This window comes from Azospirillum sp. 11R-A (assembly GCF_049472615.1).
Lineage (GTDB): Bacteria > Pseudomonadota > Alphaproteobacteria > Azospirillales > Azospirillaceae > Azospirillum > Azospirillum palustre.
Genome location: NZ_JBCEBL010000011.1, coordinates 57,672 through 115,342 on the forward strand (window position 1 = coordinate 57,672; position 57,671 = coordinate 115,342).

The window sequence follows — 57,671 nt, forward strand, 5'->3', positions numbered from 1 at the left end:
GCCGTCGACCAGCTTGGGCAGGAAGCGCTGCTTCAGCTCGTCCGAACCGTACATCGCCAGCGCGTTGTAGGCGCCGAGCGACAGGCCGGGATACATGCCGAAGCTGAGGTTGGCGGAGCAGATGAACTCCTCCAGCATGGTGTTGACCAGCTTCGGCAGACCCTGCCCGCCATAGGCCGGGTCGCAGGCCAGACCCTGCCAGCCGGCCTCGATGTAGGTGGTGTAGGCCTCCTTGAAGCCCTTGGGCGTGCGGACCTCGCCATTCTCGAAATGGCAGCCCTCGCCGTCGCCGGACTGGTTCAGCGGGAACAGGACCTCCTCGCACAGCCTGGCGCCTTCCTCCAGCACCTGACCGACGAGTTCCGGCGTGGCGTCCTCATAGCCCGGCAGGGCCGACAGCTTGTCCAGACCGACGATCTCGTCCAGGACGAAGCGCACATCCTCAAGCGGAGCCTTGTAGATCGGCATCTCTCGTTCCTCCCCCTCAGTTCCGCAGCGGCTTGCCGGTGAGCAGCATGTGCTCGATCCGGTCGATGGTGCCGCCGGTGCGCACCAGCCCCATGAACGCCTCGCGCTCCAGCCGCAGGATGTGGTCCTCGCCGACCGGCTTGGAGATGTCGGCCTCCTCGCCGCCGCTCAGCACCTCGGCCAGGGCGGCGCAGACGACCGTGTCGTGCGGCGTGACCTTGCCCTGCAGGGCGAAGCCCTCCACCGCCAGCTCCATCGCCGCCTTGGCGCTGGGGCCGGGCAGGACGTAGCTGGTGGTCTTCTCCGGCGCGGTGTAGTCGGCCGCCAGTTCCAGCGCCTTGGCCTTGGCGTCGGCCAGCAGCCGGTCGCGGTTCATGGTGATGCCGTCGGTGGCGCGGAAATACAGCAGCTCCTTGGCCTCGGCCGCTGACTTGGCGACGGTGGCGGTGCTGATGATCTCGAAGGCCTTGGCGATGCCGGGCATCGGACCGCGCGGCGCCTTCGGGTTGGCCTGATGGCGGGCCAGCATCTCGGTGCAGCCGCCCCAGGCCGGGATCAGCCCGACGCCGACCTCGACGAGGCCGACATAGGTCTCGGCATGGGCCTGGACATGATCGGAATGCAGCAGGATCTCGCAACCGCCGCCCAATGCCATGCCGCTGGGGGCCGCCACCACCGGGAAGGGGGCGTATTTCAGCGCGCGGTAGGTGCGCTGGCCGCCCTCCACCATCTCCTCGATCTGCGGCCACAGCCCGATGTTCAGCGCGAACAGGGCAAGGCCGAGATTGGCGCCGACCGAGAAATTGTCGGCCTCGTTGTGGATGACCAGCGCCTTCCAGTCACCTTTCCCGTCGCCGATCAGGCGCATCGCCTTCTCGTAGGCGGCCATGATGTCGCCGTCGACGGCGTTCATCTTGCTGGTGAACTCGACGCACAGCACGCCGTCGCCGATGTCCCACAGGCTGGCCGAGCCGTTCTTCCACACCGGCTTGCCGGCGGCGCGCTTGATGTCGGACAGCAGCAGCACACCGTCCGGACGCACCACCGTGTCATAGACGCCGGCGGTGGTCAGGTGCTGGAGCTTGCCGCCCTCCACCCGGTAGAAGGGACGGCCGGCAGCGGTCTCGACCAGCGCCGGGACCGGAATGCCTTCGGAGCGGCACAGCTCGGCGAACCAGTCGGTGCCCAGCCGGTCGATCAGCTCGAACGGCCCCTGCTTCCAGTTGTAGCCGAGCCGCATGCCCTCATCGACGGCGACGATGCTGTCGGCGATCTCCGGCACCAGACTGGCGGCATAGGCCAGCGTCTGGGCCAGGACGCGGCGGGCGAAGAGGCCGCCCTTGTCCGGGTGCTCGCACAGCTTGCGCAGGTCGCGGCCGGCGGATGAGACGCTGTCCAGCCGGGCCTTCTCCGACGGGGCGTACTCGCCGGTCCGGAGGTCGACCGACTCCTTCACCTTGCCGCCGCCGGCCTTGTTGATGCGGTAGAAGCCGCCCTTGCCCTTGCGGCCGGTATAGCCCTCCGCGATCATCTTCGTGATGACCGGGTGCTCGCGCATCTGGCCGCGATAGGCGTCGTTGGCCGGCAGGGTGGCCGACATGCTCTTGGCGATGTGCGGCATCAGGTCGAGCCCGACCAGATCCATCAGGCCGAAGACGCCGGTCTTGGGGATGCCCATCGGACGGCCGCCGACGGCATCGGCCTCTTCGACCGTCAGGCCGAGATCGACCGCGGCATTCACCGCCGCCTGGATCCAGAAGACACCGATGCGGTTGGCGATGAAACCCGGCGTGTCCTTGCAATGGACGACGCCCTTGCCGAGACGGCGGTCGCAGACATCGGCGATGGCGGCCAGCGCGTCGGCGCGGGTGTCGGCGCCGCCGACGATCTCCAGCAGCCGCATGTAGCGCGGCGGGTTGAAGAAGTGGGTGATCAGGAAGTCGCGGCGGAACTGCTCGCCCTGCCCCTCGGTCAGCACCGCCAGCGGGATGGTGGAGGTGTTGGACGACACCACCGAGCCCGCCTTGCGCACCGGGTCGATGCGCTTGTAGAGGTCGGCCTTGATCGCCGGGTTCTCGACGATGGCCTCGACGATCCAGTCAACGTCGGCCAGCAGGTTCAGGTCGTCCTCAAGATTGCCGGGCGTGATCAGCTTGGCGTTCTTGGGATGCATGAAGGGAGCCGGATCGGTCTTCAGCATCTTGGCCACCGCACCCCTGGCGATGGCGCTGCGGTCGGCCCCCTCCTTGGCGGGGATGTCGAGCAGGACGCAGGGGATGCCGGCGTTGGCGAAATGGGCGGCGATGCCGGCGCCCATCACGCCCGCACCGATCACGGCGGCGCGTTCGATCTTCATGGTCGTTTCCTCCCCGATCCCGTTCGTCAGACCGCTTCCAGGATGGTGGCGATGCCCTGGCCGCCGCCGATGCACTGGGTCGCCAGCGCGAACTGCTTGCCTTCGCGCTTCAGCAGGGCCGCGGCCTTGCCGGTGATGCGGGCGCCGGTGGCGCCCAGCGGATGGCCGAGCGCCAGCGCGCCGCCGTCCGGGTTGATGCGGGACGGGTCGATGTCGAGGTCGCGCATGCAGGCGATGGCCTGGGACGAGAAGGCCTCGTTGATCTCGATGATGTCGATGTCATTGATCGACAGGCCGGCACGGGCCAGTGCCTTGCGGGTCGCCGGGACCGGACCCAGCCCCATCAGCTCCGGCGCGCAGCCGGCGACGGCGACGGAGCGGATCTTCGCCAGGATCGGCAGGCCGTTGGCGCGGGCATACTCCTCCGTCGTCACCAGCACGGCGGCGGCGCCGTCGGTCAGCGGCGAGGAGGTGCCGGCGGTCACGGTGCCGTCGGCGGTGAAGGCCGGCTTCAGGCCCGACAGGCTGTCGGCATTGGTGCCGGGACGGATGCAGCCGTCCTTGTCGATCAGGCCGGCCGGGGTCTGGATGCCGACGATCTCATCGGCCATGCGGCCGGCGGCTTGGGCCTCGGCTGCCTTGGCGTGCGAGGCGACGCCGAGCGCCTCCTGCTCGGCGCGGGAGATGGCGTATTTGCGGGCGACATTCTCCGCGGTGATGCCCATCGAGCAGTAGGCCTCGGGGTAGGAGGCCTTCAGCGCCGGGTTCGGCATCGGGTTGAAGCCCATGATCGGCACGCGGGTCATCGATTCGACGCCGCCGCAGAGGAACACCTCGCCGGCCCCCATCTGGATGGCGCCGGCCGCCTGATGGATCGACTGCATGGAGGAGCCGCAATAGCGGTTCACCGTGGTGGCCGCGGCGGTCTGCGGCAGCTTGGCCAGGAAGGCGATGCTGCGGGCGACGTTCAGGCCCTGCTCGCCCTCGGGGAAGGAGCAGCCGACGATCACATCCTCGATGTCGTCGGTCTTCAGGCCGGTGCGCTCGACCAGCGCCGCGAAGACGCGGGCCAGCAGATCGTCGGGGCGGACCTTGGTCAGCTCGCCCTTGTGGGCGAAGGCGAAGGGCGAACGGGCATAACCGGCGATGACGACCGACTTCATGAGTGCTTCTCCTCCATGTCCTGCGTCTCCGTGATGCCGTTGCGGCTGAGATGCTCGGAGATCTGGGTGTCGATGGTGCACAGCTCCGCCAGCGTCTGCTGGACGTCGGCAAGCTGCTGTTCAAGTGCGGAAATCCGGCGGCGCGCGATGGAGCGCATGTAGCGCATCTGCTCGATCTGGGCGTCGTCGGTGTCGTAGAGGTTCAGGAAATCCTTGATCTCGGCCAGGCTGAAGCCCAGCCGCTTGCCCCGGCAGATCAGCGCCAGCCGGGCGCGGTCGCGGTGGCCGTAGACGCGGGCACTGCCGATCCGATCCGGCGACAGCAGCCCCTCATCCTCGTAATGGCGGATGGTGCGGTGGGTCAGACCGAACTCCCCGGCCAGTTCGCCGATGGCGAGCCGCGGGCCGGACAGGCAGCCATCGCCGCCCTCCTCCCCCATCCCCATCGCGCCGTTGCCGAACGAAAGCCGATCCACTCCGCCTGCTCCCTTCCCTGACGTTTACGTAAAGGTAAGGTCGATGCCGCTTGCTGTCAACAGACTTGTTGACCATGCCAACCAGTTGGGAGGCCAGCAGGAAGATCCTGTCCAGCCACCAATAGGTGCGGCGCGCCCGCACAGTGACAGGATGCCACGCCCCGGCACTCCCAATAGCTGTGGCAGGCTCTGCGGTGAACGCGCGCGTCCGCCCCATTCCCCTATCGGATGTGGGAAGCGGGGGCGGCAAAAAACAGACGGCCGGAAGACCGTGACGGGTTCTAGGGCGGGTTTTGAAAGTTTCGGGCGGATCAGGACAGGGGACAGGAGACAACCCATGTCGGCGCGCGCCATCGTATCGTTGGGCGTCTGGATACTGGCCATGGTGCTGATCGGCACCATGACGGTCGGCCTTGCATTGGCCTTTTACCTGATGCTGACCCTGGCTTTCGCCGTGGTGGTCGCAGGATTGACCCTGCTCGCCCGGCGGCGGGACAGCCACCGGGGCGAACAGAGCTACCTTTAGGCATCGTCAGCTCGTTTGGGGGCACCGTTGCCGGCGCCCCTTACGCTTTTGCCTGGACTCACTCCGGCAGCACGCGCAGCCGGGAGGCGGCGGTGCGGGCGGACAGATGGGGACGCTGGAGATCCTGCACCTGGGCGCCGGGGGCCGCGAAATCGCCGGGGGTGACGGCGCGGACCAGATAGACCAGCCGGAAGCGGGGAGCCGCCTTCGGCAGGTCGACGGCGGCCAGGAAGCGGTCCTCGCGGAACTCGACATTGCGGGCCGACGACAGGTCGCCCAGCCAGGACAGCTTGCCGAGCTGGCCGCTGTTGGCGAGCCGGACATTCTCGATCTCGAAGCCGGCCGGCAGCGGATCGCTGACCATCACCGAATGATCGAGCGGGTCGCCGACTTCGCCTTCCAGGATCACCACCAGCAGGTCGTTGTGGCGGATGCCGGCCGGATCGACCGGACGGCCGGCCATGTCGAACAGGCGGCGGCGGATGGTCATCCCCTGCTCCTCCGCGCCGGCCGGCTGGTCGGGCACGCCCGTCACCGAGACGATCTGCCGGACCTCGCCGCCCAGATTGCGGATGGCGGGCGGGGCGGCGGGATCGACGGCCAGGATCTGCGGCTTGGCGTTCTCCACCGTCTGCTCGCCGATGGCGAGCTTCATCGGAGCGGCGCGGTCGATCAGCGCCTTGGAGGCCAGCAGCAGCCAGGCCTGCTCCTGCAGGTTGGTGGTCCGGACGGCGGCGAAGGTCTTCGCCACGCGTTCGGCGGCCTGGAAGATGCGGTCGCGCTCCACGGCACCGCTCTCCGCCATCAGGAAGACGACGCCGGCCTCGTCCCGCAGGGAGGATCCCTGGTCGCGCAGGCCGGCGGTCACCATGCGGGCGCCGGACAGCTTGGAGAAGGCTTCGGCCGCACCCGGCTGGTCGCCCAGCACCGCGGCCGCCGCGGCGATCTGCGCCCGGGCGAAGTCGGTCGGCAGACGGTCCCAATAGTTCTCGCGGAAGTACCGCACCGCACCGGCGTCGATCATCTTGGCCCGCGCCAGCACATGGAGCGCATAGGCGCGGCCCGGCAGGTCGGCGGTCTCGACCCAGGCGTTGTCGATGGCCTGCTTCAGCCAGTCCAGACCCTTGCGATAGGGCTGGTCGGGAATGCGGTAGCCCGCCGCCTTGGCCCGGCCCAGCACGTCCACCGCATAGGCGGTCAGCCAGGGATCGAGATCGCCCTTGGGCGACCAGGGGGCGAAGGCGCCGTCGAGGCGCTGGAAGGTCAGCAGCCGGTCGACGCTGCGCTGGACGCGCGCCTTGATGCGGTCCTCCGGCGCGATGCCGAGGCCGGCGGCGACGTCGCTCAGCGACAGCAGCGGCAGGATGCGGCTGGCGGTCTGCTCCGCTCCACCGGCGGCGGTGCGGTCGAGCGCGAAGAGCAGGCCCGGCACGTCCAGGTCCGGCAGCGGCGCGACCTCCGCACCGACCGCGACGGTCTCCGGCCGCAGGCCGGCGGTGATGTCGGCCGGAACGGTCAGCCCCTTGTCGGTCGGCAGGGCGGCGACGTTGCGGCGCGACACCGGCGGCGAGGCCGGGCGCACCGTCACGTCCCAGCGGCGGGTGACGCGCACGCCGTCGGGACCGGTGACATCCAGCGTGACATGGCCGGCCCCGACCGCGGTGGCGGTCAGCACACGGCCGGCGGTCGCCCGCTTGCCGCGCACCAGCTTCGGCACGGCCAGTTCATTGCCCGAGTCGCTTTGGACAATGGAAACGGCACCCTCGGCGGTCAGCGTCATGCGGTAATCGCCGGACGGGCCGCTCAGGTTGTCGAGCGACAGCAGGACCTGCGCCGAATCGCCGGGGGCGAGGAAGCGCGGCAGCACCGCGTCGGCGACGACCGCGTCGCGCACCAGCATCTGGCTTTCGGCCTGGCCGATCCGCCCTTCGCTCCAGGCCACCGCCATCAGGCGCAGACGCCCCTGGAAATCGGGCAGGTCGAAGGGAACCGAAACCTTGCCGTCGGCGCCGACGGTCAGGATGCCGGAATAGAGCGAGACCACCCGTTCCGACTTGGGCGGAACCATCCCGGAGATCTGGCGCAGGCGCGGCGTCGGCTGCACCGGCGGCCGAGCGGCGTCCAGGCTGGCCGGGTCGATCAGGCGGCCGTAGGAATCGCGCAGCTCCACGGTCAGCGGGCGCTTGCGCAGGTAATGGCGGGCCGGATCGGGCGAGGGCTGGTCGGTCAGCTGCATCACCGATTCGTCGACGGCGGCCAGCGTGACGAAGGCCTGCTTGCCTTCGGCGACGCCATCCACCGCGATGTCGGCGGTCATGGCGCGGCGCGGCTCCGTCTCCGCCGGGGCGGAGAGCCGGACGTCCAGCGTGCGCGGGGCCTTGTCCATCGCCAGCCAGGCGAGGCCGACGGCGCGGCGCGGCGGCTTCTTCGACTGCGGGTCGGAGGTGGCGAAGGCGGTCGCCAGCACATGGGCGCCGCTGGTCCAGCCCTGCCCGACCGGGATTTCCAGGAAGGCGCCCTGCGGACCGATGGCGCGGGTAACGGCATAGCTGACGCCGCGGTCGGCCACCGCCACCAGCACCTGGCTGTCGTAGGGCGGCTTGACGAAGACCCAGGCGCTTTCGCCGGAGCGGTAGGCCGGCATCATCACCGAGACGTCGACCGCGTCCGGCCGGTCGCCGGCGGTCGGGGTCATCCACCAGCCGGCGGCGAAGCGGAAGCTGCTGGCGACGCCGGTCTTGGGATCGAACACCTCCAGCCGGTAGCGGCCGGCGGCGACCGGGGTCTCCAGCGAGGCCGGGGCGGCGGCCTGGGCCGACAGCGACCCGCCGGTCACCCGCTGGTCCTTCACCGTGACCTTGTAGTCCCAGCGGCCGTTGGCCTCGTACCACGCATAATCGTACTCCTCCTCGAACAGCTCGTAGGAGAGGTCGGCGCGGTCGGTCGGCTTGCCATCGGGGCCGACGGCGATCACGTCGAAGCCGGCGGTGGCCCCCTCCGGCACGCCGTCGCCTTCGAAGCGCGGCTTGATGCCGACGGCGAAGGGCTGGTGGCGCACCGGCAGCACGAAATCGCGGCCAACCGGGCGGCCGCCGATGTCGAACAGGGTGGCGCGCACCACCGCCTCCAGCGGGCGGGTGCTGTCGGGCGGACGCGGCAGCTTGACCTTCAGGCGGGCGGAGCCGTTGGAGTCGGTGATGAAGCCCGGCAGGTCGGCGCGGGCCGGCTTCACCTCCTCCTGCACCAGACCGAAATGGTAGCCCGGCAGGTTGGGATAGGGGTTGTTGGCGGCGCGCAGCGTCACCGTCAGCTCGCCCGGCAGGCCGGAGGCCGGCGCGCCGTAGAGATAATGGCTGTCGAGCGCGATGTCGGCCTCGCCGTCGGAGGCCAGCTCCGTCGTCGGGGAGGCGAGCGCCACGTCCAGCCGCGGCGGCACGAAATCCTCCAGCAGGAACTCGACCCTGCCGATGGCCGGGCCGTCCGGCTCGGCATGGGCGGTGACGACCCAGTTGCCGGGATAGGCGTTCATCGGCAGGTCGATGCGGGTGGCATAGCCGCCGGCCCCGCTGTCGGCCAGGCTGCGCCGCTCAACCTCGAGGCCGTCGGGGCGCAGGACGCGGATGCTCAGCTGCTTGCCGGCCGGCGGCGGGTTGAGGTCGGCGTCGCGCAGCAGGGCGGTCAGTTGCACCGTCTCGCCCGGCCGGTAGATGCCGCGCTCGGTGTAGAGATAGGTGTCGAGTCCGCCGGCTGCCGGGCGGACGACGCCGACCGGCTTGTCCTGGGCCTCGGCCGGCGGAGCGCCGCCGGCGGTCAGGTCGAGAACGGCGAAGTCGCCGTCACCGCGCGCGGCGAACAGCGCCTGGACCGGTTCGGCCCCGGCGGCGCGCAATGCTGCGAGGTCGAAGCGGCCGAGCCCGTCCTCGCCGGTCTGGAGGCGTCCCAGCTCGGTGCCGTTGCGGGCGACCAGACGCAGCTCCACCCCGGTGGCGGGTGCGGCGGTCTGGACGGAGCGGGAGAAGACCACCAGCGAGTCGTCGCCGAGGATGGTGTTGAGGCCGAGGTCGGAGACGACGAACCACTGGGTCGCCTTGCGGTCCCAGCCGCCCGGCTTGATCTCGTCGGCACCGGCGATGGCGACATAGACGCCGGGGTCGAGCTTGCCCAGCACGGCGTCGATCGGGAAGGCGGTGGTGACGGTGCGGTTCGGCTGGTTGCCGATGCCCATCTCGCCGCGCCACACCTCCTGGCCCGACTTGTCCAGGATCTCGCCGATGTCGTAGTCGGTCATCTGCTGGGTGATGCGGCCGAAATAGATCTTCTCGACCAGCGCCCGGTCGGCGATGCGCAGGACCTGGAGCTTCGCCCGGTCCAGATTGATCGAGCGCAGCGGCAGCCCTTCGGCGCCGACGCGCGGCAGGATGTAGCCGGCGCCGCGGAAGGCCAGCGACGGCTTGCGGTTGGGCACCTGCACCTCGCGGGTGTCGGCGGCCGGCAGGCGCTTTCCGTCGGCGCCGGGCAGCCCATCCTTCAGCGTGACGCGGTAGCTGTCGCCATGGCGCAGGCCCTCGACGCAGAGCGTGCGGTCGCGGGCGATGGCGGCACCCTCGACCGCCGGCTCCACCGTGACATAGTCGCGGTAGTTGACGGCGCGCGAGCGCTCCAGCCGGTCGGTGAAGGTGAAGCAGGCCTGTGGCGTATCGCGCTCCGCCACCACCTCGACGCTGGATACGCCGAAGGGCACCGGCTCGGCCGGCGGGTCGGCGGCGAAGGTCTGGGATACGGTGAGCGTGCCGGAGCACGCGGCAAGAACGGCACAGACACGCGCCAGCGCACGCAACATTATAGACAGGCCCCAATTCCGCGGGTGGATCCGAAGGCACGCGGCCGGGGGGCAGCCCTGGCGTCGGCTCGGACCTGGATAAAACCGGCGCGGAGTATGCCCAAGCGGCAATGGTTTCGCCATGGCTTTGCGGCGCCGTCCCGAAGATCGCTTTGATCGCGCGCCGGAAATGGCAGGCGGCGGCAGGGTCAGGCGGCGAATTCCAGCGTGACCTGGCTGCCCTGCCCTGGCCGGCTGTCGATGCGGAGGCTGCCGCCATGCGCCTCGATCAGCGACTTGACGATGGGCAGGCCGAGGCCGGTGCCGCGGCCGGGCTGGGTGGTGAGGGCGGAGGTCTGGCCGAAGGGGATGGAGGCCTGCCGCAGTTCCTCCGCCGTCATGCCGATGCCGTTGTCGGTGACGCGGACGACGCAGCGGCCATTGACGCCGCGCGCGACGCTGACCAGCACGCGCCCGTTCTCCGGGGTGAATTTCAGGGCGTTGCCCAGCAGGTTCAGCAGCATCTGCTTCAGCGCCCGCTCGTCCGCACGCACCAGTGCGGGCGACAGCGGGCGGTTGATCTCCAGCCGGATCGACTTCTGCTCCGCCTGGGGGGCGACGATGCGGAGCGCCCATTCGGCGGCGGCCACCGGGTCGACATCCTCCATCAGCAGGGCGAACTTGCCGGCCTGGAGGCGCGACAGGTCGAGGATGTCGTCGATCAGGGTCAGCAGATGCTGGCCGGAAGAGTGGATGTCTCGGGCATAGTCGGCATAGCGCGGACCGGCGTCCTGTCCAAACATCTGGTCCTTGATGATCTCGGAAAAGCCGAGGATGGCGTTCAGCGGCGTGCGCAGCTCGTGGCTGACACGGGCCAGGAAATCGCGGTTGACCGCCAGCGCCGCCGCCAGCCGTTCGGCGTTGCGCTGCTGGACCAGCAGGAAGGCGGCGACCAGCAGGATGGAGACGCTGAGCAGCGCCGCGATGATCCGCATCTGCCCGCGGAAGCCGGCGACCGCGGCGTCGATGTCCTTCACCGCGATGCCGACGACGAGAATCAGCGGGTAGCCCTCGACCGGCCGGTAGGCGTAGGCGCGGCGGATGCCGTCGGCAATGCTGTCCTGCCAGAAAACCCCGCTCAGCGACTGCTGGACCGCGGTCCACAAATTGGAGCCGGTGCTGTCGAGCCCGACCGAATCCTTGCCGTCCTTGGAGCCGCGGGCGCGGATGACCCGGTCCAGCCCGACCAGCGTGACCACCCCGTTGCGGCCGACATCGGCCTGCCGGTAGAAGCCCGAGAGGTGATCGGGATCGACATTGGCGACCGCCACGCCGGCGAACTCGCCCGCCGCATCCTCCAGCCGCCGGGAAAAGCGCAGCAGCGGCTGCCCGGTCGCCGAGCCGTTGAAGGGCAGGCCGATCTTCATCAGCGACCGCCCCTCCCCCTGGTGATAGGCGATCAGGCCGCTGCCCTCCAACCCTTCGGGCGGCCCCATGCCCTCGCTGCGGAAAAGCTGGGCGCCGTCGGGACCGAAGACGCTGAAATGATGGATCAGGCCGGTGTCGTAGAGCCCGTCGTCGATGATGCGGCGGGCGCGGGGCAAGCCGCCTTCGGCATAGCGTTCAGCGAAGGAGCGCAGCGTGGTGTCGACGTCATGCACGGTGCGGCTGGTGCTGCTCTCATAGGCGCGTGCCGTCGTCTGGGCATTGACGATGGCCTCCCGAATCTGGCCTTCCAGCATGGAGGACGCCATCAGGGCATAGCCGGCCCACACCCCGGCCAGCGCCAGGGCGGTTGCCATCAGGATGCCGTTCCGGATGGACAGCGCCCTGACGGAGGGGAACCGAAAGGTCGGGAGACGTGGCATGCCCTGCGCTCCGCCGTTCCACCGCCCCCCGCATCCGGTCCGCAGCGCCGATCGGCAACGTCGGGCGCGATGCGGCGGGGGTGGAGCCGATCATCGCGCCAATCGGTTAAGACTTGTCAAATATCCGAACTGTTTGTCTACCTACCATTTGTACCCGCGGATTTCTATTTTGACACGAAACGGTGCCGCAGCCGCTCGATGGCGGTGTCGAGCACTTCGTCCTTCTTTGAAAAACAGAAGCGCACGACGTTGGTCGGCGCGTTTTCCACGAAGAAGGCGCTGACGGGGATGGCGGCGACCTTCGCCTCCGCCACCAGCCAGCGGCAGAAGGCCTGGTCGTCGCCGTCGAAGCCGAAACGCGAGATGTCGGCGGCGACGAAATAGGTGCCGGCGCTGGGCAGCACGTCGAACCCGACCGAGGCGAGCCCCGCCGACAGCCGGTCGCGCTTGGCCTGGAGCCCGGCGGCGAGCCCGGTGAAATAGCCCTCCTCCTTGCCCAGCCCGTAGGCGACGGCGGTCTGGAGGTTCGGCGGGGTGGTGAAGGTCAGGAACTGGTGCGCCTTGGCGACCGGCTGCAACAGGTGCGGTGCGGCGGTGACGTAGCCGACCTTCCAGCCGGTCAGCGAGAAGGTCTTGCCGGCCGACCCGATCTTCAGGCAGCGGTCGCGCATGCCCGGCAGGCTCATCAGCGGGATGTGGCGGCGGCCGTCGAAGACGATGTGCTCGTACACCTCGTCGCAGACCGCCAGCGCGTCGTGGCGCTGCACGAACTCGGCGATCAGTTCCAGCTCGGCGCGATCGAAGACCTTGGCGGCGGGATTCAGCGGATCGTTGATCAGCACCAGCTTGGTGCGCGGTGAGAAGGCGGCCTCCAGGTCGGCGCGGCTGAAGCTCCAGTCCGGCGCCTTCAGCGAGACGAAGCGCGGCACGCCGCCGGCCAGCCGGACGATGGGCAGGTAGCTGTCGTACATCGGCTGGAACAGCACCACCTCGTCGCCCGGATTTATCAGGCCGAGCAGGCAGGCGGTCAGCGCCTCGGTCGCGCCGGAGGTGACCATCGTCTCGGTCTTCCAGTCGACGTCGAGCCCGTAGAAGCGGCCGGCGTGGGCGGCCAGCGCCTGACGCAGATCGGGCGTGCCCATCATCGACGGGTACTGGTTCCACCCGGTCAGCAGCGCATCGGCCGCGGTTTGCAGCACGTCGGCCGGCCCGCGGTCGTCGGGGAATCCCTGGCCCAGGTTGATCGCGCCATGCTCCTCCGACAGGCGGGACATGACCTCGAAAATGGTGGTGCCATAGCTGGACAGCAGCGCGTTGCCCGACTTCACCGGAAAGCCTCCTCATGCGAACGGACGCACAAGATGGCCGCTGCGGGGCGACGCTGTCCAGTGCCCGCTTCCGCAGGGCAGACCGCAGGGGAGCGGTTGCTGGCGGTCGGCAAAATCGTTTGGACTCCCACCGAGCGAGGGAGACGGCCATGGTATGGCTGTTGCATACTCAGGTAAGTTTCTGTCCCAAGGAGTGTAATTCCGATGTCATTCTCCTCCCGCTGCCGCGGTACCGCCCTGTCGGCTTTGGTCCTGTTCGGGCTGGCCGGTTCCGTGCAGGCTGCGGAACCGATCAAGGTCAAGGTGTTCGTCGGCTCGATGTTCGAGATCGGCAAGAACACCGGCGACCGCGCCGGCGAGTTCCAGCACTGGTACGAGCGCTATTGGCAGACGGCCGAGCCGATCACAGTGACGGGCGCGCTGAACCCGGTCTACTGCAACGCCGACGGCGTCTGCGGATCGGTGCTGGGCATGGGCAAGGTCAGCTCGTCGGCCTCGATGCAGGCGATCCTGCTGAACCCGCAGCTCGACCTGTCGCAAGCCTATTTCATGGTCACCGGCGTGGCCGGCACCCCGCCGTCGCGCGGCACCATTGGCGAAGTGAGCTGGGCGACCTGGGTGGTCGACTATGACCTCGGCCATCGCTGGGCGCCGGAGGAGAACAAGCCGGGCGAGCCGACCTTCATGCCGCGCAAGGGCTACGAGGCGGTGCGGCTGTTCCCGATGAACCCGGCGCTGGTGTCCTGGGCGATGCGCCTGACCGCCGATACGCCGCTGAAGGACAGCGATTCCGCCCGCGCCTACCGCAAGCGTTATCCGCAGGAAGCGGCACAGCGTGCTCCTTTTGTAGGCACCGGCACGCACATGACGGGCGACACCTTCTTCCACGGTCCCGGCATGTCGGCCCAGGCGCAGTACATCGCCAAGCTCTATGGCGCGGACGACTACGTCATCACCGAGATGGAGGCGGCGGCGATCACGCTGGTCATCAAGCGGCTGCAAGGCTCCGACCGGGTGATGAGCCTGCGCGGCGCGGTCAATTTCGACCAGGGCAACCCGAACGAGACCACGCTCCAGCACCTCGACCCGAAGCCGGGCGAGACCGCCGGCGGCTTCGCCGAGACGGTGGAGAATGTGGAGCTGGTCGGGTCGCGGATGGTCGACCACATCGTCGGCCATTGGGACCAGTGGAAGGACGGCGTTCCGGCCCTGCCCGCTCCCTGACGAACGGACTCGTCAGCGTCTGCCGGGAAACCGCCCGGCAGGCGCTTGCGGCCTACTCGCCGTAAATCTTGCGCAGGCGGCGGTTGCGCAGCTTCAGCCGGATCCGTTCGACCGGGCTGAAGATGCGGGGATAGCGTCGTTTCGACCGCACGAACAGACGGCGGGCGTCGGCGGAGTTGCGCAGCACCAGCACGCCGCCGAGCAGCATCACCGGCAGGCCGCCGGGACCGGGCAAGGGGGCGATCAGCAGGCCGAGCAGGATGATCGTGCATCCGGCGCCGATCAGGGCCAGCTGTCGCACGCGCGCGAAAGACAGCGTCTGGGCGGTATCGGGAGGACTCATCTGCGGTTCGACAGGCTCCAAGCTTTGCGTTCGTCCGCATATGGGCCTGGGGGAGCGGCTCGAAAAGGCCCCCCTCCCCTTTGCAGGTGTGGGAACGTGTCTTCTCCCGTCCCGGAAGGGGTCTGGACTCAATGCCCCGATTTTCAATGCAGCGTGCGCATCGGTTCCGGCGGCGCGGCGCGCAGGCGGGCCGGGTCCAGGCGGCTGAGGGCGGCGTCGCGTTCGGCGGGCTTGGGTTCCCAGCCGAATTCGCGGATCAGCTGGTCGCGGGCGGCGACGGCGCGACGGGACAGGTGGGCGCATCCGTCCGGCGCTTTGCCCCGGCTCGGCGGCGGGCAGCGGCGGTCGGCGCAGCTTTCCAGCATCAGGCGGATCATCCGCTCGCGCTTGGCGGCGTCGACATAGCCCATCTGGTCGAAATAGAGCTTGGTGAAGGCCAGTTCGGTGACGCGGGCGTGGGCCTTGCGGTCGCCGACGATCACCGCCGCCACCACCTCCACGCAACGGCCGGCGAAATGCGGCAGCGGCGCGGTGCCGTCGTCGGCACGGTCGAGCAGGCTGCTCGGCAGATCGACCAGCCGGCCGGTCACGTCCTTCACCAGATAGCGGCGCCACACCGACATTTCCGCCTCCCGTCAGGCTTCAGCCCCGACGGGAAGCCTACACCAGACGGAGGGAACACGGAACCGGTCATGAACACACGATCTCGTGAACGGTCGGGTTCCGGCGCGCCTCGGCCTCAGCGCGGCACCAGCGGCCAGAAGACCGCGATGGCCGTCGTGCCGAACACCACGACCATGATCGACAGCGGCAGGCCGAGCCGCCAGTAATCGCCGAAACGGTAGCCGCCGGGGCCCATCACCAGCGTGTTGCACTGGTGGCCGATGGGGGTGAGGAAGTCGCAGCCCGCCCCGATCGCCACCGCCATCAGGAAGGCGTCGGGCCGCAGCCCGAGATGGGTGGCGAGGCTGGCGCCGATGGGCGCCATCACCAGCACCGTCGCGGCGTTGTTCAGGAAGGGCGTCACCGCCATCGCCGCCACCATGATCATCGCCAGCGCCCCCACCGGCGGCAGGCCCTGCGACATCTCCGACAGGAAGCCGGCGATCAGCTCGGTGCCGCCGGTGGTGCGCAGCGTCTCGCTGACCGGGATCAGGGAGCCCAGAAGCACCAGGATCGGCCATTCGATGGCCTCGTAGGCGTCGCGCAGGCTGACCACCTTCAGAGCGGTCATCGCCACCGCCGCCCCGAAGAAGGCGATGGCGACCGGCACCAGCCCGGTGGCGACCAGCGTGACGGTCAGCCCCAGCACCGCCACCGCCGCGGCGCGCTTCGGCGTGCGGCCGATGGCGAGGTTGCGCTCGGCCAACGGCAGGCAGCCCAGCTCGGCCAGCGTGTCGGAGACGGCGGCCTGCCGGCATTGCAGCACCACCAGATCGCCCGATTGCAGGCGGATGCGGCGCAGCCGCTGACGGATCGGCCGGCCGCGCCGGCTGAGCGCCACCAGATTGGCGCCGAACCGCTCGCGCAGGTTCACCTCCTCGATGCTGTGGCCGATCATGGCGGAACGCTGCTCCACCACCGCCTCGACCACGGCGATGTCGTCCTCGTTCTCCACCCCCTCCTGGTCCTTGTCGTGCATCATGCGCAGGCCGGCGCGCTTGACCAGATCGCCCAGCGCCGTGGTGTCGCCCTCCAGCACCAGGATGTCGCCGGCGAACAGCACCCAATGGCCCGACGGGACATAGCGGCGGTAATTCTCGCGCACGATGGCGGCGACGGTCACCTCGTTCTCGCCGAAGGTCTCCAGCTCCGCCACCGTGCGGCCGACGAACTGCGAGCCGGCGGGCAGCCGCGCCTCCGCCGTGTAGTCGTCGATGTTGAAGGCAGGTCCGGCCCCCGCCGCCCGCCCCTTCGGCAGCAGCCGGTAGCCGACCGTCAGGAAGGCGACGCCGACCACCGCGATCACCAGCCCCACGGGGGTGAAGTCGAACATGTGGAAGGGCTCGCCCGTCATCTCCGCCCGCACGCGCGACACGATGATGTTGGGCGAGGTGCCGACCAGCGTCATCAGCCCGCCCAGCAGCGAGCCGAAGGCCATCGGCATCAGCAGCAGCGACACCGGCGTGCCGCTCCGCCGCGCGACCTGCAAGGCGATGGGCATGAAGATGGCCAGCGCGCCGATGTTCTTGACGATGGCCGACAGCAGGGTCACCGCCCCGGCCAGGACCGCCACCTGGGTCCAGACGCCGCTCATCCGCGCGGTCAGCGGGCGCATCGCCGCCTCCACCACGCCGGAGCGGCCGACGGCGGCGCTGACCACCAGGGCCGATCCGACAATGATGACGATGTCGTCGGAAAAGCCCTGGAACGCCTCCTTCGCCGGCACGATTCCGGCGGCGACCGAGGCCAGCAGGGCGATCATCCCAACAAGGTCGTAGCGCAGCCGGTCCCAGATCAGCAGCGCGATCACCGCGCCGATGATCCCGAACGATAACATCTGGTCGATGGTCATTGGGAAAGGCAGCGTCCTTATCCTGTGATCCGAAGCCGGATCGGACAGGGGAACGCGGTTGTTCGTCCGGTCAGCGCGCCGAACCCGACGCCTTCCCGTCCCCGCGGCCATTGCCCGACTTGCCGGATGCCGCTGTCCCCTTGTCGGGGGAGCGGGCATCCTGCACCAGCCGGCCGCACTGTGGCTGTTCCTCACTGCCCGGGTCAAGGAAGGGCAGCACGCCGGCCAGCGGGGTCAGCAGCACGCCCAGCGCCACCGCCGCAGCACCCCGCGCCGCCGACTCGGTGGGATCGACGCCGATGTCCGGGTTGCCCAGCGTGCCGCCGACCAGCACCGGGACATGGGTGGCGAAGACCTGGGGCGACTTCGAATCGCCGACGATGCGCAGATCCAGCGCCTCGTTGCGCAGGCTGATCCTGCCCTTGCCGGTGACCAGCGTTTCCGGCGTGTCGAGCACCAGCGCCTCGACCTGGGCGACACCGTTCTGCACCGCCATGTTGCCGACCAGACAGTTGAAGGGCATCGGCTTCGACCCGGAAATGACCACGCCCAGCGTTTCCAGGATGTTGGTCTTCAGCCCCTTGACCGCTAGGCTGGTGACCCGTCCGCCATCCACCGCGACGCCGATCTTGCCGTCGGAGCTGCCCAGCAGGTCGGCCACCGTCTTGCCGGAACCGGCAAGCTGGATGCGCCCGGCCACCGTGCCGCCGATCTGGCCCGCCAGGGAGGTTTCGCTGAAGAAGGTGGACAGCTTCATCGCGCGGATGTCCAGGTTGGTGCGCATCGCCGGCACCTTGCGGCTGCCGTCCACCTGAACCGTGCCGGCGATCCGCCCGCCGCCGATGCCCAGCGACAGCGGATCGAAATGCAGATCGCCGTTGGCCAGCCTGACCCGCATGTCCAGATCCTGCAACGGGGCGAAGGGCGCCTCGACCCGCTTGCCGCGCAGGCGGACATCCATGTCGGTGTTGCGCAGCATCTCCACATTCACCGGGGTGGCGGGGATGACGCGGCCGTTGCCGCGGGTCGGGTAATCGCCGCTGCCGCGCGGCGAGGCGCCGATCAGGCCGGCCAGATCCTGGGCCGCCAGCCGGTTGGAGGTGAGGTCGGCCTTCACCATCGGCCGCTCCCCGTTGGTATCGACCGACAGGTCGCCGGCAAGGTCGCTCTCGCCGACCTTGCCGTTCATGCCGTGGAAGGTCCACAGGCCCCCTTCGCGCGACAAATGGCCGGAAATGGAATAGGGCCGGGTCTTCGGCGTCGGGATGCCGAGGATCGGGAAGATCTCCGCCAGATCGTTGCCGCTGAGCGCCACCGACAGGTCGACACCCTCCAGCTTCACCGGCTCGGCCACCGACCCTTCGATGCGGCCCTTGGTCTTGCCGACGGCGGCGTCGATCTTCAGCGGATAGGGCTTGGGATCGTCGCGCAGATAAAGCAGCGAGCCGCCCTCCACCGCCAGGGTGAAGGGCTTGCCGGCGAAGTTGCCCTTGCCGTTCAGCTGCACGGTGTCGCTATCGTTGTCGCCGGTCGCGGTGTTGATGGTGTTGTCGATGTCGATGTCGCCGGTGGGGTCGCGGTAGCGAATCCTGCCGTCGGCGATCAGCAGCCGCTCGATCACCGGAATGTCGCCGCGCTTGTCGGGGGTCACGGCGTCCTTCGCCACCGCCTTCTCCGCGTTGGGCGGGCCGAAAGTCCAGTTCGCCTCGCCCTTGTCGTTCTTTTCCAGGATCAGCTTCGGCCCCTGGAACTTCAGCTCCGGCAGTTCCCAGTTGCCGCGCAGCAGCGGCCAGGGACGCAGCGAGGCGTCCAGCGCCTTGATCTCCGCCATCGTCCTGTCCTGCGCCCAGTCGGCGTTGGCGACGCGCAGCCCTTCCAGATGGATGCGGATCGGGTTGCCGAGATGCACGCGCAGGTCGCCGTCGATGGCGACCTCGCGGTTCAGCGCCGCCGAGGCGCGGCGAGCGACAAAGCCGCGGGCGTCGTTCCAGTCGAACAGCAGCACCACCGCGCCGACCCCGACGACGACAAGACCGACGAGGCCCAGCAGGCCGTAGCCGATCCATTTGAACACCGATCCCGCACCCGCTTTCATCCCCCTGCCCTCCCCGCACCGTCCCTTCCCCTGACAACGGACAAGGGGGCGGAACAGCGAAGGCCGGAGGCAGGGGTTACCGCAAGAGATCCAACGTTCCTGCCCGAAAGTCTTATATTCCGTTGGCGCTTATATTGGATTTAACGCAAAATTCAGTATCGCAGCGCCGTAATCGAACGACGCCCCACCCCCGCAGCCAGGGCCGCAGGACAAGATGCGTTCTCTGACCAATTTCGCCCCGTCCACCTTCGAGGAACGCGGTGCCGCCGTGGCCTTCACCACGCCGGTGCTGGCGCAGACCCGCGTGCGCAAGGACAGCCGCGACCAGCTGGAGGTGCTGGTGCCCAACCTTTCGGAAGGGCGCGGCGTCTATGTGGTTCCGTGGAAGTCGCTGCCGCTGGCCTTCCCGATGACCGTGCATGACCGGATGCTGCACGATCTGATCGCCAAGGCCGACGGCTGCTCGCCCGACGACATCCGCAAGGCGGTGCTGGAGGCGGCGCGCTGCGGTCTGGCCGGCGGCGGTGCCGTGGCGGCGGCCGAGGCGGCGCTGAGCGACGACGAGGACCAGCGCCTTCTCATCAACTACCAGCTGATCGTCGAGGCGCTGAAGGCGGTCGGCCTGGAGTCGACGGAGATCCTGAAGGTCGGCCTGACCTCCTCCGCAGGGCAGAAGCTGACGCGCGACCTGATGATGAAGGCGGCGCAGCGTCTGGCTCTGGAACCGAAGGAACTCTACGGACGCATCGCCGAGCTGGCGCTGATGATGGAGGCCATCGGGCTCGCCAGCTCGCCCAAGCCGGCGCGGCTGCGGCGGCTGATGCGCGATCTCCAGGGCTTCCGCGACAGCATGACCGACTGGGCGACCGACAATGTGTCGGAAGCGGCCCCCATCGGCGGCTTCTGCGCCGAGGTGGCGGAACATACGGTCAACCATGCCCGCAACGTCATCGGCCAGTTCGATCAGGCGATGGCGTCGTTCGAGGTGCTGCTGCGCCAGTGGGAGACCAAGCGCCCGCAGATCCGCAAGGCGTCGAGCCGGCTGTCCTGGCTGCTCGACGGCTGGGAGTATCTGATCCTGCTGTGGAACGACGCGATGACCCAGGACCGCTACAGCCAGGACATGGCCGTCCACGACATCTTCCGCGTCATCCCCCTGCTGCCCAAGGACGAGGGCCGCGCCGACCAGTCGATGCTGGCCGACAAGCTGACCACCAGCCACAAGCGGTCGGTGCGCGCTTATGTCGACTGGCGCAGCGGCCAGCTCGATGTCGATCTGGTCATGCGGATCGAGACGATCAAAGGGAGAGCGGCCTGATCATGGAGATGAAGGATCTGGTCGCGCTGGGCGACAAGCTTCTGGACATCGACGAGCCCAAGTTCCGCCAGATCGTCGATCTGCTGGAGCAGATGAACGACCATCCCGACATCCAGCGCACCATCGCCGTGATCCGCCCCCGCCTGGTCGAGCTGCGGCTGCACCGCCGGCCGACGCTGAAGCGGCTGTTCTGCGATCCGTTCGAAGACCTGTTCGAAGCACTGGGCAAGGCCGACCCGGTGCCGCTGAGCGTGATCGAACGGTCGCTGATGAACAGCCTGTGGCCGCTGGTCGAGGCCGAGGTCGGCAAGGAGCACATGCGCGCCTTCCGTCCGGCCCTCCAGAACGGGCCGGAGCGCAAGGCGCTGGCCGAAGCCTTCTGGGGGGAATGCGCCGCGGCGGTGACGACCATCGCCCAGGGGGCGGTGTCCGGGCATTTCAGCGAAGCGCTCGACCTGCGGATGAACCCCAACCGGATGCGGGCGCTCGCGGACATCGCCATCATCCTGTCCATCGCGCCCGAGATCATGGAGTTGAAGGCGGCGCTGTCGCCCAAGCCGGTGCCGAAGCTCCATGGCGACCATATCGAGGCGATCCAGACCATCGGCCGCCGGCTGTCGCGCGCCAGACCGGAATCGTTGAAGATCTTCATCCTGCTCGCCGCCTCGCGCCTGACCGATCCGTCGGTGCTGCTGAGCGGGCTTTGGGACATGGATCTGGGCCAGAAGTCGGCCGACCGCGCCGCCCTGTTCATGCAGCTGAGCGGCACCGTCGTCGCCCAAATCGAGGACCGCTCGCGCAGCTGGCAGGACACCCCGGCCAGCGACCGCATGGCGGTGGCCGATCTGGCGCTCGACCTCGTCGCCAGCCTGGACGCCACGCGGATGGCGATGGAGCACAGCCGCAACAAGGAGTTCGACCAGCGGCTGAAGCAGGTGCGCAACTCCGTCCACACCATGGTGAAGACCCAGGTGTTGCAGGACGCCGATGCCGGCATCGTCGCCGCCGTCGGCGCGCTGGAGGGCGGCAGCGAAGGACGCGCCCAGCTCGCCCAGGCGGAGAACCACGCCCGTGCGCTGCGCAAATGCGCGACCATCGCCGACACTTTGGGACTGCGCGGCGAGCTGCGGGAGATGACGCAGAGGACCACCGCCTCGCTGACGGAAAAGGCGCAGCAGGCGCTGGCCGGTCCCGCCGGCAGCACCCGCACCGGCTATACCGCCATCCGCATGATCGAACTGATTGCCGGACCGGCCGAAGCGAATAAGATCATGGACGACATCATGAGCGGCGGCCGGCGGTGAGTGTGCCGGCGCCTTTCGGTTCGGAGGAGAGGGCGATGGGATCGGGATACACCGGGTGGGAACTGCCGGCGGACGAGCGCGGGCGCCTGCTGGCCCTGCTTCCGCCCCGCTATGAGAGGCTGGTCGCCGACCATGTGACCCTGACCTTCGACGTCGGGCCGCAGGAGCCGCTGCCCGCCGCCACCGAGGCCGACGTGATCGGCTATGCCGACGACGGCGAGGGGGTGCAGGCGCTGGTCGTCGCCGTCGACGGCGCCAGCGACCGGCCGGACGGATCGACCTACCACATCACCTGGTCGCTGGCGGACGGGCGGCGCCCGGTGGAGTCCAACGACGTCATCCGCGACTATGGCTGGCGTCCGGTGGACCCGGTGACGGTCAGGCTGGTGCCGCGGTATTTCGCGCTGTAGGCCGGAAGCTCACGGCAGCTTACGGAACCTCCGCCACCCCTTCGGCGGCGACGCCGCGCTTCAGGCGCTGTTCGCGGTAGACGATGAACAGGCCGCTGCCGATGATCAGCGCCGCGCCCACCCCCATGCGCGCGGTGGGGGCCGTGCCCCAGACGGCGAGGTCGAGGAGCACCGCCCACAGGATCGACACATACTGGAACGGCACCACCACCGCGGCCGGGCTGAGCTGCAGCGAGCGGTTCATCATGGCGTGGCCGGCCAGCGCGGTGACGCCCAGCAGCCCCAGCAGGATGAAGCCGAGCCAACCCGGCGCCTCCCAGGTCCAGGGCAGCGTCACCCCGCCGATCAGCAGGCCGCCGACCATCTGGTTGCCGACCAGCGTCAGGCTGGAGGCGGAGCGCAGGACGCGGGTGGAGATCACGCCGCTGGAGAAGATGAAGGCGCCGATCAGCGCCACCAGCGACGGCCACAGGTCGAAGCGGCCGGTCGGGTTCAGCACGATGACGACGCCGACGAAGCCGACCAGCACCGCCACCCAGCGGCGCCAGCCGACGCTTTCCCGCAGGACCAGCACCGACAGCGCGGTGACGATCAGCGGCGCCGACATGTAGATGGTCATCACGTCGGCCAGCGGCAGATAACCGACCGCCCAGTAGAAGCAGGCGACATCCACCGTCATCAGCAGCACACGCAGGATGTGCAGCGGCAGCCGGTTCACCGCGAAGACCGCGGCGATGCCCTCGCGCCAGATCATCGGCGCCAGCACCGCCAGCCCGAACAGGCTGCGCACGGCCAGCAGCATGGCGACCGGATGGTCGGCCACCAGCCATTTGCCGAGCGCGTCGTTCAGCGTGAAGAGCGTCATCCCGCCCAGCATCATCAGGATGCCACGGCGGGTGTCGGTCGCGGGGGCCGCGGTCATGGAGGGGTCCGGCAATGGTTGAGGGCGTGGGATCCGCAGGAGCAGGCCGGAGACCTGCGCGGGCAGCGATATTGCTGGAATGGCGGACGAACGCAACCCCCGCCCGGCGGGCAGGAGCGATGCGAAAATTCCATCCGCCAGACTGAAGCCACCAGCGGAGCCGGCGCGGTCAGCGATAGGGCGCCTGTTGAACAGGCAGCCGGTTGGTCTCCTTCATCTCCCGCAGCGACAGGTTCGAGCGGATGCTGGCCACGCCCGGCAGCTTCCGCAGAACCCGGTCGACGAACCCGCTGTAATCGTCGAGATCGCGCGCGACGACGACCAGCAGGAAATCCGCCTCTCCGGTGGTGTTGTGGCAGCTCAGCACGGAGGGGCAGCCCTGGATGATCGCCTCGAACGCGGCGGTCGCCTCCTCGCCATGCTGGGTGCAGACGATCTGCACGAAGGCCATGACGCCGAAGCCGAGCTTGCGGCGGTCGAGAACCGCCTGATAGCCCTTGATCACCCCGCTTTCCTCCAGACGCTTCTGACGCCGCCAGCAGGACGCCTCGCTGAGCGCCAGCTGTTCGGAGAGCCTGGCGTTGGACAGCCGGCCATCCTGTTGCAGCCGGTCGGCAATCGCGGCATCCACTTTATCCAGCGGGTCCATGTCGAAGGACTCCTTCGCTAGCGAGCCATCAGAAGAAAGAACCCTTCATATCTGCGCTTCGACCGATCTTCAATTGAAAGCCAATTTCAGCGGGTCCGTCGTAGACTGCGGGGAGCGTCCAGACGGAGTCCCCCCGATGAAAGCCGTGGTCTACGAGGCATTTTCCGCCCCGCCGCACATCATGACCGTGCCCGATCCGACGCCGGAGCCGCATGGCGTCGTCGTCAAGGTGATGGCGACCGGCGTCTGCCGCAGCGACTGGCATGGCTGGGTCGGCCATGACACCGACATCCAGCTTCCCCATGTTCCCGGCCACGAGTTGGCCGGCATCGTCGAGGCGGTCGGCAGGGACGTGACGAAATGGCAGGTCGGGGACCGGGTGACGGTCCCGTTCGTCGGCGGCTGCGGCGCCTGTCCCGAATGCCATTCCGGCAACCATCAGGTCTGCGACCGGCAGTTCCAGCCCGGCTTCACACATTGGGGGTCGTTTGCCCAGTATGTCGGCCTGCATCAGGCGGACATCAATCTGGTGGGTCTGCCGGAGAGCATGGACTTCACCACGGCGGCGAGCCTCGGCTGCCGCTTCGTCACCTCGTTCCGCGCCGTCATCGACCAGGGCAAGACCTCCGCCGGCCAATGGGTCGCCGTTCACGGCTGCGGCGGCGTCGGCCTGTCGGCGATCATGATCGCCAATGCGGTGGGCGCCAATGTCGTCGCCGTCGACATCTCGGAAGACAAGCTCGCCCTGGCCCGCGCGCTCGGCGCCGTCGCCACGGTGAACGCGTCGGAGGTCGCGGAGGTCGCCGAAGCGGTGATCGAGATCACCCGCGGCGGCGCCCATGTCTCGCTCGACGCGCTGGGCCATCCCACCACCTGCTTCAACTCGATCAGCAACCTGCGCAAGCGGGGCAAGCATGTGCAGGTCGGGCTGATGCTGGCCGAGAACAGCACGCCGGCCATTCCGATGAGCCGCGTCATCGCCAACGAGCTGGAAATCCTTGGCAGCCACGGCATGCAGGCTCACCGCTATGACGCGATGATGGAGATGATGCGGTCCGGCAAGCTGGCGCCGGAGAAGCTGATCGGCCGGACGATCACGCTGGAACAGTCCATCGACGCCCTGATGAGCATGGACAGGTTCGAGGGCACCGGCGTCACCGTGGTGACGGAGTTCTGATGAGGCTGGGAAGCGGGAAAAATCTCAGGTTCCCGCTTCCCGTTCCCTCGCTCAGATCACGCCCTTCTCGCGCAGGGCGGCGATGTCGGCCTCGCCCAGCCCGAGGGCTTCGGCCAGAACCGTGTCGGTGTGCTGGCCCAGCGTCGGCGGGGCGGTGTCGTGGACCAGCGGGGTGCCGCTGTAGCGGATCGGGCTCGCCACCGTCGGCACGCTGCCCTGGGTCGGGTGCGGCAGATCCTGGTGGATGTTGCGGGCCTTGACCTGCGGGTCTTCGAAGACCGCGGCCAGATCGTTGATCGGGCCGCAGGGCACGCCGACCTGCTCCAGCGCGCCCAGCCAGTCCTGGCTGTCGCGGGTGCGGATCAGTTCCTCCAGCAGGGCCACCAGTTCCTTGCGGTTGGCGACGCGGGCCGGGTTGGTGGCGTAGCGTTCGTCCTTTGCCAGCTCGGGGCGGCCGGCGACCGTGCAGAACTTGGCGAACTGGCCGTCGTTGCCGACCGCCAGGATGATGTAGCCGTCGCGGGTGGCGAAGGCCTGATAGGGCACGATGTTAGGATGGGCGTTGCCGAGACGCTGCGGCGCCTTGCCGCCGACCAAGCAGTTCATCGCCTGGTTCGCCAGAACCGCCACCTGCACGTCGAGCAGGGCCAGATCGACCTGCTGGCCCTCGCCGGTGCGGTCGCGGTGGGCCAGCGCGCCCATGATGCCGATGGTGGCGTAGAGGCCGGTAAAGATGTCGGTCACCGCGACGCCGACCTTGACCGGCCCGGCGCCCGGCTCGCCGTCGGGCTGGCCGGTGATGCTCATCAGCCCGCCCATGCCCTGGATCATGAAGTCGTAGCCGGCCCGGTTGCGGTACGGCCCGGTCTGGCCGAAGCCGGTGATCGAGCAATAGACCAGCCGCGGGTTGACCGCCTTCAGGCTGTCATAGTCGAGGCCGTACTTGACCAGCCCGCCGACCTTGAAATTCTCAATGACGACGTCGGCCTGGGCGGCGAGCATGCGGACAAGCTCCTGCCCTTCCGGCCGTTCGAAATCGATGGTGATCGACCGCTTGCCGCGGTTGGTCGACAGGAAATAGGCAGACTGGTCGCCGGCCCAGGGCGGGCCCCAGGCGCGGGTATCGTCGCCGGCACCCGGCCGTTCCACCTTGATCACGTCGGCGCCGAGATCGGCCAGCGTCTGCGCCGACCACGGCCCGGCCAGCACGCGCGACAGCTCCAGCACCCGGATGTGCGACAAGGGTCCGGCCAAGGTGTCTTCCTCCTGTTGGTGTTGTTGCCCTCTCCCGCCCCGGGAGAGGGAGGGACCCGCCGAAGGCGGGAGGGTGAGGGGGGATCCAGACATGGATTCAAATCCTTGGATCACCCCTCACCCTTCCCAAGCTTCGCTTGGGCCCCTTCCCTCTCCCGGGGTGGGAGAGGGAGTCCTATTACGCCGACACCAGTTCTTCCAGCGAGCGCTCGATGATGTCCAGGCCTTCATCGACCAGGGCATCGGAGGCGGTCAGCGGGACCAGGATGCGGATGACGTTGGCGTAGGTGCCGCAGGACAGCAGGATCAGGCCCTTTTCCGCCGCCTTGGCGACCAGCGCCTTGGTCAGGTCGGCGGCCGGCTCCTTGGTCTCGCGGTCGGTCACCAGCTCCATGGCGACCATGGCGCCCAGGTTGCGGACGTCGCCGATCACCGACAGGCTGTTGCGCTGGGCCATGGTGCGGAAGCGGCCGGCGATGCGCTCGCCCAGCTGCTCGCTGCGCTCGACCAGCTTCTCTTCCTCGATGACGTTGATGACGGCCAGCGCCGCGGTGGTCGCCAGCGGGCTGCCGGCATAGGTGCCGCCCAGGCCGCCGGGGATCGGGGCATCCATCAGCGCCGCCTTGCCGGTCAGCGCCGACAGCGGGAAGCCGCCGGCCAGGCTCTTCGCCATGGTGACGAGGTCCGGCTCGATCCCGGCATGCTCGAAGGCGAACATCTTGCCGGTGCGGGCGAAGCCGGTCTGGATCTCGTCGACGATCATGACGATGCCGTGCTTGTCGCAGACCGCGCGCAGCGACTGGAGGAAGGACGGGCTGGCGATGTTGAAGCCGCCCTCGCCCTGCACCGGCTCGATGATGATCGCGGCGACGCGGGCCGGATCGACGTCGGACTTGAACAGATTGTCCAGCGCCTTCAGGCTCTCCGCCTCGCTGATGCCGCGGTAGGCGTTGGGGAACGGCACGTGGAAGATTTCGGCCGGGAACGGGCCGAAGCCGACCTTGTAGGGCACGACCTTGCCGGTCAGGCCCATGGTCAGCAGCGTGCGGCCGTGGAAGCCGCCGGAGAAGGCGACCACGCCCGGCCGGCCGGTGGCGGCGCGGGCGACCTTGACGGCGTTCTCGACCGCCTCGGCACCGGTGGTGAAGAAAGCGGTCTTCTTCGGCGTCGGGCCGGGGACCAGCGCGTTCAGCTTCTCCGCCAGCTCGACGAAGCTGTCATAGGGCGTGACCATCGCGCAGGTGTGGGTGAAACGCTCCAGTTGCGCCTTCACCGCCTCCATCACCTTCGGGTGGCGGTGGCCGGTGTTCAGCACGGCGATGCCGCCGGCGAAGTCGATGAAGCGCTTGCCCTCGACATCCCACATCTCGGCATTCTCGGCGCGGTCGATGTAGAAGGGCATGCCGGCGGAGATGCCACGGGAGACGGCGGCCTCGCGACGGGCGACGAAGGACTGGTTGGTGGTCATGGTCTGTGTTCCTTTGTCTTTTCCCTTGGGGGGATCAGGCGCCGAGGCCGACGCAGAGATATTTGACTTCCATGAAATCATCGAGGCCGTACTTGGAGCCTTCGCGGCCGATGCCGGACTCCTTGACGCCGCCGAAGGGAGCCACCTCGGTGGAGATGATGCCCTCGTTGATGCCGACGATGCCGTATTCCAGCTTTTCCGCCACGCGCCAGACGCGGCCGATGTCGCGGCTGTAGAAATAGGCGGCAAGCCCGAACTCGGTGTCGTTCGCCATGCGGATGGCGTCCTCTTCCGTCTCGAACTTGAACAGCGGGGCGACCGGTCCGAAGATCTCCTCGCGGGCGACGCGCATCTCGGTGGTGATGCCGGTCAGGATGGTCGGCTCGAAGAAGGTGCCGCCCAGCGCATGGCGCTTGCCGCCGAGAGCGACGGTGGCGCCCTTCTCCAGCGCATCGCCCATCAGCTCTTCCACCTTGGCGATGGCGTCGGCGTTGATCAGCGGACCCTGGGTGACGCCGGCCTCGGTGCCGTCGCCGACCTTCAGCGCCTTGACGGCCTCGGCCAGCTTGGCGGCGAAGGCGTCATAGACGCCGGCCTGGACCAGCAGGCGGTTGGCGCAGACGCAGGTCTGGCCGGCATTGCGGTACTTCGACGCCATGGCGCCCTTGACCGCCTCGTCCAGGTCGGCGTCGTCGAAGACGATGAAGGGGGCGTTGCCGCCCAGCTCCAGCGACACCTTCTTGACCGTGCTGGCGGCCTGCCGCATCAGCAGCTTGCCCACTTCGGTCGAGCCGGTGAAGCTGACCTTGCGGACGATCGGGCTGTGGGTCAGCTCGTTGCCGATGGCGGCCGGCTCGCTGCCCATGACGATGTTGAAGACGCCGGCCGGGAAGCCGGCGCGCTCGGCCAGCTCGGCCAGCGCCAGCGCCGACAGCGGGGTGTCCTCGGCCGGCTTGACCACCACGGTGCAGCCGGCGGCCAGCGCCGGAGCCACCTTGCGGGTGATCATGGCGTTCGGGAAGTTCCACGGCGTGATCGCCGCGACGACGCCGATGGCCTCCTTCAGCACGACGATGCGCTTGTTGGCGGCGAAGCTGGGGATCACGTCGCCGTAGGCGCGCTTGCCCTCTTCCGCGAACCACTCGATGAAGGACGCGCCATAGACGACCTCACCGCGCGATTCGGTCAGCGGCTTGCCCTGCTCGGCGGTCATCAGCTGGGCCAGATCCTCCTGCGCCGCGATGATCAGCTCGTACCAGCGGCGCATGATGGCCGCGCGCTCCTTGGCGGTCTTGGCCTTCCAGCCCGGCAGGGCGGCGTTGGCGGCGTCGATGGCCTCGCGCGTCTCGGCCGCGCCCATGTCGGACACTTCGGCGATGACGGCGCCGGTGGCGGGGTTGGTGACCGGGAAGCTCTTCCCGGAGTCGGCCGCGCGCCACGCACCGTTCACGTAGCCCTTGGTTCGGAGAAGGCCCTGGTCGTTCAGCGACAGCATGTTCGATCCGCCCTGGATGAAGGAATATGGAACCGGCCGGCCACACCCGGCGAAAACTTCCTTGGCAATCAAGGATTTCCTGCGCGGGGGCCTGGACCTTGGACAGAAGCCTACCATGTTTAATAAATTAAACAACCCCTGTTTAACTGTTCATATTCTGATGACGGGGTTGCGCGGATGGGCTATTGCCTTAATGGAAGTGGAGCAGGAGTCCGGTGATGGAATTCGACGTCGGCGCCAGGTTGAAGCAGATCCGCGAACAGCATGGGCTGTCGCAGCGGGCGCTCGCCCAGCTTGCCGGAGTGACCAACGGCACGATCTCCCTGATCGAGCAGAACCGCAGCAGCCCGTCCGTGTCGTCGCTGCGCAAGGTGCTTCAGGGCATCCCGATGACCCTGGCCGAATTCTTCTCCTCCGATGACCTGCCGCCGCCCGAGCAGATCTTCTTCAAGGGCGACGAGCTGATCGAACTGGCCGGCGAGCTGAAGGGCACGGTCGGCCAGGTTTCCTTCCGTCAGGTCGGCGACCTGCGCAGCCGCAACCTGCAAATCCTCCACGAACGCTACGCCCCCGGCGCCGACACCGGCCGCACCATGCTCCAGCACGAGGGAGAGGAAGGCGGTATCGTCATCAAGGGCCAGATCGAACTGACGGTGGGTGACCGCAAGCAGCTTCTCGGCCCCGGCGACGCCTATTTCTTCGACAGTCGCGTCAGCCACCGCTTCCGCAACATCGGCGAGGTGGAGTGCGAGGTGATCAGCGCCTGCACCCCGCCCTATCTGTGAGCGGGACCGGGGAGGAGCGTACCCCCCTCCCCGTCGGACACTCCCCTACTCCGCCTTCCCTTTCAGCCGCTCGTTGCGCCGGCGCAGGATTTCCAGCGTCGACAGCATGCAGACCGAGATCACCGTCAGCACCACCGCCACTGCGGTGATGGTCGGGCTGATGTTCTCGCGGATGCCGCTGAACATCTCACGCGGCAGCGTGCGCTGCTCCGGCCCGGCGAGGAACAGCACCGTCACCACCTCGTCGAAGCTGGTGGCGAAGGCGAACAGGGCACCCGACGCCAGGCCCGGCAGGATCAGCGGCAGGATCACCTTGCGGAAGGTCAGCAGCGGCGGCGCGCCCAGCGAGGCGGCGGCCTTCGCCAGCGTCATGTCGAAGCTCTGCAGGGTCGCCGACACGGTGATGACGACGAAGGGGGTCGCCAGCGCGGTGTGGACCAGGATCAGGCCGAGATAGTTGCCGGTCAGACCCAGCGGCGCGAAGAAGAAATAGACGCCGACCGCGGTGATGACGACCGGGACCACCATCGGCGATAGCACGACGGCCAGCACCAGCGGCTTCCACTTGCTCTTCCACTGGGCCAGCCCCAGCGAGGCCAGCGTGCCCAGCGCCATCGACAGCATGGACGAGGCCACGCCGATGATGACGCTGTTCTTCAGCGCGTTCATCCAGCGCGCGGATCCCAGGAAATCCTCGTACCAGCGCAGCGACAGGCCGGGCAGCGGATAGGTCAGGTAGGTGCTGGAGCTGAAGGAGAGCGGCACGATCGCCAGGATCGGCGCCATCAGGAAGATGAACACCAGCGTGGAGGCGACGACCGTCGCCATCCAGGCGAAACGCTGGCTGGCGGTCTGGGGGGAATGGTTCGCGCTCAATTCTTCAGACCTCCCGTCGTCTGGCGGCCGAGCGCCAGCTTGCCGTAGACCAGCGCCAGCACCAGCGTGGAGAGCAGCAGAACCGCACCCAGCGCCGAGGCGAGGCCCCAGTTGACCGTTTCCGTGGTGTAGAAGGCGATGAAGGACGAAATCATCTGGTCGGCGGCCCCGCCGACCAGCGCCGGCGTGATGTAGTAGCCGATGGCCAGGATGAAGACGAGCAGGCAGCCGGCGCCGATGCCCGGAATGGTCTGCGGCAGGTAGATGCGCATGAAGGCGGTCGCCGGCGGGGCGCCCAGCGAGGCGGCGGCGCGCATGTAGGCCGGCGAGATGCCGCGCATGACGCTGTAGAGCGGCAGGATCATGAAGGGCAGCAGCACATGGGTCATCGCCATGTAGACGCCGAAGCGGTTGTAGATCAGCCGCATCGGCTCGTCGATCACGCCCAGCCATTGCAGCGAGCCGTTGACGATGCCCTCGCTCTGCAGGATCACGATCCAGGCGCAGGTGCGCACCAAGAGCGAGGTCCAGAAGGGCAGCAGCACGAAGATCATCAGCAGGTTCGACCGGCCGGTCGGCAGGTTCGCCAGCAGATAGGCGACCGGGAAGCCGAGGATCAGGCAGAGCGCCGTGACGCCGAAGCCGATGGTGAAGGTGCGGATGAAGACGTCGCGGTAGATCGCCTGATCCGGCGGGGCGGCCACGATGGCGCCGTCGGCGTTGCGGGTCAGGTCGACGGCGGCCAGCAGGTAATAGCTGGTGACCGGGCCGCTGGCGCTCTTGATCGCCGTCCAGCTCTCGCGCTCGCCCCAGGCGGGCGAAAGGCCGATCATCGTCTCCTTCGCGGTGCCGGGAGCGGGCTGCTCCTTCAGCTTGCGCGCGGTGGAGAGCAGCGTCGTGCGGTAGCCGTTGACGATGTAGTTCAGCCGCTTGGCCGCGACGGCCAGCGTTCCGGCCTCGCGCGCGGTGCGCATGTCGGCGGCGAGTGCGGCGAAGGCGGCCTCGTCGGGCAGGCCCTGGCCGTTCCAATGCTCCAGCGCCGCGACGGTCTGCGGCATCACCTGCGGCACCTCCCAGTCGTCGGCCGACTTCCAGATCATGCCGGCGAGCGGCACGACGAAGGTGAACAGCAGGAAGGCCAGCAGCGGCAGCACCAGACCCAGCGCACGGAACTGCCGGGCCCGCTCGGCCCGTTTCAATCGACGCTTCAACGGCACGTCGGCGCCGGCAACGAATGCGGCTGTCATCGGCATTGTCCTGTTGGAAAGACGCAGGTGCATAAAGCCCCGAAACCCGGGACCATCCCCTCTCCCCCCGGGGAGAGGGTCAGGGTGAGGAGGACGCATGGCGTCCGGTCACCGGAGGGCGGGCAGTGATCCGCCAAAAACTTAAGTTGGAGAGGCGCTTCACAGCCCGATGCGTGCCGCTGCGCATCCCCCTCCCCCGACCCTCTCCCGGGTGGGAGAGGGGGTAAAGGGCGAGTTACAACAAACTACTTACTTCGCCGCCCACTTGTTGAAGCGCTCGGTCAGGCGGTCGATGTTCTCCAGCCAGAAGTCGGTGTTGATCTCCACCGCGCTCTTCATGTTGTCCGGCGCGGTCGGCAGGTCGGCCAGGACCGCCTTCTGCAGCAGCGCCGGGGCTTTCTTGTTCGACGTGCCATAGGCGATGCCTTCGGACAGCTTGGCCTGGTTCTCCGGCTTGCCGACGAAGCTCAGGAACTTGTAGGCGGCATCGACGTTCGGGCTGCCCTTCAGGATGACCCAGCTGTCGACGGTGTAGAGCGCACCGTTCCACACCATGCCGAAGTTCTTCTTTTCCTTCTTGTTGGCGGCGTCGATGCGGCCGTTGTAGACCGAGGTCATCGCCACTTCGCCCGAAGCCAGCAGCTGCGGCGGCTGGGCGCCGGCCTTCCACCAGACGATGTCGTTCTTGATGGTGTCGAGCTTCTTGAAGGCGCGGTCTATGCCGGCCTCGGTGCCCAGAACCTTGTAGACGTCGGCAGGCGCCACGCCGTCGGCCATCAGCGCGATTTCCAGCGTGGTCTTGGCGCCCTGGCGCAGGCCGCGCTTGCCCGGATACTTCTTGGTGTCGAAGAAATCGGCCCAGCTCTTCGGCGCGTCCTTCAGCTTGTCCTTGTCGTAGCCCAGGACGAAGTCATAGACGATGGCGCCGACGCCGCAGGCGTTGACCGTCGACGGCAGATAGGCATCCTCGCCGCCGATCTTGGAGAAGTTCATCTTCTCGTACAGGCCCTCGTCGCAGCCGAGCGCCAGCTCCTCGCTCTCGACCTGGACCACGTCCCAGGTCGAGGCGCCGCCCTGGACCTTGGCGCGCAGGACGCCGACGCCGCCGTCCCAGGACTCGTCGTTCATCGCCGTGCCGGTGGCCTTGAACGGCTCGAAATACACCTTCTTCTGGACGTCCTGATAGGCGCCGCCCCACGACACGACGGTGAGGTCGCGGGCGCTGGCCGCCGATGACAGGGCCGTGAGGGCGGTGAAGGTCGCAGCGAAACCGAGAGCCACCTTAATCTTCGACATGATCCCCGTCCTTATTCGTCGTGGTTGTTGTTGCTGGAAGGCACCCTGGTGCCGAGGAACCACGTCCTCAGACCGGATCGAGCGCCCGGCAGTCCTCCGGGCGGAAAGCGATGTAGACGTCCTGGCCCGGCACCAGGCCGGCATAGGAGCCGGCCGGCAGCTTGACCATGAATTCCGGGTTGGCCGGGGTGCTCAGCACCGCCAGCGTGTGGTCGCCGAGATAGATCAGGTCGGTCAGCGTCGCCGGCAGCCGGTTCATCGTGCTGTCGCCGCTGTCGCCGGTCTCGATGGCCACGCGTTCCGGGCGGAGCGACAGCGAGGTGCGGTTGCCGGCGCCGCCGATGTTCACCGCCTGCGCCACCACCGAACCGCCGGCATCCAGCGCGACCCGCGCCCAGCCCTGTTCGATATTTTCGACAACGCCGCTCAGAACATTGTTCTCGCCGATGAAGTTGGCGACGAAGCTGTTCACCGGCCGCTCATACAGCGCATCCGGCCGGTCGATCTGCTGGACGATGCCGTCGTTGAAGACCGCGATGCGGTCGGACATCGTCAGCGCCTCCCCCTGGTCGTGGGTGACGTAGACGACGGTCAGGCCCATCGTCTCGTGCAGCCGCTTGATCTCCAGCTGCATATGCTCGCGCAGGCGCTTGTCGAGCGCGCCCAGCGGCTCGTCCATCAGCACCAGCGCCGGGTTGAAGACCAGGGCGCGGGCGAGCGCCACGCGCTGCTGCTGGCCGCCCGACAGCTGGCCGGGACGGCGGCCGGCGAGGTTGCCGAGCTTGATCATGTCGAGCGCGGCCCGGACCCGGTCCCTGGTTTCCGCCTTGGAAACGCCGCGCACCGACAGCGGGAAGGCGACGTTTTCCTCGATGGTCAGGTGGGGGAACAGGGCGTAGTTCTGGAAGACCATGCCGATGTCGCGCTTGTGCGGCGGAACGTTCTTGATCGGCCGGTCGCCGATGAAGATGTCGCCATGGGTCGGCACCTCGAACCCGGCCAGCATCATCAGCGTGGTGGTCTTGCCCGACCCCGACGGCCCCAGCAGCGTCAGGAATTCGCCCTTGCGGATGTCGAGATCGAGGCTTTTCACCACGAGATGCTCGCCATCGTAGGTCTTCTGCACCCCGGTGAAGCGCACCAGGGTATCTGTCGTCGCGATCATCCCGCCGTCCATCCGTCCGCTCCCGTCACAGGCGACCTGCGGCCGGGTACGCCACCCCGGCCCGGTCCGTCTTTCTGGCCCTGACGGTAACACGCGTTTAAGAAAATAGACAAGAGGAATGACTATGTCTTGATCAATTCAACAGTCTGCCGAATTTTTGTGCAAATGCGAAGGCGATGCCCACACTTAGACCGTCAGTGTGCTCCATCCGCGTGCGATTGAGAAGACCGATGATCGAGATAGCGGACATACGGCGGCATGAAAATCGGTGTTTGCCATGAAGGCCGGGGCGAATCGCCGCAGGCGATCCGCCCCTGATTCACATCTTTGCCCGAAAACACCGACCGATGGCCGGCGCCTTCGGGCCCCGCGGTCAGCGCTCCAGACTTATTTCTGCTGCGCCGCCTGGCTGTAGACGAAGCTGTCGAAGCCGTTCTCGGCGACGCGGAACCACAGGCGCTCCTGCTCCAGGAACGGCTTCCAGCCGTCATAGACCTTCTTGAAGCGGGGATTGCTGGCGGCCAGCTTTTCGTAGAATTCGAACGCCGCCTTCTCGCAGGCCTGCATCATGTCGCGCGGGAAGGGACGCAGCACGGCGCCGGCGCCGACCAGACGCTTCAGCGCGGAGGCATTCAGCGTGTCGTACTTGGCGATCATCCAGCTGTTGGCCTCCCAGCAGGCCTGCTCCAGGATGGTCTGGTAGGATTTCGGCAGGGATTCCCAGGCCTGCATGTTGAACATCAGCGGGATCTGGGCCGAACCCTCCCACCAGCCGGGGTAGTAGTAGTATTTGGCGACCTTGTGGAAGCCGAGCTTCTCGTCGTCGTAGGGACCGACGAATTCCGCCGCGTCGATGGTGCCGCGTTCCAGCGCCGGATAGATGTCGCCGCCGCCGAGCTGCTGGGGCACGAGGCCGAAGGGCGTCAGGATCTGGCCGACCAGACCGCCGATGCGCATCTTCAGGCCCTTCAGGTCGTCCAGGCTCTTGATCTCCTTGCGGAACCAGCCGCCCATCTGGGCGCCGGTGTTGCCGGCGGGGATGTGGTGGATGTTGTAGTCCTTGAACACCTCCCGCATCAGCTCCAGCCCGCCGCCATGCATCATCCAGGCGATGTGCTGGCGGGTGTTCAGGCCGAACGGCATGGCGGTGTCGAAGCAGAAGGTCGGATCCTTGCCGACATAGAAATAGGCCGCCGACTGGCCGCACTCGACCGTGCCGTTCTGCACCGCGTCCAGCACCTGCAACGCCGGGACGATCTCGCCGGCCGCGAAGGTGCGGATCTGGAACTTGCCGTCGGTGGCGTCGGACACCCGTTTGGCGATGAATTCGGCCGCGCCATAGATGGTGTCGAGGCTCTTGGGATAGCTCGACGCCATGCGCCACTTGATCTCGGGCTGGGAGGACTGCGCGATGGCCGGAGCCGCGACGGTCCCGGCGGTCCCAGCGGCGGCAAGGCCGACGCCGGCGCTGGTGAGAAACGCACGCCGTTTCATGATGAGGACTCTTCCCGATCTTATGGTTCGTTGGGCCGACATGATAGCGCAACCAACCCTCCGGGGAATCCCCCATTGACGGGGCGACGGCGCCGGGAGGAAGATTCTTGCGGCGGAAACGAAAAATCCAGCCTCATTGGGCTGGATTTTCGGCGACGCAGCATTATTTGTTGTTTCTATCGCCTTTCAGGCGTTTCCTCCCTAAACTCGGGCCGCGGCTGTATTGCTAGCGGCCTTTTCCTTTTTACGCAATATGCTGAAAGTCAGCTTTGCGAACTTTTTTGATCGCCATGCGCTCGAAACGGGTCCGCAGCACGACCCGACACGTCCGCAGATTGCACAGTAAAGTCATGGTTCCGCTTGACCCTTTATAAAGGGCTGGGATGATAGAGCGTCTTCACAGACCGTTCCTTATCCGGCCTGGGCCGAGATCGCCCGAAAGGATCATGCCACGATGACGGCCATCGGACAGCCGAGCGGCAGCACTGCCGGAAAGAGCAGCATGCCGGCCCGCAAGCCGGGCCGGGCCTTCGGGTTGCGGGCGACCGTCGCGGTCACCGTCGCCGTTCTGCTGCTCGGCTCGACACTGGTGAAGGGGCTGGTGGTCGGCAACGGTGCGGCGGATGCGCTGGCGAAGGAGGTCGGCAACTCGATGACCGGGCTGGCGCAATCGCTGGCGCGGCAGCTCGATTCGACCATGTGGGCACGCGCCAACCAGATTGCCGCGCTGTCGCGCATCGAGGCACTGAAAGACCCGGCGGTGGCGCAATCGACCATCGACGAGTTGAAGCGCCGCGATCCGACCATCGCCTGGATCGGCATGACCGATGTGAACGGACGGGTGGTCGCCGCGTCCAACGGGCTGCTGATGGGGGCCGACATCTCCACCCGGCCGGTTCACCAGGAAGGCATGAAGGGGCTCTATGTCGGCGACGTCCACGAGGCGGTGGCGCTGCGCGGCAAGGTGCCCTACCTGGAAGGCGAGACGCCGAAATTCGTCGATGTGTCCGCCCCGCTGCAAAAGGCGGACGGCAGCATGGTGGGGGTGCTGGCGACCCATTACAGCTGGGAATGGGCGCATGCCCTTATCCGGCAGCTGGTCGAGCCGCTCGCCGACCACAAGGGACTGACGCTCTACATCCTGTCGGCCGACGGCACCGTACTGATCGGCCCCGATTCGGCCGTCGGGAAGCCTCTCCCCGTGCCGACGTTGAATTCCAAGGCGCGCGACGGCTGGCGTAGCGAGGTCTGGCCCGACGGCATCACCTATGTCACCGGTGTCGCCCATGGCAAGGGGCTGCACGATTACGCCGGGCTGGGCTGGACCGTCGTCGCCAGCCAGCCGGCCGACATCGTCAATGCCGAGACCGACCGTTTGCGGACGATGATCGTCGGGGTGGGCGCGCTGCTGGCCCTGCTGTTCAGCGGACTCGGCTGGATCGCCGCCGGCCGCATCGCCCGTCCGCTGGGCGCCATCGCCGATGCCGCCGAACAGATCGGCAAGGGCGAGCGCGGCGTCGCCATCCCCGACGTCGGCGGTGCGGCGGAGATCCGCCGGCTGTCGGCATCGCTGCGCGAGATGATCGACAGCCTGACCAACAAGGACGCCGCGCTGATGCGGCTGGAGGACATCGCCTACGAGGACCGGCTGACGGCGCTGCCGAACCGGCGCTATTTCGAGCAGTATGTCGAGGCCTCCACCGGCACGGGCGGCGGCTCGGCAACGGTGATGTACATCGATCTCGACGGCTTCAAGCCGGTGAACGACCGTCTGGGCCACGATGCCGGCGATGTCGTGCTGCGCCAGATCGGCGGCCGGCTGGCCAGCATCTTCCGCGACGACGACGTGGTCGCCCGGCTGGGCGGCGACGAGTTCGCCGCCGTGCTTCCCCGCCGCGCCGACCGCCCGGCCCCGGACACCGCGGAACTGGCCGCCCGGATCATCGCCGCAGTGAACGAGCCGGTGTCGTTCAACGGCGAGCGGATCAGGGTCGGCTGTTCCATCGGCATCGCCTCCTGGCCGGATGACGACAGCGACATGGCGACGGTCATGCGCCACGCCGACGCCGCGCTTTACAAGGCCAAGCGCGACGGGCGCAACCGTGCGGTGCGTTGGATGCGGTCGGTGATGGCGACGGAGGGTTAGATCGGATCGCGTAAAATCGGAATCGATTTGAAGCGTGAATCCGATCGCCAAACATGCGGCTATAGCGTCCTGCGTTTCTTATTAAACGCAGGACGCTATAGCCGGCGTTCAGCGCCCCTCCAGCCCCCGCACCATCCCGTTCATGAAGCCCAGCTTCTCGATCACCGCGGGCGACAGGATGAAGGGGTAGAGGTCGGGCTGGCCCATGCTGCGGTTCAGGCTGTTCACCGCATAGGTCAGCGGCAGCCAGGGTTCGATCAGATCCTCGATCCGCCGGGCCTTGTGCGGGTTGAAGTCGACCTCCGCCTCCAGTTCGGCCCCCTCGGTGATGCGCGGCCGGATCTTCAGGCCGAAGGCGCGGGCGGTCTCCAGCGTGTCGACGATGTGCAGGAAGTGCGCCCAGGTCTCGGCGAAATCCTCCCACGGGTGGGCGGTGGCGTAGGTGCTGACGAAGTTGGCCTGCCAGTCGGCCGGCGCACCGTTGGCGTAATGGCGCTTCAGCGCCTCGCCGTAATCCTCCCGCTCGTCGCCGAACAGGGCGCGGAACCGCTCCAGCAGGGCCGGGTCGTCGCGCACCAGACGGTCCCAGATGTAATGGCCGATCTCGTGCCGGAAATGGCCGAGCAGCGTGCGGTAGGGCTCGCCCATGTCGGTGCGGCGCTTCTCGCGCTCGGCATCGTCGGCCTCGGCGACGTTGATGGTGATCAGGCCGTTGGCATGGCCGGTCAGCACCGGCGTCACCGTGCCGTCGGGGGCCACCGTGTCGGTCAGGAAGTCGAAGGCCAGCCCTTCCTCCGGATTCTCGATCCGGGTCTGCAAGGGCAGCTTCAGGTTGGTCAGAGTGTAGAACAGGTGATGCTTGGCCAGTTCCAGCTTGCGCCAGCGCGTCAGATTGTCGGTGTCGGACAGGTCGGGGATGATGTGGTTGTGCCGGCAGGCGGCGCAGTGGGTGTCGGCCGAATCGGCCGGCAGCATCCAGTTGCAGGCGTCCAGTTCGGCATTCGCGCAGAATTTATAGAGCGGTTCGCTGGTGGCGAGCGCGCTCCACACCCCGTCATGGTCGGTGGGGTCGATGGCGGACAGGGTTCCCACATCCGGCAGATAGCCGAGCCGGTAGCCGCAGCGCTCGCACAGCGTGTTCTCGAAGTAGAGAGGCTGGTGGCAGTTCTGGCATTCGTAGAGTTTCATGGCAGGCGATCCGGGGTCCGGGAGGCCCCCTCTCCCTTGCGGGGAGAGGGGGGAAACAAGGCGATGGGTCAGTTGGACGTCTTCGCAAGGGTTTCGGCCGTCGCCGGTGCGGGCTCCGCAACCGCTTCGGCCTCGGCCGGCTCCTTCGTCTTCCCAGCCTCCACGGTCTCCGCCGGGGTCTCCGCCGGCTTCGCCGTCTCGGCGCTTTCCTCGCCGAAGGACAGGGTCGGGCTCTCGGCGACGTTGCGCAGGGCGCGGGCGGCGCGACGCAGCGCGAAGGAGGTCTTGCCGTCCGGCTCCAGCGCCAGCAGCAGCAGCGAACGGCCGGTCACCATATAGCCCTCGCCGGTGTTGACGCGCGGCACCTCGTCCGGGTCGGGCAGGTTGGTGTCGAGCAGGCAGCGCCAGACGCTGCCGCCGGTCACTTCCGGCAGGGTGAACTCCACCACGTCATGGTGGGAGTTGATGACCAGCAGCAGGGTGGCGTCCATCGCCGGGCGCTTGATGCCGCTGGCCTGGGCGCGGCCATCCAGCAGCATGCCGAGGCAACGGGCGTTGCCGTCGTGCCAATGGCCCTCCTCCATCTCGTCGCCGGCGGGGGTCAGCCAGGTGACGTCCTTCACGTCGAACTCGGCATTGTACTCGCCCGACAGGAAACGGCCGCGGCGCAGCATGGGGAAGGACTGGCGGATCGCGATGACGCGGCGGACGAACTCGATCAGCGACTGGCCGTCCTCGTCGACGTCGTCCCAGTTCAGCCAGGCCGTCTCGTTGTCCTGGCAGTAGGCGTTGTTGTTGCCGTGCTGGGTGTTGCCGAGCTCGTCGCCGGCCAGCAGCATCGGCGAGCCCTGCGACAGCAGCAGCGTCGCCAGCAGGTTGCGCTTCTGCCGTTCGCGCAGCGACCTGATCTCCGGATCGTCGGTCGGCCCCTCCGCCCCATGGTTCCAGGACAGGTTGTGGGAATGGCCGTCGTTGTTGCCCTCGCCATTCGCCTCGTTGTGCTTGTCGTTGTAGGAGACGAGGTCGTTCAGCGTGTAGCCGTCATGGGCGGTGATGAAGTTGACGCTGGCCCAGGGCTTGCGGCCGCGCTTGTTGAAGACGTCGCCCGAACCGCAGAGCCGCGGCGCCACCTCCGGCAGCTTGCCCTCGTCGCCCTTCCAGAAGGCGCGGACGGTGTCGCGGAACTTGTCGTTCCACTCCGCCCAGCCCGGCGGGAAGTTGCCGACCTGATAACCGCCGGGGCCGCAGTCCCACGGCTCGGCGATCAGCTTGACGCTGTTGAGGATCGGGTCCTGCAAACAGCTGTCGAGGAAGCCGCCGCCCTCGTCGAAGCCGTAGGGCTCGCGGCCGAGAATGGTGGCGAGGTCGAAGCGGAAGCCGTCGACATGCATTTCCGTCGCCCAGTAGCGCAGGCTGTCGGTCACCATCTGCAACACGCGCGGGTGGCTGAGATTGACGGTGTTCCCGGTTCCCGTCTCGTTGATGTAGTAGCGTTTCTGGTCCGGAAGCAGGCGGTAGTAGGAGGCGTTGTCGATGCCCTTGAACGACAGGGTGGGACCGCGCTCGTTCCCCTCGGCCGTGTGGTTGTAGACGACGTCGAGGATCACCTCCAGCCCGGCATTGTGGAGATGGGCGACCATCTCCTTGAATTCCTTGATCGTGTTGCCCGACGCGGCATAGCGCGGCTCCGGCGCGAAGAAGCCGATGGAGTTGTAGCCCCAGTAGTTGGCGAGCCCCTTGTCGACCAGATGCTGGTCCTGGACGAAGGCATGGACCGGCAGCAGCTCCACCGCGGTGACGCCGAGCGACTTGATGTAGTCGACGACCTCCTTCACCGCCATGCCGCCATAGGTGCCGCGCAGGCTGTCGGGCACCGCCGGATGCAGCTTGGTGAAGCCCTTCACATGGGTTTCGTAGAAGATGGTGCGGTCCCAGGCGGTGCCGGGCTTGAGGTCGCGGCCCCAGGTGAAGGCGGGGTCGATCACCTTGCACTTGGGCATGAAGGGCGCGCTGTCGCGCTCGTCGAAGGTCAGGTCGTCGCCCGACTCCATGACATAGCCGAAATGGGCCGGGTTCCAGCGGATCTCGCCGACCAGCTCCTTGGCATAGGGGTCCAGCAGCAGCTTGTTCGCATTGAAGCGGTGGCCGTTCTCCGGCTCGTAGGGGCCATGCACGCGGTAGCCGTAGAGCAGGCCGGGGCGGGCGTCGGGCAGATAGCCGTGCCAGATCTCGTTGGTGAATTCGGGAAGCTCAATGCGCTCGAGTTCCTCCTCGCCGCTTTCATCGAACAGACACAGTTCGACCTTGGTGGCGTTCGCGGAAAACAAGGCGAAGTTGACACCCAGCCCGTCCCATGTCGCGCCCAGCGGAAAGGGCAATCCTTCACCGAGCCGTGTCGCCTGTTTCAGGATGTTTGCCATGGTCGCCCGTTTCTCCGCCTGGATCGAAAGTCATTGTCCGGTCCTCCTGGACAGTGAGGAGAACGAACCGAGCCTTCAACCCGGCCGATGGGCGCTTGTTCCTCCCGCCTCAGTCATCTCTTCGGGATAGAACGGATTCCGTGCCCGGCGGCAGAGTGCGGCGCAGCAAGGCCGCCAGATCGCGCAGGCCGCGGTCGCGCGGATCGCTCGCCCGCCAGACCAGACCGATGACGCGGCCGGGTGGCCGCCCCCCTGCGGATGCCCCGTCGAAGGGGCGGTAGTCGACCAGTCCGCCGACAGTGGCGGTCCGTCCCTCATCCCCCCTGGTCGCCAGCAACGGCATCAGCGTACAGCCCGCCCCGGCCGCCACCATGTGGCGCAGGGTTTCCAGCCCGGTCGCATGCACGCCGCCGCCCCGCGCGCTGAGACCGCAGGCGGCCAGCGCCTGATCGCGCAGGCAATGCCCCTCCTCCAGCAGCAGCAGCTCCGCCGGATCGAGATCGCCCAGCGACAGGTGGGGGGCCCCGCACAGGCGATGGCCGGCGGGGTGGGCGAGCAGGAAGGGCTCGAAGAACAAACCTTCGGCGGCCAGCCCGTCGGCCTCCACCGGCAGGGCCAGCAGCACGGCGTCGAGCCGGCCGTCGCGCAGTTCGTCCAGCAGGCTGTCGGTGCGGCCCTCCGACAGGATCAGGGTCAGGTCGGGCCATGCGCTGCGCAGCTGCGGCAGGATATGCGGGAACAGGTAGGGGCCGAGCGTGTGGATCGCCGCCAGCCGCAGCCGTCCGGTCAGCGCCCCGTCCGACCCATCGGCCAGCGCCAGCAGGCGCCGCGCCTCCTCCAGCACGACGCGGGCCTGGGCGACGATGGTCTCGCCGCGCGGAGTCAGCAGGACCTTGCGGCTGGTCCGCTCGAACAGGGAGAGGCCGAGCAGTTCCTCCAGCTTGCGGATCTGGGCGCTCAGCGACGGCTGGCTGACGGCGCAGCGTTCGGCGGCGCGGCCGAAATGGCGCAGCTCGGCGACGGCGACGACATATTCCAGGTCGCGCAGGGACAGGCCGGAGAGATTCACAGAGACATTCATAGACAGCGCCTATTGGTGCATTTCCTTCTATGTCTTGGATATATCGTTCAAGACGCCGGATAACCAGGGGCGAGACAATGACGCCGCTTCAGGCGACACCGCCCCAACGAGGATGACCCGGATGAGCACCCTGACCACCAGCTTCGGCCAGCCCGTTCCCGACAACCAGAATTCGCTGAGCGCCGGGCCGCGCGGTCCGCTGCTGCTCCAGGATTTCCACCTGATCGAGAAGCTGGCCCACTTCAACCGCGAACGCATTCCGGAGCGCGTGGTGCATGCCAAGGGCGCCGGCGCCTATGGCACCTTCCGCGTCACCCGGGACGTGACGCAATGGACCAAGGCCGCCTTCCTGTCGGGCGTGGGCAAGGAGACGGACGTCTTCCTGCGGTTTTCCACCGTCGGCGGCGAGAAGGGTTCTGCCGACGCCGCCCGCGACCCGCGCGGCTTCGCGGTGAAGTTCTATACGGAAGAGGGCAATTACGATCTGGTCGGCAACAACACGCCGGTCTTCTTCCTGCGCGATCCGCTGAAGTTCCCGGACTTCATCCACACCCAGAAGCGCAACCCGGCCACCAACCTGAAGGACCCCACCGCAATGTGGGACTTCTTCTCGCTGTCGCCGGAGACGATGCACCAGCTGACCATCCTGTTCAGCGACCGCGGCACGCCGCGCGGCTATCGCCACATGGACGGCTTCGGCAGCCACACCTTCTCCTGGATCAATGCGGCCAACGAGCGCTTCTGGGTCAAGTACCACTTCAAGACCCGCCAGGGCATCCAGAACCTGAGCGCCGAACAGGCGGAAACCATGAGCGGCATCGATCCCGACCACGCCACCCGCGACCTGTACGCCGCCATCGAGGACGGCGACTTCCCGGCCTGGACAGTGTCGGTGCAGATCATGCCGGAGGTCGAGGCCGACGGCTACCGCATCAACCCGTTCGACCTGACCAAGGTGTGGCCGCACGCCGATTACCCGCTGGTCGAGATCGGCGAACTGGTGCTGAACCGCAATCCGGAGAATTTCTTCGCGGAGACCGAGCAGTCGGCTTTCAGCCCGGCCAGCGTGGTGCCCGGCATCTCCTTCAGCCCGGACAAGATGCTGCAGGGCCGGCTGTTCGCCTATGCCGATGCCCACCGCTACCGGCTGGGCGGCAACTACGCCACCATCCCGGTGAACAAGCCGCAGGGCTGCCCGGTGCACAATTACCAGCGCGACGGCGCCATGCGCACCGACGGCAACGGCGGCGGCCGGCCGAACTACGAGCCGAACAGCTTCGGCGGCCCGGCCCAGACCGGCGTGGCGAGCGAGCCGCCGTTGCGCATCAGCGGCGACGCCGCCCACTACGACCACCGCGAAGGCAACGACGACTACGCCCAGGCGGGCGCGCTGTTCCGCCTGATCGGCGCGGAGGCTCAGGACCGCCTGATGGACAACATCGCCGGCAGCCTGCGCAACGCTCCGCTGACCATCCAGCAGCGCCAGATGAACCATTTCCTGGCCGCCGACCCGGCCTATGGCGAGGGCGTGGCCAAGCGGCTGGGCCTGACCGTGGCGCAGGCCGCGGAGTGAGGTGAGTTTTCCGGCCCGTCCGCATCGTTGCGGAGGGGCCGGCTTCGAGATGCCGCGCCTGCCCCCTGCTGGCGCCGGCATGGTTGCCGGCATCCCGCCGCGCAGTTCCCCGACCGACTTGCAGCCCTCTTCCCGGCGACGGGGAGGGGGCTTTTCTTCGTTCTCCCACCGTCCCTCCCCCACCCAAACGGTGTGGCCCCCGCTTGGGGGCAGACAAAGCGGCGGTCGGCGTCCTAAAGTCCGCCTTCGGTGCGACAGCTTCGATGACGGAATGGGACGGGACCGCGACACCGACAGACCCAATGGGGAGCAATCCAGCGGGGAACGATCCACCAGCGCCTTGACCGGCAAGGGGCTGGATACCCTGCTGGCGGCGGCGGAGACGCTCCCGCATGCGCCGGAGGATGCGTGGCGGCTCGACCTGCTGCGGGTGGCGCTGCGCATCGCCCGCTCCACCGAGGATCTCGCCGATCTGGAACGTGCCAACCTCGCCTTCAAGGCGCTGCCGCGCCGGCTGCGCACCCCGCTGGTCGACCGCGCCGCTATGCTTGCCCGGCGCGAGGCGGAGCGCGCCCAGATGACCGAGGAGCCGGAGGATCCTCCGAAGCCGGGCGGGCTGCTGGGTGGGCTGTTCGGGCGCGGCGGCGGCCGGCCGAGCCGGAAGACCGCCAAGGAACGGTTGATGCGCGAACTCGCCACCCGCCGCGACCCGGACGATGACCGTGAAAGCTGAGACCCCGGAACGATGATCGCCGCGAAAGCCGATGGCCCGAAAATCCGGCGACGGAAATCCCGCCATAGCCCGCACCGGACGGCAGATGCCCGGACGGCCGCTTGCGCGTCCGAAGGACTAGACGGCCCCCTCCCCCTCCGCGCTCTCCGGCCGCGTCGAAGGTCACAGCTGGGACGGTTTACGGCGGGCCGGGAATGTGCAAATGTCCGTACCTCCAAATCGGGCTTATCCAAAAGATTGAACTGAACGATGACCGGGGGTTCCGTGCGTCGCCTGAAGCCGTTGCTGACCTGCGCCGCCCTGACCGCCCTGCTGAGCGCCTGCGCCAGCGGGGGCGGTTCACATCGCGTTGCCTCTCCGGAGGAGGTCGATGCCCATGTCGCGGAGGCATCCAAGCGGTTCGACATGCCGGAGCTGTGGATCCGCGAGGTCATCCGCCAGGAGAGCGGCGGGCGCACCACCGTCAACGGCAAACCCATCGTCAGCAAGGCCGGCGCCATGGGCCTGATGCAGGTGATGCCCGCGACCTATGACGAGATGCGGCGCAAGCACAATCTGGGGTCCGACCCGTTCGATCCGCATGACAACATCATCGCCGGCACCGCCTACCTGCGCGAGATGTACAATCTGTTCGGCGCGCCGGGCTTCCTCGGCGCCTACAACTGCGGCCCCGGCTGCTACGGCGATTATCTGGCCGGCAAGCGCGGCCTGCCCGGCGAGACCAAGCGCTACATCGCGTCGGTCGGACCGCGGCTGAACCGCACTCCGGCCCCCAACGGCGCCGACATCGTGCTGGTCAGCGCGCCGCCATCCACCTCGTCCGATTCGCCGCCGGATTACGGCTCGCCCTATGCCCGGCCGTCCTCCTCCTATTCGGCGCCCGTCAATCCGGCGCCGTCCTACACGCCGCCCGCCAGCAGCCGGCCGGCAGCCAGCCGTCCGCCGATTGCGGTGGCGGCCCTGCCCGCTCCGGCACCGGCACCGGCACAGACCGTGCGCGTGGTGGCGCCCGACACCTCGACCCCCGATGCTCCGGCTCCGCGGCCGGTGGCGACGATGGCTGGTGCCGCGACGGCCGGCGGCGGGGTGTGGACGGTGCAGCTCGGCGCCTTCCGCTCGCCCGACGACAGCCAGCGCGTGATCGACCGCGCCCGCAGCTCGGTGCCGGTGCTGTCGCGCTCGCAGCGGATCGTGCAGGCGGTGGATACCCAAACCGGGCCGCTCTACCGCGCCCGCCTGTCCGGCCTGTCGCAGCAGGACGCGGCCAGCGCCTGCAGCGGGCTGGTCAACCAGGGCATGGCCTGCTTCGTGGTGGCGCCGGGGGCCTGACCGGCCCCCGGACCATCTCCGGTCAGCCTTCGCTGACGCGGCGGCAGCGGCGCTTGATCAGGGCCAGCGCCTCCTCCGCGCGGTCGCCGCTCAGGTCGAACGACCGTTCGTCCAGCAGCACGCCGTCGGAGTTGTAGGCGCGCAGCTGCAAGCCGTCCGGCCCCTCGCTCACCGTCACGTCGAGGACGCCGTCGCCGGTCTCGTTGCCGGCGATGTCGAGGAAGTCGTTGACCTCGTCGAAGTTGGCATCCACATCGTCCGGCCACACGCCTTCGGCGGTGAAGTCCAGCAGGTCGTTCAACCCGCCGACCGCCTCGCAGCGCTTGACCCGCGGGTCGGCGGCGCCGACCGCCTCGGCGAAGGCGGCCATCGACTGACGGATGCGCTCCTGCTCGATAGGGTCGATCTCCATCTCCTGGCCCTCGCCGGCGAAGCCGAGGTTGAGCGGGTCGGGCATCGCCTCGCCCTCCCGCTCGGCATCCTCCTCGATCACCAGACCGACGACGCCGACCAGACGCACCCCGACGTCCTCGGCGGCGGCGACCAGATCCTGTTCGCGCACGAAGGTCTCCGCCGCCTCCGTCGAGTCGATCAGGCGGCGCAGCAGGGTGCGACGGTCGGCGGCTTCCAGGTAGGACAGCGGTTCCGGATCCAGCCACAGCGGCAGCAGGCGCATGTCGGACGCCTTCTCCAGCAGCCCGGCCGAATCCAGCGCGCGTTCGATGATGTCGACCGACGGCGGCTCGTCCAGCCGGCCGTCGACCTCCAGCGCCAGCCAGAACAGGGTCGACAGGGTCGGGTCGCCATGCTCGTCGGTGCTCTGCGCCGTTTCCGAGAAGGCCTCGACCTCGTCCATGAAGTCGTAGCTCTCCTCCTCGCGCAGCTTGCCCACCGCGGCCTCGATCACGCCCTGGCGGTTGCCGTCCAGCACCTCGTCGAGCAGGGCGCCGAAGCGCTCGTCGTTGTTGCGCCACAGCCGGACCAGCCGGTCGGCCGGCGTCCCGCTGAACTGGCCGCCCTTGCCGTTGACTCCGTCCTTTTTCGCCATGATGCGCCCGTTCCTTTGTTGAATTCGCTCGTCCGGTCGGCGAGACCATAGGAGCGCTGCGCCGTCCTGTCGACCGCGATATGGTGACGGAATACCCGGCAGATACCTTGGGGGATGCCCCAGGGGACGGCGACACTGCCAGCGACGAATGGCCCCTTCCTTGCCGACGGGAAAGGGGTAGGATTCCAGGCCTCTCCATTCGGGTGATCCGCCATGGTCGAACGTCCGGTTTTTCCCAAAGAGTTCCTGTGGGGCGCCTCCACCTCCGCCTATCAGATCGAAGGCGGGGCCGAGACCGACGGGCGGGCGCCCAGCATCTGGGACATGTTTTGCAAGCTGAAGGGCCGGGTCGACAACGGCGACAGCGGCGACGTCGCCTGCGACCATTACCACCGGATGCCGCAGGACGTGGAACTGATGGCGGAGCTGGGCTTGCAGGCCTACCGCTTCTCCGTCTCCTGGCCGCGGGTGCTGCCGCGCGGGCGCGGGGTTCCGAACGGCAAGGGGTTGGAGTTCTACGACCGGCTGATCGACCGGCTGCTGGACAAGGGGATCGAGCCCTGGCTCTGTCTCTATCACTGGGATTTGCCGCAGGCCTTGCAGGACATGGGTGGCTGGGCCAGCCGCGACAGCATCGGCTGGTTCGAGGATTACGCCGCCCTCTGTGCCCGGCGCTACGGCGACCGGGTCAAGCGCTGGGCCACATTCAACGAGTTTTCCGTCTTCACCCTGTTCGGCTGGGCCTTCGGCTGGGGGGCGCCCAGCATCGCCGACCGCGCCACCCATTTGAAGGTGATCCACCACGTCAACCTCGCCCATGGCGCCGGGGTCGATGTGCTGCGCGCCCTGGTGCCTGATGCCTCCATCGGCGCGGTGCACAGCGTTCAGCCGATGCGGCCGGAGACCGACCGGCCGGAGGATGTCGAGGCGGCGGCCCTGTTCGACGAGCATTGGAACCGCGCCTTCCCCGATGCGCAGCTTCTGGCCCATTACCCACGCCGCATCGCCGAGGCCATCGAGCCCTATGTGCAGCCCGGCGACATGGCGCGCATCGCCCGGCCGGTGGACTGGTTCGGGCTGAACCATTACGCCCCGGTCTACGGGCGCCGGGACGACAGCCTGATCTGGGGCTTCGGCTTCGGCTCGCCGCCGCCGGGCATGAAGCGGACGGCCATCGACTGGCCCGTTGACCCCGGTTGTTTCCGCGACACGCTGCTCGACCTGACCCGGCGCTACCGCCTGCCGATCTATGTCACCGAGAACGGCTACGGCACCAAGGCGTCGGAAACGCCAGACGCCGAGGGCCGCGTGGTCGATACGGAGCGGCTGTCCTACCTCCAGTCCTACATCGCGGCGATGGCCGAGGCGAAGCGGCTGGGGGCCGACGTGCAGGGCTATTTCGTCTGGTCGCTGCTGGACAATTTCGAATGGGGCGGCGGCTATGGCACGCGGTTCGGCATCGTCCGCGTCGATTTCGAAACCCAGGCGCGGATCCCGAAGGAGTCCGCGCGCTGGTATTCGGATTTGATCCGGGGGGTGTGACCGCCCCCCTCCCCGTCTTACTTCAAAAACGGCAGGTTCAGCCCCTGCTCCTTGGCGCACTCGATGGCGATGTCATAGCCGGCGTCGGCATGGCGCATCACGCCGGTGGCCGGGTCGTTCCACAGCACGCGCTCCAGCCGCTTGGCCGCCGCGTCGCTGCCGTCGCAGACGATGACCATGCCCGAATGCTGCGAGAAGCCCATGCCAACGCCGCCGCCATGGTGCAGGCTGACCCAGGTCGCGCCGCTGGCGGTGTTCAGCAGCGCGTTCAGCAGCGGCCAGTCCGACACGGCGTCGGTGCCGTCCTTCATCGCCTCGGTCTCGCGGTTCGGGCTGGCGACCGAGCCGCTGTCGAGATGGTCGCGGCCGATGACGATGGGGGCCTTCAGCTCGCCCGACTTCACCATCTCGTTGAAAGCGAGGCCGAGGCGGTGGCGCTGCCCGAGCCCGACCCAGCAGATGCGCGCCGGCAGACCCTGGAACTGGATGCGCTTGGCCGCCATGTCGAGCCAGTTGTGCAGGTGCGGATCGTCGGGGATCAGCTCCTTCACCTTGGCGTCGGTCTTACGGATGTCCTCCGGATCGCCGGACAATGCTGCCCAGCGGAAGGGGCCGATCCCGCGGCAGAACAGCGGACGGATATAGGCGGGGACGAAGCCGGGGAAGTCGAAGGCGTTCTCCAGCCCCTCCTCCTTCGCCATCTGGCGGATGTTGTTGCCGTAATCGACGGTCGGAATGCCCATGGCGTGGAAGGCCAGCATGGCCTCAACCTGCACCCGCATCGACTGGCGCGCTGCGGCGGCCACCGCAGCGGGCTGGCTTTCGCGGGCGCTTTCCCACTCCTCCAGCGTCCAGCCCTGGGGCAGATAGCCGTTCACCGGGTCATGGGCGGAGGTCTGGTCGGTGACGATGTGCGGCCGGACCTTGATGTCGGTGCCGGCGCGGCGCGCCAGTTCCGGGAAGACGTCGGCGGCGTTGCCGAGCAGGCCGACCGAGATCGCCTCGCCCTTGGCGCAGGCCTCGTTGATCCAGGCCAGCGCCTCGTCGAGGTCGGCGGTGTGGCGGTCGAGATAGCCGGTGCGGATGCGCATCTCGATGCTGCTGGGACGGCATTCGACCGCCAGCATGCAGGCGCCGGCCATGGTGGCGGCCAGCGGCTGCGCCCCGCCCATGCCGCCCAGGCCGCCGGTCAGGATCCACTTGCCCTTCAGGTCGCCGTTGTAATGCTGGCGCCCGGCCTCGACGAAGGTCTCGTAGGTGCCCTGCACGATGCCCTGGCTGCCGATGTAGATCCAACTGCCGGCGGTCATCTGGCCGTACATCGCCAGACCCTTGCGGTCCAGCTCGTTGAAATGCTCCCAGGTCGCCCAGCGCGGCACGAGGTTGGAGTTGGCGATCAGCACCCGCGGCGCGTCGGCATGGGTGCGGAAGACGCCGACCGGCTTGCCCGACTGGACCAGCAGCGTCTCGTCGTCGTTCAGCGTCTTCAGCGCTGACACGATGCGGTCGAAGCTTTCCCAGTCGCGGGCGGCGCGGCCGATGCCGCCATAGACGACCAGCTCCTGCGGCCGTTCCGCCACGTCGGGGTCGAGGTTGTTCATCAGCATGCGCATCGGCGCCTCGGCGAGCCAGCTCTTGCAGCTCAGTTCGGGGCCGTGCGGGGCACGGATGACGCGCTGGTTGTCGAGGCGGGATGACATCTGGTGATGGCTCCTGGTGGGAGGGATGTGCTGTTCCGAGGATCGGTTTTGCTAATGGGGCGGCAGCTGGAAGCGCGCGCCCAGCCGGTAGCGGCTGCCGGGATGGACCAGCATCGCCACCGTCACCACCCGCCCGCCGACCCAGGTGCGACGGGTGACGCGCAGGCAGGGCTCGGTGACGGGGATGTCGAGCAGCCGGGCGATCTCCGCCGTCGGCGACACCGCCTCGATGACATGCTCGACCTGCGGCGAGGACTCCAGCCGGATCAGGTACTCGCCCGGCGTCTGGCGGGTGAAGTCCTGGTCGAGATAGTCGGGCGCCACCGCCGGGTTGACCCAGCGTTCCTCCAGCTGGACCGGCACGTCGCTTTCGCTGTGGACGACGATGGAATGGAACAACCGCGCCCCGACCGGCAGGTTGAAGCGGCGGGCCAGCCCGGCATCGGCGGCAACCGCGAGCAATCGCTCCACCCGGCAGGAATGGAGGTTGCCGCGCTCGGCGATCTCGTCGGCGATGCTGCGCAGCTCCACCACGTCGGTGCTGGGCGGCCGTTCGGCGACGAAGGTGCCCAGCCCCTGCACGCGGGTCAGCAGCCCCTCGTCGGTCAGGTCGCGTAGCGCGCGGTGAACCGTCATGCGGCTGACCGAGAATTCCTCCAGCAGCTTGTGCTCAGACGGGATCTGGAAGCCTTCGGGCCAGTCGCCGGAGCTGATCCGGCGGCGGATGGCTTCCTTGATCTGGGCGTAGCGCGGCTGGGCGGTGGAGATGGCGTCGCTCATGCGGCCCCCGCTTCGACCCGCGGCCTGCGGACCACCCCGCCATTGATCACCGCCATGCAGGGGTTGAGGCCTATGGCGTAGGCCAGCTCCGCCGGATGCTCGATGCGCCAGACCGCCAGATCGGCGCGCAGGCCGGGCGCGATCACGCCGCGGTCGTCCAGCCCCAGCGCCTTCGCCGCATGGCGGGTGATGCCGGCCAGCGCCTCCGCCGGGGTCAGGCGGAAGAAGGTGCAGCCCATCGACAGCATCAGCAGCAGCGAGGTCACCGGCGAGGTGCCGGGGTTGTTGTCGGTGGAGAGCGCCATCGGCACGCCATGGCGGCGCAGCAGCTCGATGGGCGGCAGCTTGGTCTCGCGCAGGGCGTAGAAGGCGCCGGGCAGCAGCACCGCCACCGTGCCGGCCTTGGCCATGGCGGCGACGCCGTCCTCGTCGAGATGCTCGATGTGGTCGGCGGACAGCCCGCTGAACTCCGCCACCAGCCGGGCGCCGCCGAGGTTGCTCAGCTGTTCGGCATGCAGCTTCACCGGCAGGCCGAGCCGCTTCGCCGTCTCGAACACCCGGCGGGTCTGGGCGACCGAGAAGCCGATCCCCTCGCAGAAGGCGTCCACCGCATCGGCGAGGCCCGCTTCGGCGATGGCCGGCAGCGTCTCGGCGCAGATGCGGTCGATGTAGCCGTCGGGGTTGCTCTTGAACTCGGGCGGCAGGGCGTGGGCGCCGAGATATGTGGTGCGCACCTCCACCGGGCGGACCTGGGCCAGCCGGCGGGCGACGCACAGCATCCGCGTCTCGGTTTCGGTGTCGAGGCCGTAGCCGGACTTGACCTCCACCGTCGTCACGCCCTCGGCCAGCAGGCTGTCCAGCCGCGGCAGGCTGGCGGCCAGAAGCTGGTCCTCGCTGGCGGCGCGGGTGGCGGTGACGGTGGACAGGATGCCGCCGCCGGCCCGCGCGATCTCCTCATACGTGGCGCCGTTCAGCCGCATCTCGAACTCGCGGGCGCGGTTGCCGCCATAGACGAGGTGGGTGTGGCAATCGATCAGGCCGGGGGTCATCCAGCCGCCCTGCCCCGAATGCACCTCGGTCGCCAGCGCGTCCGGCGCATCGGTGAGGTCGGCGCGGCGGCCGACGAAGGCGATCCGGCCGTCCTTGATGCCAACCGCGGCGTCGGCGATGGCGCCGTAGCCGTCATCGCCGCTCATCGTGGCAACGGACAGGTCGATCCACAGGGAATCCCACGGCGCGCTGGTCGGCATCGGTTCGGCTCCTTCCTACAAGTTCGTGCAGCAACCCTCTTGGCATCAGGTTGCCTATACTTGTATAGTGTTGTCTATAATAGCGAGGGCGCCCTCATGAGCAACCTGTTTTTTGCCTCGGCGTTGCTGCCGGACGGCTGGGCGGAGGATGTGCTGGTCACGGTGGACGGCCGGGGCCGGATCGTCTCGGCATCGCCCGGCGCCGCCTGCCCGGCCGATGCGGAGCGCTTTGCCGGAGCGGCGGTCGCCGGCATCGCCAATTTGCATTCCCACGCCCACCAGCGCGCCATCGCCGGCATGGGTGAGTCCTCCGGCGAGGGGTCCGACAGCTTCTGGAGCTGGCGCGATGTGATGTACCGGGCGCTCGACCGCATGGGTCCGGAGGATTTCGAGGCGGTCGCCGCCCAGCTCTATGTCGAGACGCTGAAGGCTGGCTTCACCGCCATCGCCGAATTCCATTACCTGCACCATGACCGCGACGGCAGCGCCTACGCCGACCCGGCGGAAATGAGCCACCGCGCCATCGCCGCCGCGCGGACCGCCGGTCTGCCGATCGCGCTGCTGCCGGTGCTCTACAACGCGTCGGGCTTCGGCGGCACGCCGCCGACCGCCGGGCAGCGCCGCTTCATCCATGACGGGGCAGGGTTCGACCGGCTGACCACGGCGCTGGGCCATACCTATGGCGAATCCTGCGACGTGCAACTCGGCATCGCCCCGCATTCGCTGCGCGCCGTGCCGGACGGGTTGCTGACCGAGACCGTCGCCGCCAACCCGCAAGGCCCGATCCACATCCACATCGCCGAGCAGCGCCGGGAGGTCGAGGAGTGCGTCGCCTACCGCGGCCGCCGCCCGGTGGAGCATCTGCTCGACACCCAGCCGGTCGACGGCCGCTGGTGCCTGATCCACGCCACCCACATGACCGAAGCCGAGGTGGCGGGCGTCGCCGCCAGCGGCGCCATCGCCGGCCTGTGCCTGACCACCGAAGCCAATCTCGGCGACGGCTTCTTCGCTGCCCAATCCTACATGGCGCAGGGCGGGCGCTGGGGCATCGGGTCGGACAGCCACATCTCCGTCAGCCCGGTGGAGGAACTGCGCTGGCTGGAGTACGGCGCGCGGCTGACCAGCGAACGGCGCACCGTGCTGGCCGGCGGCCCCCGCCGCTCCACCGCCCGCCGGCTGGTGGAGGACGCCCAGGCCGGCGGCGCGCAGGCAACCGGCTTCGATGCCGGGCGCATCGCCACCGGCCTCCGCGCCGACATCGTCGTGCTCGACACCGACCACCCGCTGCTGGCGGCGCGCAAGGGCGATGCGCTTCTGGACGGCTGGATCTTCGCCGGAAACACTCCCCTCGTCCGGGACGTGGTGATCGCCGGACGCGCCGTCGTCCGCGACCGCCGCCACCCGCGCGAGGAGGAGATCGCCGACCGCTTCAAAAAGACACTTGGGAGACTTCTGGGATGAGCGAGACCATCACTCTGGTTCCGGGCGCGCTGTCGCTCGACACGCTGCGCAGCATCTATCGCGACCGTCCGGCCCTGACGCTCGACCCGGCGGCCTATCCGCGGATGGAGCGCTCGCGCGCGCTGATCGACCGGATCGCCGGCGGCGACGAGGCGGTCTACGGCGTCAACACCGGCTTCGGCAAGCTGGCCCACACCCACATCGCGGCGAGCGATCTGGAAAAGCTCCAGCGCAACCTGATCCTGTCGCACGCCACCGGCGTCGGCGCCCCGCTGGCCGACGGCGTGGTGCGGCTGATCCTGGTCATCAAGGCGGTCAGCCTCGCCGTCGGCGCGTCCGGCGTCCGGCCGGCGCTGGTCGATGCGCTGCTGAAGCTCTATGAGGCCGACGTGCTGCCGGTGGTGCCGGGCAAGGGCTCCGTCGGCGCCTCGGGCGATCTGGCGCCGCTGGCCCATCTGTGCGGCGTGCTGCTCGGCATCGGCCATGTCCGGGTGCAGGGCGTCACCCTGCCGGCGGAAGAGGGTCTGCGCATCGCCGGCTTGCCCGTCTTCGACCTGAAGGCCAAGGAAGGTCTGGCGCTGATCAACGGCACCCAGGTCTCGACCGGTCTGGCGCTCGCCGGCCTGTTCGAGATCGAGCGCACCTTCAAGGCGGCGCTGGTCGCCGGATCCCTGTCGGTCGAGGCGGTGATGGGCAGCCACCGTCCCTTCGACGCCCGCATCAGCGCCCTGCGCGGCCAGCCCGGCCAGATCGCCGTCGCCGCCGCCTTCCGCGAGGTGCTGGCCGGCAGCGAACTGAACGCCAGCCACCAGGGCCCCGACTGCCACCGGGTGCAGGACCCCTACAGCCTGCGCTGCCAGCCGCAGGTGATGGGCGCGGTTCTCGACCAGATGCGGCAGGCGGCGCGCACGCTGGTGATCGAGGCCAACGGCGTCACCGACAACCCGCTGGTTCTGGTCGATACGGACGAGGTGCTGTCCGGCGGCAACTTCCATGCGGAGCCGGTGGCGATGGCCGCCGACCAGCTCGCCATCGCCGCGTCGGAGATCGGTGCCTTGGCCGAACGCCGCATCGCCATGCTGATCGACACCACCATCAGCGGGCTGCCGCCCTTCCTGGTCGCCGAGCCGGGGCTGAACTCCGGCTTCATGATCGCCCACGTCACCGCCGCCGCGCTCGCGTCGGAGAACAAGACGCTCGCCCACCCCGCCAGCGTCGACAGCCTGCCGACCTCCGCCAACCAGGAAGACCATGTCAGCATGGCGACCTTCGCCGCGCGCCGGCTGGGCGACATCGCCGGCAATGTCGCCGACATCGTCGGTATAGAGCTTTTGGCCGCGATTCAAGGGCTGGAGTTCCATCGCCCGCTGAAGACCACCGAACGGCTGGAGCAGGCCATCGCCACCATCCGCGCCCAGGTGCCGCGCTATGAGGTCGACCGCTACTTCGCCCCGGATCTGGCCGCCATCGGCACCCTGGTGCGCGACGGGTCGGTCGACCATCTGATGCCGGTATCCCTGGAGACCGCACAATGACCGACACCATCTTCGATCTGGAGCGAGGCGACGGGCCGCTGGTCATCAGCATGCCCCATTGCGGCACCGACCTCTCCCCCGGTCTGGCCGAACGGCTGACGGACGAGGCGCTGACCCTGCGCGACACCGACTGGCACATCCCGCGCCTGTACGGCTTCGCCAAGGACATGGGCGCCACGCTGCTCAGCGCCCGCTATTCCCGCTATGTCGTCGACCTCAACCGCGCCTCGACCGGCGAGAGCCTCTATCCCGGACAGGCGACCACCGGCCTCTGCCCGGACGTGCTGTTCGACGGCACGCCGCTCTACCGCGACGGCCAGGCGCCCGACGAGGCCGAGGTGGCGCAGCGGGTGCAGGACTATTGGCGGCCCTACCACGAGGCGCTGGCCGCGGAGTTGGAGCGGGTGAAGGCACGGCACGGCTTCGCCCTGCTCTATGATGCCCATTCGATCCGCAGCCATGTGCCGCGGCTGTTCGACGGACGCCTGCCCGACCTCAATCTGGGAACGGCGCGCGGCACCAGCGTCGATCCGCAGCTGGCCGCCCAGGTCATCGCGGCGATGGAGAGTGCCGCGGCGGCGGAGGGTTTGACCTGCGTCACCAACGGCCGCTTCGTCGGCGGCCACATCACCCGCGCTTACGGCCAGCCGGCCAACGGGGTCCACGCCATCCAGATGGAACTGGCGCAGGACCGCTACATGGACGAGGAGGCGCCGCCCTTCGCCTACCGTCCGGATCGGGCCGAAAAGCTGCAGCGGGTGCTGACCGCGCTGCTGGACGCTTTCACCGGCTGGCGGCCGGCGCAGGGCTGATAGGAACGGACAGGCGCGCGGGGGCGCGGAACCGCCCCTGCGTCCGCCGCGTTCCTCTGCGGCGCCGGTTTTCGCGGCGCGGCATGCAGGGGACCGGCGTTGAGCGACATCATCGAACAGAACAGCGACCAGGGCGGCATCGAGAATCAAGGCATCGAGAATCCCGGTGGCGGCATCGGTTATGGCGGGCGGCCCGCACCGGCGGTCCTTCAGCCGGCCCTGACGGCAGTCGACGCGCTGGACGCCCAGGTCCACGACATCGTCACCTGCGATCCCGGCCCAGTCAGCAAGGTGCTGGCAAGCGCGGGCCATTACGTCATAAAGCGGCCGGTCCTGATCCCCAGCTTCGCCATCGCCGGCATAGTCGGCCTGCTGACCGGTCAGGAGGATCTACGCCGCGCCGGCAGCGTCGGCGTCCTCGGGCTGGTGGCGACGGCGACGGCCAGCCGCTCCATCAAGCGCTACGTCAAGCGCCGCCGCCCCGACGAATGCGAGCCGCGGCAGCGGCCGGGCAAGCGGATCAGCGCCCGCTCGCTGCCGTCCGGCCATGCGGGAAGCGCCTTTGCCGCCGCGACCGCTCTCGCCACGGTCAGCCGGTCGCCGGCGCAAAGTCTGATGATTTATGGCGCCGCGGCGGCGATGGCCAGCGGCCGGGTGGTGAAGCACCGCCATTGGGCGTCCGACGTGCTTGCCGGCGCCCTGCTGGGGACCGCCATCACGCTGGTGGCGCGGCGCCTGCTGGCGCGCTGAGCGGCTATTTCTTCGGCAGCGGCAGGCTGGCCTGTTCGGCCTTCGCCGGATCGGCCAGCCGCTTGGCGCGCTTGTTGCGCATTTCCGCCACCTCGCCCGCCTTCAACGGCACGAAGCCGTCGGGCCGCATGGCGTTGCCGACGATCTGCTTGAGCAGGTCGATGTTGGTGATCTGCACCCGTCGGCCGCGGCGGACCTGATCGAGGAACTTCGGCGACGGGGTCAGCACATAGTCGATGGCGTCGATGCGCTTGCCGACCTTGGTGTATTCCTTGTCGGCGA

General features: G+C 68.3%; 45 protein-coding genes (2 of these 45 cut by a window edge). 16 read left to right on the top strand and 29 right to left on the bottom strand.

Annotation, left to right across the window (positions count from 1 at the left end; genetic code table 11):
- The 4 genes in view from VH569_RS16575 to VH569_RS16590 are tightly spaced (at most 26 nt apart) and all read right to left on the bottom strand, a layout consistent with a single transcriptional unit that may run on beyond the window.
- Positions 1-468, bottom strand: the start of a protein-coding gene (locus tag VH569_RS16575) for an acyl-CoA dehydrogenase C-terminal domain-containing protein (protein ID WP_423316316.1). Its footprint begins 1,323 nt before the window's first position; only the first 468 of its 1,791 coding nucleotides appear in the window; the start codon lies at positions 466-468; its stop codon lies off the left edge, out of view.
- Positions 469-484: 16 nt separating this feature from the next.
- Positions 485-2,824: a 3-hydroxyacyl-CoA dehydrogenase NAD-binding domain-containing protein gene (locus tag VH569_RS16580; protein ID WP_423316317.1), complete on the bottom strand. Its 2,340-nt coding sequence runs from the start codon at positions 2,822-2,824 to the stop codon at positions 485-487.
- A gap of 26 nt (positions 2,825-2,850) precedes the next feature.
- Positions 2,851-3,987: a thiolase family protein gene (locus VH569_RS16585; protein ID WP_423316318.1), complete on the bottom strand. Its 1,137-nt coding sequence runs from the start codon at positions 3,985-3,987 to the stop codon at positions 2,851-2,853.
- Complete coding sequence (locus tag VH569_RS16590) at positions 3,984-4,463, bottom strand: MerR family transcriptional regulator (RefSeq protein WP_423316319.1); 480 nt, start codon at positions 4,461-4,463, stop codon at positions 3,984-3,986. Before VH569_RS16590 ends, VH569_RS16585 begins: the two co-directional genes overlap by 4 nt.
- A 337-nt stretch (positions 4,464-4,800) precedes the next feature.
- Between VH569_RS16590 and VH569_RS16595 the strand changes: the two genes are divergently transcribed.
- The gene (locus VH569_RS16595) at positions 4,801-4,989 is read left to right on the top strand and encodes a hypothetical protein (RefSeq protein ID WP_098738052.1); all 189 of its coding nucleotides are present in this window, start codon (positions 4,801-4,803) and stop codon (positions 4,987-4,989) included.
- Between the two features lie 58 nt (positions 4,990-5,047).
- Here VH569_RS16595 and VH569_RS16600 read toward each other — a convergent pair whose 3' ends face one another.
- From VH569_RS16600 to VH569_RS16610, 3 genes are all read right to left on the bottom strand, one after another.
- Positions 5,048-9,829 carry an alpha-2-macroglobulin family protein gene (locus VH569_RS16600; RefSeq protein ID WP_423316320.1) on the bottom strand — a complete coding sequence of 1,594 codons (4,782 nt, stop codon included), beginning with the start codon at positions 9,827-9,829 and terminating at the stop codon, positions 5,048-5,050.
- Positions 9,830-10,017: 188 nt separating this feature from the next.
- Positions 10,018-11,610, bottom strand: a complete 1,593-nt coding sequence (locus tag VH569_RS16605) for a sensor histidine kinase (RefSeq protein WP_423316321.1) — start codon at positions 11,608-11,610, stop codon at positions 10,018-10,020.
- Positions 11,611-11,840: 230 nt separating this feature from the next.
- Positions 11,841-13,004 (bottom strand): aminotransferase, encoded by a 1,164-nt coding sequence (locus VH569_RS16610; protein ID WP_109049503.1) that lies wholly within the window; start codon positions 13,002-13,004, stop codon positions 11,841-11,843.
- 204 nt (positions 13,005-13,208) lie between these two features.
- Between VH569_RS16610 and VH569_RS16615 the strand changes: the two genes are divergently transcribed.
- Positions 13,209-14,228: a purine-nucleoside phosphorylase gene (locus VH569_RS16615; protein WP_423316322.1), complete on the top strand. Its 1,020-nt coding sequence runs from the start codon at positions 13,209-13,211 to the stop codon at positions 14,226-14,228.
- 52 nt (positions 14,229-14,280) lie between these two features.
- Here the strand turns inward: VH569_RS16615 and VH569_RS16620 are convergent, their stop codons facing one another.
- From VH569_RS16620 to VH569_RS16635, 4 genes are all read right to left on the bottom strand, one after another.
- Positions 14,281-14,571: a hypothetical protein gene (locus VH569_RS16620; RefSeq protein ID WP_109049505.1), complete on the bottom strand. Its 291-nt coding sequence runs from the start codon at positions 14,569-14,571 to the stop codon at positions 14,281-14,283.
- 143 nt (positions 14,572-14,714) lie between these two features.
- On the bottom strand, positions 14,715-15,194 hold the full coding sequence (locus tag VH569_RS16625) for a hypothetical protein (RefSeq protein ID WP_423316323.1): 480 nt from the start codon (positions 15,192-15,194) through the stop codon (positions 14,715-14,717).
- 116 nt (positions 15,195-15,310) lie between these two features.
- On the bottom strand, positions 15,311-17,086 hold the full coding sequence (locus VH569_RS16630; protein WP_423316324.1) for an SLC13 family permease: 1,776 nt from the start codon (positions 17,084-17,086) through the stop codon (positions 15,311-15,313).
- A gap of 70 nt (positions 17,087-17,156) precedes the next feature.
- A complete protein-coding gene (locus VH569_RS16635; protein WP_423316325.1) occupies positions 17,157-19,181 on the bottom strand; it encodes an AsmA family protein in 2,025 nt (674 codons plus the stop codon).
- A gap of 214 nt (positions 19,182-19,395) precedes the next feature.
- Between VH569_RS16635 and VH569_RS16640 the strand changes: the two genes are divergently transcribed.
- The 3 genes from VH569_RS16640 to VH569_RS16650 are packed head-to-tail and all read left to right on the top strand — an operon-like array spanning position 19,396 to position 22,213.
- Positions 19,396-20,499, top strand: coding sequence for a hypothetical protein (locus VH569_RS16640; RefSeq protein ID WP_423316326.1), 1,104 nt, complete (start codon positions 19,396-19,398; stop codon positions 20,497-20,499).
- A gap of 2 nt (positions 20,500-20,501) precedes the next feature.
- Positions 20,502-21,803: a hypothetical protein gene (locus VH569_RS16645; RefSeq protein WP_423316327.1), complete on the top strand. Its 1,302-nt coding sequence runs from the start codon at positions 20,502-20,504 to the stop codon at positions 21,801-21,803.
- Positions 21,804-21,838: 35 nt separating this feature from the next.
- Positions 21,839-22,213: a hypothetical protein gene (locus tag VH569_RS16650; RefSeq protein ID WP_423316328.1), complete on the top strand. Its 375-nt coding sequence runs from the start codon at positions 21,839-21,841 to the stop codon at positions 22,211-22,213.
- A gap of 19 nt (positions 22,214-22,232) precedes the next feature.
- Here the strand turns inward: VH569_RS16650 and VH569_RS16655 are convergent, their stop codons facing one another.
- Both VH569_RS16655 and VH569_RS16660 read right to left on the bottom strand, forming a co-directional pair.
- Positions 22,233-23,135: a DMT family transporter gene (locus VH569_RS16655; RefSeq protein ID WP_423316329.1), complete on the bottom strand. Its 903-nt coding sequence runs from the start codon at positions 23,133-23,135 to the stop codon at positions 22,233-22,235.
- A gap of 169 nt (positions 23,136-23,304) precedes the next feature.
- The gene (locus tag VH569_RS16660; RefSeq protein WP_423316330.1) at positions 23,305-23,784 is read right to left on the bottom strand and encodes an Lrp/AsnC family transcriptional regulator; all 480 of its coding nucleotides are present in this window, start codon (positions 23,782-23,784) and stop codon (positions 23,305-23,307) included.
- A 136-nt stretch (positions 23,785-23,920) separates the two neighbouring features.
- Here VH569_RS16660 and VH569_RS16665 point away from each other — a divergent pair, with 136 nt between their 5' ends.
- The gene (locus VH569_RS16665; RefSeq protein ID WP_423316331.1) at positions 23,921-24,961 is read left to right on the top strand and encodes a zinc-dependent alcohol dehydrogenase family protein; all 1,041 of its coding nucleotides are present in this window, start codon (positions 23,921-23,923) and stop codon (positions 24,959-24,961) included.
- A 51-nt stretch (positions 24,962-25,012) separates the two neighbouring features.
- On the opposite strand, the gene VH569_RS16670 is transcribed toward VH569_RS16665, so the two are convergent.
- From VH569_RS16670 to VH569_RS16680, 3 genes are all read right to left on the bottom strand, one after another.
- A complete protein-coding gene (locus VH569_RS16670; RefSeq protein WP_423316332.1) occupies positions 25,013-26,215 on the bottom strand; it encodes a CaiB/BaiF CoA transferase family protein in 1,203 nt (400 codons plus the stop codon).
- A 178-nt stretch (positions 26,216-26,393) separates the two neighbouring features.
- The gene (gabT, locus tag VH569_RS16675) at positions 26,394-27,683 is read right to left on the bottom strand and encodes a 4-aminobutyrate--2-oxoglutarate transaminase (protein ID WP_376962320.1); all 1,290 of its coding nucleotides are present in this window, start codon (positions 27,681-27,683) and stop codon (positions 26,394-26,396) included.
- A 34-nt stretch (positions 27,684-27,717) separates the two neighbouring features.
- Entirely contained in the window at positions 27,718-29,178 is a 1,461-nt protein-coding gene (locus VH569_RS16680; RefSeq protein ID WP_423316333.1) for an NAD-dependent succinate-semialdehyde dehydrogenase, read from the bottom strand.
- Between the two features lie 218 nt (positions 29,179-29,396).
- On the opposite strand from VH569_RS16680, the gene VH569_RS16685 reads away from it, so the two are divergent.
- Positions 29,397-29,963, top strand: a complete 567-nt coding sequence (locus VH569_RS16685) for a cupin domain-containing protein (protein ID WP_423316334.1) — start codon at positions 29,397-29,399, stop codon at positions 29,961-29,963.
- A gap of 45 nt (positions 29,964-30,008) precedes the next feature.
- On the opposite strand, the gene VH569_RS16690 is transcribed toward VH569_RS16685, so the two are convergent.
- From VH569_RS16690 to VH569_RS16710, 5 genes are all read right to left on the bottom strand, one after another.
- A complete protein-coding gene (locus tag VH569_RS16690; protein ID WP_199235309.1) occupies positions 30,009-30,839 on the bottom strand; it encodes an ABC transporter permease in 831 nt (276 codons plus the stop codon).
- Entirely contained in the window at positions 30,836-32,086 is a 1,251-nt protein-coding gene (locus VH569_RS16695; protein WP_376962329.1) for an ABC transporter permease, read from the bottom strand. Before VH569_RS16695 ends, VH569_RS16690 begins: the two co-directional genes overlap by 4 nt.
- Before the next feature lie 249 nt (positions 32,087-32,335).
- Positions 32,336-33,382, bottom strand: a complete 1,047-nt coding sequence (locus VH569_RS16700) for an ABC transporter substrate-binding protein (RefSeq protein WP_423316335.1) — start codon at positions 33,380-33,382, stop codon at positions 32,336-32,338.
- 67 nt (positions 33,383-33,449) lie between these two features.
- Positions 33,450-34,559, bottom strand: a complete 1,110-nt coding sequence (locus VH569_RS16705) for an ABC transporter ATP-binding protein (RefSeq protein ID WP_377807065.1) — start codon at positions 34,557-34,559, stop codon at positions 33,450-33,452.
- 375 nt (positions 34,560-34,934) lie between these two features.
- Positions 34,935-36,041, bottom strand: a complete 1,107-nt coding sequence (locus VH569_RS16710) for a TRAP transporter substrate-binding protein (RefSeq protein ID WP_423316336.1) — start codon at positions 36,039-36,041, stop codon at positions 34,935-34,937.
- Between the two features lie 454 nt (positions 36,042-36,495).
- Here VH569_RS16710 and VH569_RS16715 point away from each other — a divergent pair, with 454 nt between their 5' ends.
- Positions 36,496-38,187: a diguanylate cyclase domain-containing protein gene (locus tag VH569_RS16715; RefSeq protein WP_423316337.1), complete on the top strand. Its 1,692-nt coding sequence runs from the start codon at positions 36,496-36,498 to the stop codon at positions 38,185-38,187.
- 108 nt (positions 38,188-38,295) lie between these two features.
- On the opposite strand, the gene VH569_RS16720 is transcribed toward VH569_RS16715, so the two are convergent.
- From VH569_RS16720 to VH569_RS16730, 3 genes are all read right to left on the bottom strand, one after another.
- The gene (locus VH569_RS16720; RefSeq protein WP_423316338.1) at positions 38,296-39,375 is read right to left on the bottom strand and encodes a zinc-binding metallopeptidase family protein; all 1,080 of its coding nucleotides are present in this window, start codon (positions 39,373-39,375) and stop codon (positions 38,296-38,298) included.
- Between the two features lie 68 nt (positions 39,376-39,443).
- Positions 39,444-41,795, bottom strand: a complete 2,352-nt coding sequence (glgX, locus tag VH569_RS16725) for a glycogen debranching protein GlgX (protein ID WP_423316339.1) — start codon at positions 41,793-41,795, stop codon at positions 39,444-39,446.
- Between the two features lie 109 nt (positions 41,796-41,904).
- Positions 41,905-42,876 (bottom strand): LysR substrate-binding domain-containing protein, encoded by a 972-nt coding sequence (locus tag VH569_RS16730; protein ID WP_423316340.1) that lies wholly within the window; start codon positions 42,874-42,876, stop codon positions 41,905-41,907.
- 121 nt (positions 42,877-42,997) lie between these two features.
- Between VH569_RS16730 and VH569_RS16735 the strand changes: the two genes are divergently transcribed.
- The 3 genes from VH569_RS16735 (at position 42,998) to VH569_RS16745 (ending at position 46,511) form a co-directional block, all read left to right on the top strand.
- Positions 42,998-44,449 (top strand): catalase, encoded by a 1,452-nt coding sequence (locus VH569_RS16735; RefSeq protein WP_423316341.1) that lies wholly within the window; start codon positions 42,998-43,000, stop codon positions 44,447-44,449.
- Positions 44,450-44,720: 271 nt separating this feature from the next.
- Entirely contained in the window at positions 44,721-45,182 is a 462-nt protein-coding gene (locus tag VH569_RS16740; RefSeq protein WP_423316342.1) for a hypothetical protein, read from the top strand.
- 249 nt (positions 45,183-45,431) lie between these two features.
- The gene (locus tag VH569_RS16745) at positions 45,432-46,511 is read left to right on the top strand and encodes a transglycosylase SLT domain-containing protein (protein ID WP_423316343.1); all 1,080 of its coding nucleotides are present in this window, start codon (positions 45,432-45,434) and stop codon (positions 46,509-46,511) included.
- A 22-nt stretch (positions 46,512-46,533) separates the two neighbouring features.
- Here the strand turns inward: VH569_RS16745 and VH569_RS16750 are convergent, their stop codons facing one another.
- Positions 46,534-47,559, bottom strand: coding sequence for a hypothetical protein (locus tag VH569_RS16750; RefSeq protein ID WP_423316344.1), 1,026 nt, complete (start codon positions 47,557-47,559; stop codon positions 46,534-46,536).
- Between the two features lie 213 nt (positions 47,560-47,772).
- Here VH569_RS16750 and VH569_RS16755 point away from each other — a divergent pair, with 213 nt between their 5' ends.
- A complete protein-coding gene (locus VH569_RS16755) occupies positions 47,773-49,101 on the top strand; it encodes a GH1 family beta-glucosidase (protein ID WP_423316345.1) in 1,329 nt (442 codons plus the stop codon).
- A gap of 17 nt (positions 49,102-49,118) precedes the next feature.
- Here VH569_RS16755 and hutU read toward each other — a convergent pair whose 3' ends face one another.
- From hutU to hutI, 3 genes are read right to left on the bottom strand one after another with little or no spacing between them, the layout of a single operon-like run.
- Positions 49,119-50,801 carry a urocanate hydratase gene (gene hutU / locus VH569_RS16760; protein WP_423316346.1) on the bottom strand — a complete coding sequence of 561 codons (1,683 nt, stop codon included), beginning with the start codon at positions 50,799-50,801 and terminating at the stop codon, positions 49,119-49,121.
- 51 nt (positions 50,802-50,852) lie between these two features.
- The gene (gene hutC / locus VH569_RS16765) at positions 50,853-51,581 is read right to left on the bottom strand and encodes a histidine utilization repressor (protein ID WP_423316347.1); all 729 of its coding nucleotides are present in this window, start codon (positions 51,579-51,581) and stop codon (positions 50,853-50,855) included.
- Positions 51,578-52,831, bottom strand: coding sequence for an imidazolonepropionase (gene hutI, locus VH569_RS16770; RefSeq protein WP_423316348.1), 1,254 nt, complete (start codon positions 52,829-52,831; stop codon positions 51,578-51,580). Before hutI ends, hutC begins: the two co-directional genes overlap by 4 nt.
- A gap of 96 nt (positions 52,832-52,927) precedes the next feature.
- On the opposite strand from hutI, the gene VH569_RS16775 reads away from it, so the two are divergent.
- The 4 genes from VH569_RS16775 to VH569_RS16790 all read left to right on the top strand — a co-directional run bounded on the left by VH569_RS16775 (position 52,928) and on the right by VH569_RS16790 (position 57,389).
- Entirely contained in the window at positions 52,928-54,292 is a 1,365-nt protein-coding gene (locus VH569_RS16775; RefSeq protein WP_423316349.1) for a formimidoylglutamate deiminase, read from the top strand.
- A complete protein-coding gene (gene hutH, locus VH569_RS16780; protein WP_423316350.1) occupies positions 54,289-55,827 on the top strand; it encodes a histidine ammonia-lyase in 1,539 nt (512 codons plus the stop codon). Before VH569_RS16775 ends, hutH begins: the two co-directional genes overlap by 4 nt.
- Positions 55,824-56,639, top strand: coding sequence for an N-formylglutamate deformylase (hutG, locus tag VH569_RS16785; protein ID WP_423316351.1), 816 nt, complete (start codon positions 55,824-55,826; stop codon positions 56,637-56,639). The genes hutH and hutG overlap by 4 nt, the downstream gene beginning before the upstream one ends.
- Positions 56,640-56,738: 99 nt before the next feature.
- Positions 56,739-57,389, top strand: a complete 651-nt coding sequence (locus VH569_RS16790) for a phosphatase PAP2 family protein (RefSeq protein WP_423316352.1) — start codon at positions 56,739-56,741, stop codon at positions 57,387-57,389.
- Positions 57,390-57,393: 4 nt separating this feature from the next.
- Here the strand turns inward: VH569_RS16790 and VH569_RS16795 are convergent, their stop codons facing one another.
- Positions 57,394-57,671, bottom strand: partial view of a plasmid replication protein gene (locus VH569_RS16795; protein ID WP_423316353.1) — the final stretch only. The gene runs 955 nt beyond the window's last position; only the last 278 of its 1,233 coding nucleotides appear in the window; its start codon lies beyond the right edge, outside the window; its stop codon occupies positions 57,394-57,396.

Coding starts and splice junctions, on each gene's coding strand:
- VH569_RS16580 (WP_423316317.1), bottom strand. CDS start 2,824: ATGAAGATCGAACGCGCCGCCGTGATCGGTGCGGGCGTGATGGGCGCC.
- VH569_RS16585 (WP_423316318.1), bottom strand. CDS start 3,987: ATGAAGTCGGTCGTCATCGCCGGTTATGCCCGTTCGCCCTTCGCCTTC.
- VH569_RS16595 (WP_098738052.1), top strand. CDS start 4,801: ATGTCGGCGCGCGCCATCGTATCGTTGGGCGTCTGGATACTGGCCATG.
- VH569_RS16600 (WP_423316320.1), bottom strand. CDS start 9,829: ATGTTGCGTGCGCTGGCGCGTGTCTGTGCCGTTCTTGCCGCGTGCTCC.
- VH569_RS16605 (WP_423316321.1), bottom strand. CDS start 11,610: ATGGCAACCGCCCTGGCGCTGGCCGGGGTGTGGGCCGGCTATGCCCTG.
- VH569_RS16615 (WP_423316322.1), top strand. CDS start 13,209: ATGTCATTCTCCTCCCGCTGCCGCGGTACCGCCCTGTCGGCTTTGGTC.
- VH569_RS16620 (WP_109049505.1), bottom strand. CDS start 14,571: ATGAGTCCTCCCGATACCGCCCAGACGCTGTCTTTCGCGCGCGTGCGA.
- VH569_RS16625 (WP_423316323.1), bottom strand. CDS start 15,194: ATGTCGGTGTGGCGCCGCTATCTGGTGAAGGACGTGACCGGCCGGCTG.
- VH569_RS16630 (WP_423316324.1), bottom strand. CDS start 17,086: ATGACCATCGACCAGATGTTATCGTTCGGGATCATCGGCGCGGTGATC.
- VH569_RS16635 (WP_423316325.1), bottom strand. CDS start 19,181: ATGAAAGCGGGTGCGGGATCGGTGTTCAAATGGATCGGCTACGGCCTG.
- VH569_RS16640 (WP_423316326.1), top strand. CDS start 19,396: ATGCGTTCTCTGACCAATTTCGCCCCGTCCACCTTCGAGGAACGCGGT.
- VH569_RS16645 (WP_423316327.1), top strand. CDS start 20,502: ATGGAGATGAAGGATCTGGTCGCGCTGGGCGACAAGCTTCTGGACATC.
- VH569_RS16650 (WP_423316328.1), top strand. CDS start 21,839: ATGGGATCGGGATACACCGGGTGGGAACTGCCGGCGGACGAGCGCGGG.
- VH569_RS16655 (WP_423316329.1), bottom strand. CDS start 23,135: ATGACCGCGGCCCCCGCGACCGACACCCGCCGTGGCATCCTGATGATG.
- VH569_RS16660 (WP_423316330.1), bottom strand. CDS start 23,784: ATGGACCCGCTGGATAAAGTGGATGCCGCGATTGCCGACCGGCTGCAA.
- VH569_RS16665 (WP_423316331.1), top strand. CDS start 23,921: ATGAAAGCCGTGGTCTACGAGGCATTTTCCGCCCCGCCGCACATCATG.
- gabT (WP_376962320.1), bottom strand. CDS start 27,683: ATGACCACCAACCAGTCCTTCGTCGCCCGTCGCGAGGCCGCCGTCTCC.
- VH569_RS16680 (WP_423316333.1), bottom strand. CDS start 29,178: ATGCTGTCGCTGAACGACCAGGGCCTTCTCCGAACCAAGGGCTACGTG.
- VH569_RS16685 (WP_423316334.1), top strand. CDS start 29,397: ATGGAATTCGACGTCGGCGCCAGGTTGAAGCAGATCCGCGAACAGCAT.
- VH569_RS16695 (WP_376962329.1), bottom strand. CDS start 32,086: ATGACAGCCGCATTCGTTGCCGGCGCCGACGTGCCGTTGAAGCGTCGA.
- VH569_RS16700 (WP_423316335.1), bottom strand. CDS start 33,382: ATGTCGAAGATTAAGGTGGCTCTCGGTTTCGCTGCGACCTTCACCGCC.
- VH569_RS16705 (WP_377807065.1), bottom strand. CDS start 34,559: ATGGACGGCGGGATGATCGCGACGACAGATACCCTGGTGCGCTTCACC.
- VH569_RS16710 (WP_423316336.1), bottom strand. CDS start 36,041: ATGAAACGGCGTGCGTTTCTCACCAGCGCCGGCGTCGGCCTTGCCGCC.
- VH569_RS16715 (WP_423316337.1), top strand. CDS start 36,496: ATGACGGCCATCGGACAGCCGAGCGGCAGCACTGCCGGAAAGAGCAGC.
- VH569_RS16720 (WP_423316338.1), bottom strand. CDS start 39,375: ATGAAACTCTACGAATGCCAGAACTGCCACCAGCCTCTCTACTTCGAG.
- glgX (WP_423316339.1), bottom strand. CDS start 41,795: ATGGCAAACATCCTGAAACAGGCGACACGGCTCGGTGAAGGATTGCCC.
- VH569_RS16730 (WP_423316340.1), bottom strand. CDS start 42,876: ATGAATGTCTCTGTGAATCTCTCCGGCCTGTCCCTGCGCGACCTGGAA.
- VH569_RS16735 (WP_423316341.1), top strand. CDS start 42,998: ATGAGCACCCTGACCACCAGCTTCGGCCAGCCCGTTCCCGACAACCAG.
- VH569_RS16740 (WP_423316342.1), top strand. CDS start 44,721: ATGGGACGGGACCGCGACACCGACAGACCCAATGGGGAGCAATCCAGC.
- VH569_RS16745 (WP_423316343.1), top strand. CDS start 45,432: ATGACCGGGGGTTCCGTGCGTCGCCTGAAGCCGTTGCTGACCTGCGCC.
- VH569_RS16750 (WP_423316344.1), bottom strand. CDS start 47,559: ATGGCGAAAAAGGACGGAGTCAACGGCAAGGGCGGCCAGTTCAGCGGG.
- VH569_RS16755 (WP_423316345.1), top strand. CDS start 47,773: ATGGTCGAACGTCCGGTTTTTCCCAAAGAGTTCCTGTGGGGCGCCTCC.
- hutU (WP_423316346.1), bottom strand. CDS start 50,801: ATGTCATCCCGCCTCGACAACCAGCGCGTCATCCGTGCCCCGCACGGC.
- hutC (WP_423316347.1), bottom strand. CDS start 51,581: ATGAGCGACGCCATCTCCACCGCCCAGCCGCGCTACGCCCAGATCAAG.
- hutI (WP_423316348.1), bottom strand. CDS start 52,831: ATGCCGACCAGCGCGCCGTGGGATTCCCTGTGGATCGACCTGTCCGTT.
- VH569_RS16775 (WP_423316349.1), top strand. CDS start 52,928: ATGAGCAACCTGTTTTTTGCCTCGGCGTTGCTGCCGGACGGCTGGGCG.
- hutH (WP_423316350.1), top strand. CDS start 54,289: ATGAGCGAGACCATCACTCTGGTTCCGGGCGCGCTGTCGCTCGACACG.
- hutG (WP_423316351.1), top strand. CDS start 55,824: ATGACCGACACCATCTTCGATCTGGAGCGAGGCGACGGGCCGCTGGTC.